This window comes from Cupriavidus basilensis, assembly GCF_008801925.2.
Classification (GTDB): Bacteria; Pseudomonadota; Gammaproteobacteria; order Burkholderiales; family Burkholderiaceae; genus Cupriavidus; species Cupriavidus basilensis.
The window spans coordinates 2,674,782-2,731,695 of record NZ_CP062804.1 but is presented as its reverse complement, the minus strand read 5'-3'; the positions used below and the strand labels follow the sequence as shown (position 1 = coordinate 2,731,695).

The 56,914-nt window shown below is 66.0% G+C and carries 50 protein-coding genes and 3 pseudogenes (1 of these 53 running past the window's edge); 14 read left to right on the top strand and 39 right to left on the bottom strand.

Annotated elements, in window-relative coordinates:
* Positions 1 to 75 precede the first annotated feature (75 nt).
* The 11 genes and pseudogenes from fliR to catA all read right to left on the bottom strand — a co-directional run bounded on the left by fliR (position 76) and on the right by catA (position 8,666).
* Complete coding sequence (gene fliR, locus F7R26_RS33135; RefSeq protein ID WP_150990470.1) at positions 76 to 861, bottom strand: flagellar biosynthetic protein FliR; 786 nt, start codon at positions 859 to 861, stop codon at positions 76 to 78.
* Positions 862 to 960: 99 nt separating this feature from the next.
* Entirely contained in the window at positions 961 to 1,230 is a 270-nt protein-coding gene (fliQ, locus tag F7R26_RS33130; protein WP_043353410.1) for a flagellar biosynthesis protein FliQ, read from the bottom strand.
* Positions 1,231 to 1,264: 34 nt separating this feature from the next.
* Positions 1,265 to 1,954: a flagellar type III secretion system pore protein FliP gene (fliP, locus tag F7R26_RS33125; protein WP_173430752.1), complete on the bottom strand. Its 690-nt coding sequence runs from the start codon at positions 1,952 to 1,954 to the stop codon at positions 1,265 to 1,267.
* A gap of 149 nt (positions 1,955 to 2,103) precedes the next feature.
* Positions 2,104 to 2,622, bottom strand: a complete 519-nt coding sequence (gene fliO, locus F7R26_RS33120; protein ID WP_150990474.1) for a flagellar biosynthetic protein FliO — start codon at positions 2,620 to 2,622, stop codon at positions 2,104 to 2,106.
* Positions 2,619 to 3,077, bottom strand: coding sequence for a flagellar motor switch protein FliN (gene fliN, locus F7R26_RS33115; protein WP_150990476.1), 459 nt, complete (start codon positions 3,075 to 3,077; stop codon positions 2,619 to 2,621). Before fliN ends, fliO begins: the two co-directional genes overlap by 4 nt.
* Positions 3,070 to 4,077, bottom strand: a complete 1,008-nt coding sequence (fliM, locus tag F7R26_RS33110) for a flagellar motor switch protein FliM (RefSeq protein WP_150990478.1) — start codon at positions 4,075 to 4,077, stop codon at positions 3,070 to 3,072. Before fliM ends, fliN begins: the two co-directional genes overlap by 8 nt.
* Positions 4,078 to 4,227: 150 nt before the next feature.
* On the bottom strand, positions 4,228 to 4,713 hold the full coding sequence (fliL, locus tag F7R26_RS33105; protein ID WP_150990480.1) for a flagellar basal body-associated protein FliL: 486 nt from the start codon (positions 4,711 to 4,713) through the stop codon (positions 4,228 to 4,230).
* A 683-nt stretch (positions 4,714 to 5,396) separates the two neighbouring features.
* Positions 5,397 to 6,182, bottom strand: coding sequence for a 1,6-dihydroxycyclohexa-2,4-diene-1-carboxylate dehydrogenase (locus tag F7R26_RS33100; protein ID WP_150990482.1), 786 nt, complete (start codon positions 6,180 to 6,182; stop codon positions 5,397 to 5,399).
* Positions 6,183 to 6,210: 28 nt separating this feature from the next.
* Positions 6,211 to 6,519 (bottom strand): annotated as a pseudogene (locus F7R26_RS33095) (benzoate 1,2-dioxygenase electron transfer component BenC); the annotation flags it as partial.
* Positions 6,510 to 7,628 (bottom strand): annotated as a pseudogene (locus F7R26_RS33090) (Rieske 2Fe-2S domain-containing protein); the annotation flags it as partial. The pseudogenes F7R26_RS33090 and F7R26_RS33095, both read right to left, overlap by 10 nt.
* A gap of 123 nt (positions 7,629 to 7,751) precedes the next feature.
* Positions 7,752 to 8,666, bottom strand: coding sequence for a catechol 1,2-dioxygenase (catA, locus tag F7R26_RS33085; protein WP_150990484.1), 915 nt, complete (start codon positions 8,664 to 8,666; stop codon positions 7,752 to 7,754).
* A gap of 195 nt (positions 8,667 to 8,861) precedes the next feature.
* On the opposite strand from catA, the gene F7R26_RS33080 reads away from it, so the two are divergent.
* From F7R26_RS33080 to F7R26_RS33070, 3 genes are all read left to right on the top strand, one after another.
* Positions 8,862 to 9,779 (top strand): LysR family transcriptional regulator, encoded by a 918-nt coding sequence (locus F7R26_RS33080; protein WP_150990486.1) that lies wholly within the window; start codon positions 8,862 to 8,864, stop codon positions 9,777 to 9,779.
* Positions 9,780 to 9,955: 176 nt separating this feature from the next.
* A complete protein-coding gene (gene acnB, locus F7R26_RS33075) occupies positions 9,956 to 12,541 on the top strand; it encodes a bifunctional aconitate hydratase 2/2-methylisocitrate dehydratase (RefSeq protein ID WP_150990488.1) in 2,586 nt (861 codons plus the stop codon).
* A gap of 1,057 nt (positions 12,542 to 13,598) precedes the next feature.
* A complete protein-coding gene (locus tag F7R26_RS33070; RefSeq protein WP_150990490.1) occupies positions 13,599 to 14,072 on the top strand; it encodes a thioesterase family protein in 474 nt (157 codons plus the stop codon).
* A gap of 20 nt (positions 14,073 to 14,092) precedes the next feature.
* On the opposite strand, the gene F7R26_RS33065 is transcribed toward F7R26_RS33070, so the two are convergent.
* A complete protein-coding gene (locus F7R26_RS33065) occupies positions 14,093 to 15,214 on the bottom strand; it encodes a tetratricopeptide repeat-containing glycosyltransferase (RefSeq protein ID WP_241754626.1) in 1,122 nt (373 codons plus the stop codon).
* 256 nt (positions 15,215 to 15,470) lie between these two features.
* Between F7R26_RS33065 and F7R26_RS33060 the strand changes: the two genes are divergently transcribed.
* Positions 15,471 to 16,721 (top strand): DUF1444 domain-containing protein, encoded by a 1,251-nt coding sequence (locus F7R26_RS33060; RefSeq protein WP_241754625.1) that lies wholly within the window; start codon positions 15,471 to 15,473, stop codon positions 16,719 to 16,721.
* A 30-nt stretch (positions 16,722 to 16,751) separates the two neighbouring features.
* Here F7R26_RS33060 and alkB read toward each other — a convergent pair whose 3' ends face one another.
* The 7 genes from alkB to fliF form a co-directional block, all read right to left on the bottom strand.
* Positions 16,752 to 17,405 carry a DNA oxidative demethylase AlkB gene (gene alkB, locus F7R26_RS33055; RefSeq protein WP_150990492.1) on the bottom strand — a complete coding sequence of 218 codons (654 nt, stop codon included), beginning with the start codon at positions 17,403 to 17,405 and terminating at the stop codon, positions 16,752 to 16,754.
* A 134-nt stretch (positions 17,406 to 17,539) separates the two neighbouring features.
* Positions 17,540 to 19,009 (bottom strand): flagellar hook-length control protein FliK, encoded by a 1,470-nt coding sequence (locus F7R26_RS33050; protein WP_193692201.1) that lies wholly within the window; start codon positions 19,007 to 19,009, stop codon positions 17,540 to 17,542.
* 26 nt (positions 19,010 to 19,035) lie between these two features.
* Positions 19,036 to 19,491, bottom strand: coding sequence for a flagellar export protein FliJ (fliJ, locus tag F7R26_RS33045; RefSeq protein ID WP_150993616.1), 456 nt, complete (start codon positions 19,489 to 19,491; stop codon positions 19,036 to 19,038).
* Complete coding sequence (fliI, locus tag F7R26_RS33040) at positions 19,484 to 21,031, bottom strand: flagellar protein export ATPase FliI (protein ID WP_241754624.1); 1,548 nt, start codon at positions 21,029 to 21,031, stop codon at positions 19,484 to 19,486. Before fliI ends, fliJ begins: the two co-directional genes overlap by 8 nt.
* Positions 20,952 to 21,809, bottom strand: coding sequence for a flagellar assembly protein FliH (fliH, locus tag F7R26_RS33035; protein ID WP_150993614.1), 858 nt, complete (start codon positions 21,807 to 21,809; stop codon positions 20,952 to 20,954). The genes fliI and fliH overlap by 80 nt, the downstream gene beginning before the upstream one ends.
* Positions 21,796 to 22,788, bottom strand: coding sequence for a flagellar motor switch protein FliG (gene fliG / locus F7R26_RS33030; protein WP_150993612.1), 993 nt, complete (start codon positions 22,786 to 22,788; stop codon positions 21,796 to 21,798). The genes fliH and fliG overlap by 14 nt, the downstream gene beginning before the upstream one ends.
* Positions 22,778 to 24,487: a flagellar basal-body MS-ring/collar protein FliF gene (gene fliF, locus F7R26_RS33025; protein ID WP_193692200.1), complete on the bottom strand. Its 1,710-nt coding sequence runs from the start codon at positions 24,485 to 24,487 to the stop codon at positions 22,778 to 22,780. Before fliF ends, fliG begins: the two co-directional genes overlap by 11 nt.
* A gap of 509 nt (positions 24,488 to 24,996) precedes the next feature.
* On the opposite strand from fliF, the gene fliE reads away from it, so the two are divergent.
* A complete protein-coding gene (gene fliE, locus F7R26_RS33020; RefSeq protein WP_150993642.1) occupies positions 24,997 to 25,317 on the top strand; it encodes a flagellar hook-basal body complex protein FliE in 321 nt (106 codons plus the stop codon).
* Positions 25,318 to 25,732: 415 nt separating this feature from the next.
* Here fliE and F7R26_RS33015 read toward each other — a convergent pair whose 3' ends face one another.
* The 18 genes from F7R26_RS33015 to F7R26_RS32930 all read right to left on the bottom strand — a co-directional run bounded on the left by F7R26_RS33015 (position 25,733) and on the right by F7R26_RS32930 (position 44,437).
* On the bottom strand, positions 25,733 to 26,683 hold the full coding sequence (locus F7R26_RS33015) for an IS110 family transposase (RefSeq protein ID WP_193692084.1): 951 nt from the start codon (positions 26,681 to 26,683) through the stop codon (positions 25,733 to 25,735).
* A gap of 252 nt (positions 26,684 to 26,935) precedes the next feature.
* Entirely contained in the window at positions 26,936 to 27,589 is a 654-nt protein-coding gene (locus tag F7R26_RS33010; protein ID WP_170302023.1) for an LbetaH domain-containing protein, read from the bottom strand.
* A complete protein-coding gene (locus tag F7R26_RS33005) occupies positions 27,580 to 28,401 on the bottom strand; it encodes an NAD-dependent epimerase/dehydratase family protein (RefSeq protein WP_150992973.1) in 822 nt (273 codons plus the stop codon). Before F7R26_RS33005 ends, F7R26_RS33010 begins: the two co-directional genes overlap by 10 nt.
* Positions 28,402 to 28,409: 8 nt before the next feature.
* Complete coding sequence (locus tag F7R26_RS33000; RefSeq protein WP_150992975.1) at positions 28,410 to 29,480, bottom strand: FkbM family methyltransferase; 1,071 nt, start codon at positions 29,478 to 29,480, stop codon at positions 28,410 to 28,412.
* A gap of 100 nt (positions 29,481 to 29,580) precedes the next feature.
* Positions 29,581 to 30,126, bottom strand: coding sequence for a dTDP-4-dehydrorhamnose 3,5-epimerase (gene rfbC / locus F7R26_RS32995; protein ID WP_150992977.1), 546 nt, complete (start codon positions 30,124 to 30,126; stop codon positions 29,581 to 29,583).
* Positions 30,123 to 31,406, bottom strand: coding sequence for a class I SAM-dependent methyltransferase (locus tag F7R26_RS32990; RefSeq protein ID WP_150992979.1), 1,284 nt, complete (start codon positions 31,404 to 31,406; stop codon positions 30,123 to 30,125). Before F7R26_RS32990 ends, rfbC begins: the two co-directional genes overlap by 4 nt.
* Complete coding sequence (rfbG, locus tag F7R26_RS32985) at positions 31,403 to 32,461, bottom strand: CDP-glucose 4,6-dehydratase (protein WP_150993005.1); 1,059 nt, start codon at positions 32,459 to 32,461, stop codon at positions 31,403 to 31,405. The genes F7R26_RS32990 and rfbG overlap by 4 nt, the downstream gene beginning before the upstream one ends.
* Before the next feature lie 5 nt (positions 32,462 to 32,466).
* Complete coding sequence (rfbF, locus tag F7R26_RS32980) at positions 32,467 to 33,240, bottom strand: glucose-1-phosphate cytidylyltransferase (protein WP_043353489.1); 774 nt, start codon at positions 33,238 to 33,240, stop codon at positions 32,467 to 32,469.
* Positions 33,237 to 35,462 (bottom strand): O-linked N-acetylglucosamine transferase family protein, encoded by a 2,226-nt coding sequence (locus F7R26_RS32975; RefSeq protein ID WP_150992981.1) that lies wholly within the window; start codon positions 35,460 to 35,462, stop codon positions 33,237 to 33,239. Before F7R26_RS32975 ends, rfbF begins: the two co-directional genes overlap by 4 nt.
* A 112-nt stretch (positions 35,463 to 35,574) precedes the next feature.
* A complete protein-coding gene (locus tag F7R26_RS32970; RefSeq protein ID WP_150992983.1) occupies positions 35,575 to 37,818 on the bottom strand; it encodes an O-linked N-acetylglucosamine transferase family protein in 2,244 nt (747 codons plus the stop codon).
* A 240-nt stretch (positions 37,819 to 38,058) separates the two neighbouring features.
* On the bottom strand, positions 38,059 to 38,379 hold the full coding sequence (locus tag F7R26_RS32965; protein ID WP_150992985.1) for an EscU/YscU/HrcU family type III secretion system export apparatus switch protein: 321 nt from the start codon (positions 38,377 to 38,379) through the stop codon (positions 38,059 to 38,061).
* Positions 38,376 to 39,695: a flagellar hook-length control protein FliK gene (gene fliK / locus F7R26_RS32960; protein ID WP_150992987.1), complete on the bottom strand. Its 1,320-nt coding sequence runs from the start codon at positions 39,693 to 39,695 to the stop codon at positions 38,376 to 38,378. Before fliK ends, F7R26_RS32965 begins: the two co-directional genes overlap by 4 nt.
* An 8-nt stretch (positions 39,696 to 39,703) precedes the next feature.
* Entirely contained in the window at positions 39,704 to 40,039 is a 336-nt protein-coding gene (locus tag F7R26_RS32955) for a flagellar protein FliT (RefSeq protein WP_150992989.1), read from the bottom strand.
* A gap of 1 nt (position 40,040) precedes the next feature.
* A complete protein-coding gene (gene fliS, locus F7R26_RS32950) occupies positions 40,041 to 40,487 on the bottom strand; it encodes a flagellar export chaperone FliS (RefSeq protein ID WP_150992991.1) in 447 nt (148 codons plus the stop codon).
* A gap of 49 nt (positions 40,488 to 40,536) precedes the next feature.
* Positions 40,537 to 42,006, bottom strand: coding sequence for a flagellar filament capping protein FliD (gene fliD / locus F7R26_RS32945; protein ID WP_150992993.1), 1,470 nt, complete (start codon positions 42,004 to 42,006; stop codon positions 40,537 to 40,539).
* Positions 42,007 to 42,048: 42 nt separating this feature from the next.
* Complete coding sequence (locus F7R26_RS32940) at positions 42,049 to 42,426, bottom strand: flagellar protein FlaG (protein WP_150992995.1); 378 nt, start codon at positions 42,424 to 42,426, stop codon at positions 42,049 to 42,051.
* A gap of 143 nt (positions 42,427 to 42,569) precedes the next feature.
* Entirely contained in the window at positions 42,570 to 43,898 is a 1,329-nt protein-coding gene (locus F7R26_RS32935; RefSeq protein ID WP_150992997.1) for a FliC/FljB family flagellin, read from the bottom strand.
* Between the two features lie 215 nt (positions 43,899 to 44,113).
* Positions 44,114 to 44,437, bottom strand: a complete 324-nt coding sequence (locus tag F7R26_RS32930; RefSeq protein WP_150992999.1) for an RNA chaperone Hfq — start codon at positions 44,435 to 44,437, stop codon at positions 44,114 to 44,116.
* A 956-nt stretch (positions 44,438 to 45,393) separates the two neighbouring features.
* On the opposite strand from F7R26_RS32930, the gene F7R26_RS32925 reads away from it, so the two are divergent.
* Both F7R26_RS32925 and F7R26_RS32920 read left to right on the top strand, forming a co-directional pair.
* Entirely contained in the window at positions 45,394 to 47,457 is a 2,064-nt protein-coding gene (locus F7R26_RS32925) for a methyl-accepting chemotaxis protein (RefSeq protein ID WP_193692199.1), read from the top strand.
* Positions 47,458 to 47,832: 375 nt separating this feature from the next.
* Positions 47,833 to 49,326: an MDR family MFS transporter gene (locus tag F7R26_RS32920; protein WP_150992080.1), complete on the top strand. Its 1,494-nt coding sequence runs from the start codon at positions 47,833 to 47,835 to the stop codon at positions 49,324 to 49,326.
* Between the two features lie 51 nt (positions 49,327 to 49,377).
* Here F7R26_RS32920 and F7R26_RS32915 read toward each other — a convergent pair whose 3' ends face one another.
* Entirely contained in the window at positions 49,378 to 49,719 is a 342-nt protein-coding gene (locus F7R26_RS32915) for a DUF190 domain-containing protein (protein ID WP_150992082.1), read from the bottom strand.
* A gap of 254 nt (positions 49,720 to 49,973) precedes the next feature.
* Between F7R26_RS32915 and F7R26_RS32910 the strand changes: the two genes are divergently transcribed.
* Complete coding sequence (locus tag F7R26_RS32910; RefSeq protein ID WP_241754623.1) at positions 49,974 to 50,993, top strand: Bug family tripartite tricarboxylate transporter substrate binding protein; 1,020 nt, start codon at positions 49,974 to 49,976, stop codon at positions 50,991 to 50,993.
* Positions 50,994 to 51,057: 64 nt separating this feature from the next.
* On the opposite strand, the gene F7R26_RS32905 is transcribed toward F7R26_RS32910, so the two are convergent.
* Positions 51,058 to 51,576 (bottom strand): MarR family winged helix-turn-helix transcriptional regulator, encoded by a 519-nt coding sequence (locus tag F7R26_RS32905; RefSeq protein ID WP_170302004.1) that lies wholly within the window; start codon positions 51,574 to 51,576, stop codon positions 51,058 to 51,060.
* Between the two features lie 135 nt (positions 51,577 to 51,711).
* On the opposite strand from F7R26_RS32905, the gene badH reads away from it, so the two are divergent.
* The 6 genes and pseudogenes from badH to F7R26_RS32875 all read left to right on the top strand — a co-directional run.
* The gene (badH, locus tag F7R26_RS32900) at positions 51,712 to 52,479 is read left to right on the top strand and encodes a 2-hydroxycyclohexanecarboxyl-CoA dehydrogenase (RefSeq protein ID WP_150992086.1); all 768 of its coding nucleotides are present in this window, start codon (positions 51,712 to 51,714) and stop codon (positions 52,477 to 52,479) included.
* A 68-nt stretch (positions 52,480 to 52,547) separates the two neighbouring features.
* Positions 52,548 to 53,330 carry a 2-ketocyclohexanecarboxyl-CoA hydrolase gene (gene badI, locus F7R26_RS32895; protein WP_043353513.1) on the top strand — a complete coding sequence of 261 codons (783 nt, stop codon included), beginning with the start codon at positions 52,548 to 52,550 and terminating at the stop codon, positions 53,328 to 53,330.
* A 117-nt stretch (positions 53,331 to 53,447) separates the two neighbouring features.
* Positions 53,448 to 54,599 (top strand): cyclohexanecarboxyl-CoA dehydrogenase, encoded by a 1,152-nt coding sequence (gene aliB, locus F7R26_RS32890; protein ID WP_150992088.1) that lies wholly within the window; start codon positions 53,448 to 53,450, stop codon positions 54,597 to 54,599.
* Positions 54,600 to 54,650: 51 nt separating this feature from the next.
* The gene (aliA, locus tag F7R26_RS32885) at positions 54,651 to 56,303 is read left to right on the top strand and encodes a cyclohexanecarboxylate-CoA ligase (RefSeq protein WP_150992090.1); all 1,653 of its coding nucleotides are present in this window, start codon (positions 54,651 to 54,653) and stop codon (positions 56,301 to 56,303) included.
* 118 nt (positions 56,304 to 56,421) lie between these two features.
* Positions 56,422 to 56,613 (top strand): annotated as a pseudogene (locus F7R26_RS41195) (enoyl-CoA hydratase-related protein); the annotation flags it as partial.
* 181 nt (positions 56,614 to 56,794) lie between these two features.
* A protein-coding gene (locus F7R26_RS32875; RefSeq protein WP_150992092.1) for an amino acid ABC transporter permease crosses the window boundary here: on the top strand, positions 56,795 to 56,914 show its start. It continues 195 nt past the right edge of the window; only the first 120 of its 315 coding nucleotides appear in the window; its start codon is at positions 56,795 to 56,797; the stop codon falls past the right edge of the window.

The window sequence follows — 56,914 nt, the reverse complement described above, 5'->3', positions numbered from 1 at the left end:
CCGCGGCGCAACGCTGCCAGAATCAATTTGAAACGGATTCTTAAAGCTCAGGGCGGGTCCGCCGAGACCTGACCCTCACCGCCCAAACTGCCCCAACACCGTCGCCACCGTACTCAACCCGCCCTCGATCAGCCGTGCCATGAAGGTGCTCATCTGCGGCATGATCAGCATCATCATCAGGATGCCGCCGCCCAGCGTGACCGGGAAGCCGACCGCGAAGATCGACAGTTGCGGCGATGCGCGGTTCAGGATGCCCATGGCGAGGTTGAGCGTGAGCAGCGCGGCGATCAGTGGCAGCGCCAGCAGCAGTCCCGAGGAGAACACGGTGGCGCCGGAGGCGGCCACCGCCGCCCAGCCGGCGCCGGTGAGGGGCTGGGCGGCGATGGGCAGGCTGGCGAAGCTATCGGCGATGGTGGCCAGCAGCATCAGGTGCCCGTCCATGGCCAGGAACATCAGCATGGCAACCACATTGAGAAAGCGCGCCAGCACCATGGTCTGGCCGCCGGCGGAGCGGTCGTAGAAGGAGGCGAACGACAGGCCCATCTGCAGGCCGATGGTTTCGCCGGCGAATTGCACGGCGGAGAACACCAGCCGCATGCTGAATCCCATCGCCAGCCCGATGCCCACCTCGTTGAGGATGATCAGGAAGCCTTCCAGCGAGTACACCGGCACCAGCGGCAGGTGGGCGATGGTGGGCGAGATGATCACCGCCATCAGGGCCGCCAGGCCAACCTTGGCGCGTCTCGGGATGGCCGACTCGCCAAATAGCGGGGCGGTGCCGATCAGGGCCAGCAGGCGGAACAAGGGCCAGAGGAAGGCGGCGATCCAGGCGTAGAGCTGGGCGGAGGTGACGGAGAGCACGGCGGCTGTTGCGGCTATTGCGGCGTCAGAGGTTGCCCAGCGCGGCCAGGTGCGACGCCAGGCTTGTCCGACGCGTCGGGTGCATCGGACGCAGCGGACTCAATGCACCAGGGCGGGAATGCCCTGGAACACTTCGCGCATGTAGTCGACAAAGGTGTTGATCATCCACGGCCCGGCCAGCACCATGGTGGCGAACAGCGCCAGCAGCTTGGGGATGAAGGACAGCGTCATTTCATTGATCTGCGTGGCGGCCTGGAACAGGCTCACCACCAGGCCAGCCACCAGCGCTACCAGCAGCAGCGGCGCGGACAGCATCAGGGTCATTTTCATCGCCTGGGTGGCGATGCTCATTACGGTTTCCGGCGTCATGGCGAAGGCCTTGGGTGGGGCTGGTGCCCCGTGATCAGTTCAGGAAGCTCTGCGCCAGCGAGCCCAGCAGCAATTGCCAACCGTCCACCAGCACGAACAGCATCAGCTTGAATGGCAGCGCGATGGTGGCCGGCGGCACCATCATCATGCCCATCGCCATCAGCACGCTGGCTACCACCAGGTCGATGATCAGGAAGGGGATAAAGACGGTAAAGCCGATCTGGAACGCGGTCTTGAGCTCGCTGGTGACAAAGGCGGGCACCAGGATGTGCATCTGCACGTCTTCGGGGCCCTGCATCTCGGGCACCTTGGCCATCTGGGCAAACAGCGCCAGGTCCTTCTCGCGGGTCTGCTTGAGCATGAAGGTCTTGAGCGGCGCGGCGGCCTTGGCGGCGGCGTCTTCCAGGCTGAGCTTGTTCTCGGACAGCGGCTTGTAGGCGTCGGTGTAGATGCGGTCGAACACCGGCGACATGACAAAGAAGGTCAGGAACAGCGACAGTCCCACCAGCACCTGGTTGGGCGGCGAGCTGGCCGTGCCCAGCGCATTGCGCAGCAGCCCCAGCACGATGATGATGCGGGTGAAGCCCGTCATCATCAGCATGGCCGCGGGCAGGAACGACAGCGAGGTGAGCAGGACCAGTGTCTGCACCGACAGCGACCAGGTCTGGCTGCCGCCCGGGCCGGCTTTGCTGGTCAGGCCGGGCAATGCCTGCGCGTGGGCCATGGCAGGCAACAGCACCAGCGCAAGGCAGGCGCTCACCAGCAATGCCGCGAAGGCAAGCCGGGAGGGTTGGCTGGCGCATTCGCGCACGGACCGGAGATGGCGTTGCAGGTGGTGTTGCAAAGTGCGCCGGGAGGCGTCAGGCAGGAAATTCATGACTTCAGGTTGTCTTGCATGGCGCGCAGCAGCTTTTGTCCAAAGCTGCCGGCCGACCCCGGGGGTGCTGCGCTGCCGGAGGGGTGGTCCGGCTTGTGCGCGGCTTGCGCGGGCAAAGTGTGGAGCGTGCGGATCTCGCCGGCGCTCACGCCCAGGACCAGGCAGGTGTCGCCCACTTCCACCATCACCAGGCGCTGGCGGGGCCCGAGCATGGTGCTGCCTACTACCTTCATCTGGCCGCCCTGGCCGTGCCGGACCAGGCCGGCGCGGCGCGCCAGCCAGGCCAGCAGCAGGATCAGGGCGATGACGGCGAACAGGCCGAGGCCGGCTTGCGCCAGCCCCGTTGCGCTGCTGACCGGGACATGGCTGCCGGCCCCGGCGTGGCTGGCGATCGTGCCGGTACCGGTCGGGCTGGCCGCCGCGGCACTGGCTTGCGCGTACGCGCTCGCCGCATGCGCCAGGCCCACGCCGGCGGCAAGCGCAGCGTTGGCGGTCCGGCGCAGGCCGGCTTTCATCGGTTGAGCTTCCGGATGCGTTCGGACGGCGTGATGATGTCGGTCAGGCGGATGCCGAACTTATCGTTCACCACGACGACTTCGCCCTGGGCGATCAGGTAGCCGTTGACCAGCACATCCATCGGCTCGCCGGCCAGGCCGTCGAGCTCCACCACCGAGCCCTGGGCCAGTTGCAGCAGCGTCTTGATCGGCACCTTGGTGCGACCAAGCTCTACCGTGAGCTGGACCGGGATATCGAGAATCATCTCGATATCGTTGTGGAAGCCGCTCGGCGTTTCCTTCTCCAGCGGCTGGAAGACCTTGGAGGCGGCGGGTGTGGCTGTGGCTGGCGTGGCGGCGACAGCCTGGGCAGGCGCGGCGGCAGCGGCGATATCCTCGGCGCTGGTCTGCTCCGCCAGGGCGCTGGCCCAGTCGTCCATCGGGTCGGCCGGCTTGTCGTCTTTGCCGTCAGTCATGGTCGGTTTCCTTGTTGGAATCGATTTCTTGGTGATTGATCATCCGTTCTACCCGCAACGCATACTGGCCGTTCATGGTGCCAAAGCCGGCCTGCAGCACGGGTACGCCATCGACCTTGCCGAAGACCTGCTCGGGCAGCTCGATGGGGAGTACGTCGCCGACGCGCAGCGCCAGCACTTCGGCTACGGTGCTTTCCACGTGGGCAAATTCGGCCACCAGATCCACCTCCGCCGAGCGAATCTGCTGCGACAGCTGGGAGATCCAGCGCTTGTCTACTTCAACCTCGTCCTGCAGCGGGTTCATCAGCAGGTCGCGCACCGGCTCGATCATCGAGTACGGGAAGCAGACGTGCAGCTGGCCACCCACCGCGCCAAGCTCGATGTGGAAGGCGGTGGTCACCACCACCTCGCTGAGCATGGCGATGTTGGCAAACTTCGTGTGCATTTCCGAGCGGACATATTCCAGCTCGATCGGATGCACGGCATTCCAGGCCTGGCCGTAGCTGTTGAGCGCAAGGTCCAGCAGGCGCCGGATGATACGCTGCTCGGTCTGGGTAAAGTCGCGGCCTTCCACGCGGGTGTGGAAGCGCCCGTCGCCACCGAACAGGTTATCGACCACCAGGAACACCAGGTTGGGGTCGAACACGAACAGCGACGTGCCGCGCAGCGGCTTCATGTGCACCAGGTTCAGGTTGGTCGGCACCGGCAGGTTGCGCACGAAGTCGCCGTACTTCTCGATCCGCACCGAGCCCACCGAGATGTCGGCGCCGCGGCGGATGAAGTTGAACAACTGGGTCCGAAGCTGGCGGGCAAAGCGCTCGTTGATGATTTCGAGCGTGTGCAGCCGGCCGCGCACGATGCGCTCTTGCGTGGCCAGGTTGTACGGGCGCACGCCATCCTCGGAGACCGGCGCGGCGACCTCGGGCGTATCGGTCTCGCCCGACACGCCTTTCAGTAATTCGTCTACCTCGTCCTGCGAGAGAAACTTGTCGTAGGCCATCTAGTGTCCTGCCCCTTGAGTGCCGTGATGAATGAAAGCGACCATGTACCGATCAGCCCGCGCGCTGGCGTTGGCGCGCGCGCTGTGAGACGGGCAAGGAAAACAAGGAGGCATTCATATCGGAGTTGCTGGTGGGGCAGGGCAAAACGCTTACTGCACCACGAAGGAAGTAAATAGGACGTCCAGGATCTGCTGCTTGGGCAGGTTGGGCGCGAACGGCTGGCTGATGACACTCTGGATTTCCTGGGCCAGCTTGCGCTTGCCGTCCACCGTCGCCAGATCGGGCGGTTGCTTGGCCGACAGCAGCAGCAAGATGCGGCTGCGGACTTCCGGCAGGTACTCGGTGATGCGCGCCTGGTCCTTCGCGTCCGCCACCTTGAGCGACAAACCGGTATGCAGGAAGCGGTCGCCGTCATCGCTCTTCAGATTGACGGTAAATGCTTCCAGCGGCACAAAAATCGGCGGCGGTACAACCGGAGCGGCAGGCGCGGCCGGTTGGCGGTTACTCAGGATGTTGCCCAGAAAAAAGCCCCCGGCACCCAGCGCCGCGACGAGCACGACGCCGAGCACCAGCAGCAGTCGCCCGCGCTTGCTCGTGTTGCCGTCAGCCTGGGAAGAAGTGAGCGTATTCGCCATGAGATGCCTGTATCGGAATGCCTTGCCATTCTTGAGGGAATGACCGGCAAGCAAAGGGCCGAAAAAAAGGGTGAAACCCGCTCAGCTTGGCCCTTTGAGCCGAACAGGTCTTGTCATCCGAGCTATGCGGATGGTCTTACAGAGGTTAACGAATGACGGACACGGAACTTGAGTGGATGTTTGACTAAAAGCCGCGCCGGGTACCGGATTGCGGGTGAAGGACCAGGAAACGGAGACGATTTTCCGGGTTGGCGAGAGGGGCGCTGGCAGGCGCCGGTGGCCGCCAGGGGCATGGCGTTGGCGCTGGCGCCGGCGCCGCCGTTTGTCGCGCCGCGTTGCTAAGTCGTTGATTGGTTTGTGGATTTCATCCGCCGGTGGGACGGCGCGGAGAACGGCGTGCCGCTGGGGACTGGCGCCACCGCGCGCGTGGCGGGCCATGCGAGCCGGCTGCGGAGCGCGAATTCCGCATACCCGGGCCACCCCATTCGCGCGCGGCGCTACCTGTCCGATGCGTTACGGAAATGTGATGTTAAATTAATATTTTTGGGGCAGGTCATACGTTGTGCGCCTCGCCATCCAGGGCCTCGTCCCGAAAACGCCGCTTCCCGCTGTTTCGTGAAGAAAAAACACGAAAATGCGTAGCGTCAGCCTGCCGGGAGGGCGCGAGCCGGCGTCGCCGCGGCTTAGCCGAGGTCGCCGCCGCCTACGGGCAGGACGGTGCCGGTGATGTAAGAGGCCTCGTCGGACGCCAAAAACAGAATCGCACGCACCTGTTCGTCGATGGTGCCGTAGCGGTGCATCAGGCTGGATGCCATGGTCTGGTCGACGATGCCCTGGTACCACTCGGCTTCCTGCGGGGTCTGCTCCGCCGTGTTGCGGGGCACTTTGCGCGGTGGCGCTTCGGTGCCCCCGGTGGCGATCGCATTGACACGGATGCCGTCCTGCGCGTGCTCGAAGGCGAGGCTGGCGGTCAGGGCGTTGACGCCGCCCTTGGCGGCCGCGTAGGGCACGCGGTAGATGCTGCGCGTGGCAATGGACGAGACATTGACGATCACGCCCTGCTTGCGCTCGATCATGCCGGGCAGCACGGCGCGGCAGCACCACAGGGTGGGAAACAGGGAGCGGCGGATCTCGGCTTCGACCTGCGCCTCCTCGTATTCCTGGTAGGGCTTGGCCCAGATCGTGCCGCCCACGTTATTGACGAGGACATCGATGCGGCCATGGGCCGCCAGCGCCGCGCGGGTCATCAGGCGGGCACCGGCATAGGTTTCCAGGTCGGCCTCCACCGCCAGTGCCTGGCTGCCATCCGCGAGGATCTGCGCGGCGACCTCGTGCACCAGTGCCGAGCGGTCGACCAGCACCAGGCTGGCGCCCTCTGCCGCGGCGGCGAGCGCCACACCGCGTCCGATTCCCTGCGCCGCGCCGGTTACCACGGCGATTTTTCCGCTAAAGCGCGCGTTGTTGTTCATGGCGTGTCCTTGATCCGTGGAAGGTGGGTCAGGCCGCGTTGCTGGCCGAGAATTTTTCGTAGTGGAAGCTGGCCGGCGTCACCCCGGCGTCCTGTAGCCAGGCGCGCACTGCATCCACCATGGCAACGGGGCCGCACAGGTAGATGTCGACATCGCCGCCGTTGAGCCAGTCCCGCTCCACGTGCTGCGTGACATAGCCCTTGCGGGTTTCGCCGCTGACCGGATCGAGCACGCAGGTGCGGTACTCGAAGCCGGCAAGCTGGTCCTTGGCGCGGTCGAGTTGTGCCAATGCCACCAGGTCGATCTCATGCGTCACGCCGTACACCAGGCGGATCGGGTGACGTTGAAGAAATCCTCGTACTGGCGGATGCGGCGTGCGCGCGCGTCGTCGGCTTCGCCCTTGGGCGCGATGCAGTAGATGGTGACTTCGGTCTTGCCCACCGACAGCGGGCGCAGCACGCGGATCTGCGAGCCGAACTGGTCCATCAGGTAGACGTTGGGGTACAGGCACAGGTTGCGCGAGTTCTGGATCATCCAGTCCGCCGTCTCGGCACCGCAGCGCTCGGCGAATTCCTCGCGCCGGTTGAAGTTCGGCCGGTCCTCCGGATTGGCCCAGCGCGACCACAACAGCATATGGCCGTGATCAAACGCGTAGAAGCCACCGCCTTGCCGGCCCCAGTTGCCCGCATCCATGGCCCGGATCTTGTCCTCGCGGGCGTTCTCCTGCTTGCGGTGGTTGGTCGTGGCGGCGTAGTTCCAGTGCACGGCGGAGACGTGGTAGCCGTCGGCGCCGTTCTCGGTTTGCAGCTTCCAGTTGCCCTCGAAGGTATAGGTGGACGCGCCGCGCAGCACTTCGAGCCCGTCGGCGGACTGGTCCACGATCATGTCGATGATCTTGGCGGCCTCGCCCAGGAAATCCTTGAGCGGCGCCACATCGGGGTTCAGGCTGCCGAACAGGAAGCCGCGATAGTTCTCGAAGCGCGCGACCTTCTTCAGGTCGTGCGAGGCTTCCTTGTTGAAGCAATCGGGGTAGCCGGCGCCTTCCGGATCCTTGACCTTGAGCAGCTTGCCGCTGTTGTTGAAGGTCCAGCCATGGAACGGGCAGGTGTAGGTCGCCTTGTTGCCGCGCTTGTGGCGGCACAGCATGGCGCCGCGATGGGTGCAGGCGTTGATCAGCGCGTTGAGTTCGCCCTGGCGGTTGCGTGCGATCACGATCGGCTGGCGGCCGATGTAGGTGGTGTAGTAATCGTTGTTGCCGGGGATCTGGCTTTCGTGTGCCAGGTAGATCCAGTTGCCCTCGAAGATGTGCTTCATCTCGAGTTCGAACAGGGCCTCGTCGGTGAAGGCGCTGCGATGCAGGCGGTGGTCGCCGGTCTCGCGGTTTTCCACCAGGTAGTCGTCCAGGCGCGCTAGGGCCGGGCTATGGTCCGGGTAAATGGGGATCATGAGGTGTCTCCTGCATCCGTGGCGGATGCGCCGGGCCGTGAGGGATCCTCAAAGGCGGCCCTGATGTTGCTGCGTCTTGGCTGATGCTGTGGGAGGCGCCTGGGATGCCTCAGGCGCCGGGGCTTACGCGGCGGCGCGCGTGCGCTCCACTTCCGGTGCCGGCGCTGCCACGCAATCGGCGTACAGGCGGAAATCGAAATCGATGGAGGCAAACGGCTTGTCCAGGCCGTGCTCGGCCAGGGCCTGCGCAGACTCGACGTGCCTGACCGCTGGCACCAGGCCTTCGCGGCTGGCAAAGGCAAAGTCGTCCCACAGGTATTCGTCGCCGTCGATGTTGATCTGGGTGGTCAGCTTGCGATGGCCGGGCGCGGACACGAAGAAGTGAATGTGCGCGGGGCGCCGGCCATGGCGGCCCAGCAGGTCCAGCAGGCGCTGCGTGGTGCCTTGCGGCGGGCAGCCATAGCCCATCGGCACGATGCTGCGGAACTGGTAGCGGCCTTCGCTATCGGTCGTGATGGTGCGGCGCAGGTTGAAGTCGGACTGCGTCTTGTCGAAGAACGAGTAGTTGCCGAGCAGGTTGGCATGCCAGACCTCCACCGCGGCGCCGGGCAGCGGCCTGCCGTTGGTGTCGAACACCGTGCCCTGCATGAACAGGACTTCGCCCTGGCCGTCTTCGCTGCCGTCGTCCAGCCGCGCGAAGCCTTCGCTCGCGGGCGCGCCGGCCACGTACAGCGGGCCTTCGATGGTGCGCGGCGTGCCGCCGGCGAGACCGGCCTTTGCCTCGGCCTCATCCGCGCGGATGTCCAGGAAGCGCTCCAGGCCCAGGCCAGCGGCCAGCAGGCCAAGTTCCGGCCCGGCCTCGGCGAAGTACTCGATGCCCTTCCAGACTTCGCTGGCGCTCAGGTCCAGGTCTTCAATCGCCTTGAAGAGGTCGGTGGTCAGGCGGACCACTACGCTTTGCACACGCGCATCGGCCTTGCCGCTGGCGGTGTCGAGGATGAACGCTTTCACCAGCGCTTCGATTTCCGGGTGCGTCATTTGTCTGCTCCTTGTCTCTGGTTTTCTATGTGGGGTCCGTCTTTGCAGTGGCATTGCGCCGGGCAGCGTGATTCGAACTAAAATGCCATAAAGGTATAAAAAGTCGTTGTCACAGCCTGATGCGAAGGATAGGAGTGCCAAAATCGGCGGTCCAACACTGTTTTAGTATTGGCTGAATACTCAAAAGGTATAGTCGTGGACTTGCGTCACTTACGTTACTTTGTTGCCGTCGCGGAGGAGCTCAACTTCACCCGCGCGGCCGAACGGCTGCATATCGCCCAGCCGCCGCTGAGCCGGCAGATCCAGCAACTGGAAGAGGGCCTGGGGGTGCAGCTATTCGAGCGCAACGCGCGCCCGCTCAAGCTGACCGAGGCCGGGCGCTTTTTCTACGCGCACGCCCAGCAGTTGCTGGCGCAAGCCGCGGAACTGGAGTCGATGACACGGCGGGTGGGGCAAATCGAGCGGAAGATGTCGCTCGGCTTTGTCGGCTCGACCCTGTACGGCATGCTGCCCAAGATCATCCGGCGCTTTCGCGCCGAGCACCCGCAGATCGAGCTGAGCCTGGTTGAGATGACCACCATGGACCAGATCGCGGCGCTCAAGCAGGGCACCATCGACGTGGGGTTCGGCCGCATCCGGCACGAGGACCCGAACGTGCGCCGGGTCGTGCTGCGCGAGGAGCGGATGATCGTGGCGTTGCCGGTCGGGCACCCGCTCTCGCTGGCCAAGCCCGTGCTGGCCCTGCACGACCTGCTGGGCGAGACCCTGATCATCTTTCCCAAGGCGCCCCGCCCAAGCTACGCCGACCAGGTGCTGGCAGCGTTTCACGACCGGGCCTTGCAGCCCGGGCGCATCCATGAAGCGCGCGAGTTGCAGATCGCGCTGGGGCTGGTGGCGGCCGGGGAGGGGGTCTCGATCGTCCCGAGCAGCGTGCACGGCCTCAAGCGGGACGACATCAGCTACCGGGAGCTGGACGATCCCAACCTGGTCTCGCCCATCATCATGAGCATGCGCAGGCTCGACGAGACCGAGGAAATCAGCGCCATGCTGGACATGATCTACCGGCTGTATGAGGAGGAGAAGCTGGTTTTCCTGCCGCCGAGCCAGGAATGATGGCGGGTGCGCCTGATGGCGCCGGGGGAACTCTTGTACGCGGCCGGGCCTTGATTTGATTGGGTTTCCTGTTTTTAACTCTTATATAAGATATAAGACGTTTGACCCAAGGGGGCACTTTATTTTACAATCGCGGCACAACTGGTTTTTACAACCCTATCACCCCGCAGGTTCCCATGCTTGAAAACTATCGCGCCCATGTAGCCGAACGCGCCGCGCTTGGCATCCCCCCTCTGCCGCTGACCGCCAAGCAGACTGCGGAGTTGATCGAATTGCTGAAGTCCCCGCCGGCTGGCGAGGAACAAGTCCTGGTTGACCTGATCACGCATCGCGTGCCGGCAGGCGTGGACGACGCCGCCAAGGTCAAGGCCTCGTACCTGGCAGCCGTGGCGCTGGGCAAGGAAGCCTGCACGCTGATCTCGCGTGCCAAGGCTGCCGAACTGCTGGGCACCATGCTGGGCGGCTACAACATTGCCCCGCTGATCGAACTGCTGGACGACGCCGAGATTGGTCCCGTTGCGGCTGAGGCGCTCAAGAAGACGCTGCTGATGTTCGACGCCTTCCACGACGTCAAGGAAAAGGCCGACAAGGGCAACGCCATCGCCAAGTCCGTGCTGCAAAGCTGGGCCGACGCCGAGTGGTTCACCAGCCGTCCGGAAGTGCCGCAAAGCCTGACCGTGACCGTGTTCAAGGTCACCGGCGAAACCAACACCGACGACCTCTCGCCGGCGCCGGACGCCACCACCCGCCCCGACATCCCGCTGCACGCGCTGGCCATGCTGAAGAACGCGCGCCCGGGCATCACCCCGGAAGAAGACGGCAAGCGCGGCCCGGTCAAGTTCATCGAATCGCTGAAGGAAAAGGGCAACCTGGTTGCCTACGTGGGCGATGTGGTCGGTACCGGTTCCTCGCGCAAGTCCGCCACCAACTCGGTGCTGTGGTTCACCGGCGAAGACATCCCCTTCGTGCCGAACAAGCGTTTCGGCGGCGTGTGCCTGGGCAGCAAGATTGCCCCGATCTTCTACAACACCATGGAAGACGCCGGCGCACTGCCGATCGAGCTGGACGTGTCGCAGATGGAAATGGGCGACGTGGTCGAGCTGCGTCCCTATGATGGCAAGGCCCTGAAGAACGGCCAGGTCATCGCCGAGTTCACCGTCAAGTCCGACGTGCTGTTCGACGAAGTGCGCGCCGGCGGCCGTATTCCCCTGATCGTTGGCCGTGGCCTGACCGCCAAGGCTCGCGAGGCGCTCGGCCTGGCCCCGTCCACGCTGTTCCGCCTGCCGCACAACCCGGCCGACACTGGCCGCGGTTTCACGCTGGCCCAGAAGATGGTTGGCCGCGCCTGCGGCCTGCCGGAAGGCAAGGGCATCCGCCCGGGCACGTACTGCGAACCGAAGATGACCTCGGTGGGCTCGCAAGACACCACCGGCCCGATGACCCGCGACGAGCTGAAGGACCTGGCTTGCCTGGGCTTCTCGGCCGACCTGGTGATGCAGTCGTTCTGCCACACCGCCGCTTATCCGAAGCCGGTCGACGTCAAGACCCATCACACGCTTCCGCAGTTCATCAGCACCCGTGGCGGCATCTCGCTGCGCCCGGGCGATGGCGTGATCCACTCGTGGCTGAACCGCATGCTGCTGCCCGACACCGTTGGCACCGGCGGCGACTCGCACACCCGTTTCCCGATCGGCATCAGCTTCCCGGCAGGCTCGGGCCTGGTGGCGTTCGCCGCTGCCACCGGCGTGATGCCGCTGGACATGCCGGAATCCGTGCTGGTGCGCTTCAAGGGCAAGATGCAGCCCGGCGTCACCCTGCGTGACCTGGTCAACGCCATTCCGCTGTACGCCATCAAGTCGGGCCTGCTGACCGTGGCCAAGCAAGGCAAGAAGAACATCTTCTCGGGCCGCGTCCTGGAAATCGAAGGCCTGCCCGACCTGAAGGTCGAGCAAGCGTTCGAGCTGTCCGACGCTTCCGCCGAGCGTTCGGCCGCCGGTTGCTCGGTGCGCCTGAACAAGGAACCGATCATCGAATACATCAACAGCAACATCACGCTGCTGAAGTGGATGATCGCCGAAGGCTACCAAGACCCGCGCAGCCTGTCGCGCCGTATCCAGGCCATGGAAGCCTGGCTGGCCGACCCCAAGCTGCTGGAGCCGGATGCGGACGCCGAGTACGCCGCCGTGATCGAGATCGACCTGGCCGACGTGCATGAGCCCATCGTGGCCTGCCCGAACGACCCGGACGACGTCAAGACCCTGTCGGAAGTGGCTGGCGCCAAGATCGACGAAGTCTTCATCGGTTCGTGCATGACCAACATCGGCCACTTCCGCGCAGCCTCCAAGCTGCTGGAAGGCAAGCGCGACATCCCCGTCAAGCTGTGGGTTGCCCCGCCGACCAAGATGGACGCCAAGCAACTGACCGAAGAAGGCCACTACGGCGTGTTCGGCACGGCCGGCGCCCGCACCGAAATGCCGGGCTGCTCGCTGTGCATGGGTAACCAGGCACAAGTGCGCGAAGGCGCCACGGTGATGTCGACCAGCACCCGTAACTTCCCGAACCGTCTGGGCAAGAACACCAACGTGTACCTGGGTTCGGCCGAGCTGGCCGCGATCTGCTCGCGCCTTGGCCGCATCCCGACCAAGGAAGAGTACATGTCGGACATGGGTGTGCTGGCCACCAACGGTGATCAGATCTACAAGTACTTGAACTTCGACAAGATTGAAGACTTCAAGGGTGTGGCGGATACGGTGACGGTGTAAGCTGTCCTGGTTTTCTAGCCGTACGTTTGAAAGGCCCCTTGCGGGGCTTTTCTTTTATGGTTTGCTGGCGGTGTTGGTATCTTGGATTCACGGGCTGTACGACATTGCTCTGCTGGGTTGGTCGCTGTTTCTTTGTACGGCGATGGTTTTTGAACCCAACAGCCATACGACATCCCCCTGCGGGGGCTGCCGGTCACTCTTCTTTGCGTCGGCAAAGAAGACTAACGAGAAGAAAGCCGACCCTGCCGGGAGCAGAGCAATAAGGCTGTTTTTGCCTCGGTGGTTGCGTCGTACGGCCCGGAGTGTTGGCTGGCCTTTGCCATGCCGGCTTGGGGGTCATCGCTACGGCATGACCCAATGGTCACGTGGTGGTGCCCCTGATCGCTTTGCGCGGTGCCCATTCCCACATCTGCCGTTCGCGGTGCGCAGCACCACGATCCTGCCTGTCTTGGTGGTTTCGTGGTTTTGTCTCTGGCGGCGGGCGCCCGGGTATTTGATGCCCTGCCGTACCGGGGCTACCAGCGCCTTACTCTCGGCCCCCCCTGGTTTCGTGGTGGGCACCGTGGCCCGTGCGCGAGGGCCGTGCTCACACCCACGGCGCTCGTCCTCCGAGACAAAACCACGAAACCAGCCACGTCCGAAACGGCGCAGCACTTCGCCCCGCGAACGGCAGATGTGGGAACGGGCACCGCAAGCGAGGTCAGGGGCTGCACCACGTAACCAACGGGTCATGCAAGTGTGATGTCCTTCGGGCCGGTAGAATTCGCTAGCCAACACTCCGGGCCGTACGACGCAACCACCGAGGCCCATGAGCCTTATTGCTCTGCTCCCGGCAGGGTCGGCTTTCTTCTCGTTAGTCTTCTTTGCCGACGCAAAGAAGAGTGACCGGCAGCCCCCGCAGGGGGATGTCGTATGGCTGTTGGGTGCAAAAGCCATCGCCGCTCAAAGAAACAGCGACCAACCACGCAAGGGCAATGTCATACAGCCCGCAGGTCCAAAAACCAACGCCGCAAAAAGAAACAGCAACAATCCCTCACTGAGTTTCCCCCATCACATCATGGCCCGCCTAAATCTCGAATTCCCCGAAGACCAATTCTGCTACTCCACCCACCTGACGGTGCGCGTGACCGATATCAACTCTGCCAACCACCTCGGCAATGACTCGATGATCTCGATGATTTCCGAGGCGCGGGCGCGCTTTCTGTTCGACCTGCGCACGGCAGACGAGCCGGATGCGCAGACCGACCAGGTGGGCATCATCGTGACCGACCTGGCCACCACCTACCGCACCGAGGCTCATGCCCGCGACCAGTTGCTGTTCGAGGTAGGGGTGATGGACTTCAACCGCTATGGCGGCGATATCACCTTCCGCATCACGCGTCCGGCAGATCAGGCGCTGGTGGCCATGGCCAAGTCCGGCTTTGTCTTCTTCAGCTACGAGCGCAAGCAGGTCGTGCCGATGCCGGAGGCGTTCGCGCGCAAGTTCCCCAAGGTCAACTGGGTGGACCGTGGGATGGCCAAGGCCGGCTGAAGTCGGCCCCGGCTCAAAGGCTACAGGCCGTAGTAGGGCCGGTTCGACTGGATGCGCGTGCTTTCGGTGGGCGGGAAACGCTCCTCGGCCAGCAGCTTTTGCAAGGCGGCCTTGCCTTGCGCCAGCGCGCCGATGTAGTACGCGCTGACCGTGAGTTCGTCGAGCGCGCGCCAGGCATAGACCGATGCATCGACAAACAGGGTATCGGCCGGGCACGGCATGGCCGCGGCTTGCTGGGCGTAGAGATGCGCCTGCGCAAACTCGCCACGCAGCCGGTGGTAGCGGGCCAGTTCGCACAGCGGCTCGGCACGCGCGGGGCGCGCCTGGTAGGCGGCAAGGTAGGCGTCTCGCACGGCGCCGGGGGCGTAGGCCGGGTTTGCCGCATGCGCGGCGTCGGCGGCAAGGCGTTCTGTCAGCACGGCGATCTGGAACAGCGCGAACCAGCGCTCCTCCTCCCAGCCGCCCATGGCCACGCGCGCCTGGTATTGCTTCAGGCTGGCTTCCAGCTTGCCGGCGTCGCGGTAGCTCTGCGCCAGGTAGAAGCAGTAGCGCGCGTTGGCCGGATCCTTGCTCAAGGCGCGCTCCAGCACTTCGATGTCGCGCAGGTAGGTGTGCGGATCGCGGGCGCGGGCGCCATCGCGCGAGACCACGATGGCGGGGCCGGGCAGGTGCTGCCAGGCGTGCGCCGGGTCCTGCGTCAGGTATTCGTGCAGCACGCCTTCCCAGCGCCAGGGCTGGCCCGCCTTGACCAGGGCGTTGCGCTGGTATTGCCAGCCGCCCAGCTCGCACTGGAAGCGGTAGCCGTCGTCGGCCAGCCGGGGCCAGCGGAATCCTTCGGGCATGCGCAGGGTTTCGTCGGCATCGATGAACAGCACGTAGTCTTCGGCACCGGCCGCGCCCTCCATGCCGGCGCGCGCCAGGGCCAGGGCCTCGTTGCGGTTGTGCGCGAAATCGATCCAGGGCCGCTCATGGAGCGCGCCGGGCAAGTCCCCCATGATCTGGCGCACCAGCGCCTGGGTGCCGTCGGTGGACCCGGTGTCGACGATCGTCCAGCGGTCGATCCATGGCTTGACGGACGCGAGGCACCGGGCGATCACCGGGGCCTCGTTCTTCACGATCATGTTCAGGCAGATGCGCGTCAATTCGGGTTTCCTGTGATCCTTGGGGGTGGGGCGGAGCCACGGGCGGGATGGTCGGCCCGGCGCCGCGGCGAGCCCAAGAATAGCGGAAAACATGGCAGCGCAACACCGCGCGGCAGGGCGCATGGCGAAGCATGGCGAGGATGCCGAAACGCCAGGATAGGTACAAGTCAACCACATGGGGTAAGGTGTAAGCACTGCCGTCCAGGCCAACATCCGGGCCAACCACCCCCGTCAACATCCGGGCCACGCCATCGCCATGGGTTTCTTCGATTCGCTTTTCCTGCGCAAGCCGCCGCCGGATCGTTTCGCGGCGCTGTTCATCGCCGCCGCCCGGCGCCAGGGCTTTGAGGGGCGCCTCGATTTCAACGCGGACGAGTTCCGGCTGGAGCACGGGCGCAACGCTTTTTTCAACCTGCACAACGCTTACCGGGCGTACTGCGAGGCGCCTGGCGCGCAGCGCGACAAGGCGCTGCATGGCTTCGTGGCCACCTTGTGCTCAAGCGGGCAGGCCACGCCGGCCCTGCTGTCCGAGGCCCGGCCCATGCTGCGCCCGCTGATCCGCAGCCGCTCGCTGATCGACGAGATCCGGCTGCACCACTTGCGCACGGAAGGCGATCCTTCGACCTTTGAGGTCGCCTGCCTGCCCTTCGGCGAGGATTGCGTGATCCTGCTGGCGGTGGACTATCCGGAAACCACGTCGACGCTGCTCAATGGCCCCTGCGCCTCCTGGCAGGTGACGCTTGGCCAGGCGCTGCAGATCGCGGGCGACAACCTGCGCGACCACACCAGCGAAGCCTTCGTCCCGGTCGCGCAAGGCGTCTACCAGGGCGCCTGGAGCGACGGCTACGAGGCCAGCCGCGCGCTGCTGCCGGATGTGCTGGAGCGGGTACCGGTACGCGGTCGTCCAGTGTTCATGATGCCAACCCGCGAGGTGCTGCTGGTCACGGGCGACCACGATGATGCCGGGCAGCTGCGCATGGTGGAGCTCAGCCTGCAGGCGTCCCGCCAGGGCCGCACGATCTCGCCGGCCATGTTCCGCTACCAGCCCGGGGGCGTGGCGCACGCTGTGCCCACGGGGTCCGAGGTGTCGCATTTCGTTCCGGCCGGCGAGGAGGCCGCACGGCACCTCGCCCATCTGGCGCGGCTGTACCGCAAGGAAGAATACGACACGCAAAAGGCCGCCCTGGACCGCCTGAACGAGCGCGACGGCGCCGATGTCTTCCTGGCCAATTACCTGCTTTATGGGCGGCAGGACGATCCGCTTACCTCGTTCTCGATTACCACCTGGACCTGCGGCGTGGAGACTTCGCTGCCGCGCGCGGATCGCATCGCCCTGGTACGGCCCGACGCGGGCGATGGCATGGGGCAGACGCGCGTGGTGGGCTGGCAGCAGGCGCTAGCCATGCTGGGTGACCTGATGGAGCCGGAGGCGCAGTATCCTGCCAGGTATCGCGTCAAGGCGTTTCCCGACGAGAGCCGGCTGGCGTTGCTCGATGAGATCGGCTGACGCTCGCCCGCCAATGCGCCCGGCACGCCGTTAGCGCGTCTTGCGGAAAGTCAGGTTGATCCGCTCGCGGCCCACCAGCGCGTGATCGCCGTCGGCCAGCGGCGCAATGCCGTGGAACGCCAGCCTGGCCGGGCCACCCCATACCACCACATCGCCATGCGCCAGCCGCACGCGCAGCGGGCGCTCGGCGCGGGCCAGGCCGCCGAACAGGAACACGGCCGGCAGGCCAAGCGACACCGAGACGATGGGCGCGCGCAGGTCGCGCTCATCGCGGTCCTGGTGCAGGGAGAGCCGGGTGCCTGGGGCATAGCGGTTGAGCAGGCACGCATCGGGCCGGAAGTCGGCAAAGCCGGCCGTGGCGGCCGCATCGCGCGCCAGCGCCAGGAAGGCATCCGGCATGCTTGGCCAGGGCTGGCCGCTGAGGGGATCGGCCGCTTCGTAGCGGTAGCCGGTGACATCCGAAACCCAGCCAAACTGGCCGCAGTTGGTCATGGCCACCGACATGCGCAGGCCGCCCGGCGTGATGAGGTGCCGCCACGGCGCTTGCGTGGCAATGGCGCGCACGTTATCCAGCAGGGTGAGTTCATGCTCGCGTGCGAAGCCGCGCAGCACCACTGCGCCGGGCACGATGGGCTCGGCGCGGGGGGCATCCTGGGGTAGGGAGTCGAACAGGTCGAAGGTCATGGCGTCTTGGCGGGCGGGGCGCGCCAGCCTTGATGGCTGCGGCCCCGCTCTACAACGACATGGTAAGCGCGAATGCGCTGGGCTGCGTGGCATGCCCGGGCGTGTGCGCCCGAGCCGCCATCACGCCCGGGCCGTCAGGCGAAGGTGTCGACTTCGCCGCGAGCGAGGGTGCGTGCCACCGGGGCCACGGGGCCGGCATTGACCGGGGCTGCCGGGATCCCGGCCAACGTGCCGAAGCCGTTCTGCGCGTTGCCCGGCTGGCGTTGCTGCTGCTGGCCGTTGCCGGCCTGGCCGGCAAAGCCGTCGGCGCCCACCGAGGTCTGGCCCAGCTGGATCCCGTTGTCGGCCAGCGCGGTGCGCAGTTGCGGCAGCGCGGCTTCGACCGCGGCGCGCACGGCGGCGTGCGGCGAGACGAACTGGGCCTGGGCCTGGTCGTTGACGACGTTGAGCACGACCTTGAGCGGGCCGAGGTCGGGCGGATTGAGCTGCAGCTCGGCGGTGTGGTTGCCTTGGGTCGACAGGCGCACCATCTGCTGGCCCAGCGCTTGCGGCCACTGGCCGTCACCCACGGGCGGCGCGATCGGCAGCGAGGTGGTCGGCGACAGGCCGCCCGAGGTCGGCGCCTGGCTCGCGGCCAGGCTGCCGGCCGCCATCAGCGGCGTGACGGCGGCGGGCGTGGCTTCGGTGCTGGCCGGCTCGGCGGCGCGCATGGCTGCCGCCAGTTGCATCGGGTTGGCCGGCGTGGCGGCGGTGGCTGCCGCGGCTGCTGCGGGCGCGTTGCCCTTGCCGGCATCGCCAAGCTGCAGCGGGGCCTTGTACGGCTGGCCGAGCGAGGCGTCCTGCTGCCCGGAGGAGGCCTGGCCATTGCTGCCTTGCTGGCTGGCCATGGCGGCCTTGAGGCTGGCGGCCAGGTCCGGGGCGGCCTTGGTGGCGTCGGTGCCGGGCGTTGCGGCGGGCTTGTCCGTGGTCGCCGCCTGGGTGCTGGCCGCGGTTTGCGGCACGGCCTGCAGCGCGGCGCGCTGGGACGCGATGGTGGCCAGCGTATCGGCGGCGGCCGAGGTCGCCGGTGCGGCCGCGTTGGGTGTGGCGGCCGCGGCGCTGGCGAGCGCCGGGTCCTTCATGTCCTTCAAGCCAGCTTGCGCGCCCAGGGCGGCAGTGCCGGGCAGTCCGGCCGAGCCTGGCAGCGCGCCGTTGGCTGCCAGCGCGGCAGGCTGGGCCGGCTGCGGCGCGAGCAGGGCGGCCAGCGCGGCGGCGGCGGACTGTGCGGCGGGATCCGCAGCCTGGTCCTCGGACGTCTCGTCGTCCTTATCCTGGCGGCGTGACGGCTTGCTGGCTACCGTGTTGGCTTGCGTGCCTTGACTGGCGGCATTGGCGCTCTGGCCGCTGGCGTCGTTGCGTGCGGACGCGTTATTGGTGTTGGTGTTGCCGGCGTTGCTGTTATTGCTGCTATTGCTGTTATTGCTGCTGGTGCGGTCGTCGTTGCGGGCGCGCGCCAGCGCATCGCCGAACCCTTGCTGCTGCTGCGCGTCGGCACTGCTGGTGTTGCTGCTGCGCGAAGAGGCGGCAGTGGCGGCATTGCTGACAATCTGGCTGATATCGATCATGTTCGGGCTCGGTCTGTCTGGGCGGCTTAGCGGTGGCGGCCTGCAACTTGCAGGCGGGCGGCGCGGGCTGCGTATTCGTCGGTGTCGCGTTGCTCGCGGCGCGTGCTGGCAATCTGCTCGCGCGTATCCGCGCGGGTAATGAGCGTGTCGAAGGAGTTCTGGCGGCGCTTTTGCTGCTGCCAGTTGGCGCGGCCAGCGAGCAACTGGGCTTCGGCCCGGGCCAGCGCTTCGGTTTGCTGGCGGATGGCGGTATCGAGCGAGGCCAGGAACTGCGCAAAGTCCTGCCAGCGGGTGGAAGTCATGCCGTCCTGCGCGATGGCTTGCATGCGCTCGCGGTATTCCTGCCGGTACTGCGTGAGCGCGGCCAGTTGCTGCTCCGCCTGGTTGCGCAGGCCTTGCAGCCGGCCCAGCTCGCGCGCGGCGGCATCCGTATCGTTCTGGGCCAGGTCGGCCAAGGTATTCAATGCAGATGGCTTAGCCATGTTCACTCCGGTGGAAGAGACTATGCAACTGGCCGATCGAGGCGTCGTAGCCGGCGCGCTCATGGATGTCTTGCTGCAGGAAGGCCTCCATCTGCGGATGCAGGTGGATGGCCAGATCCAGCTCCGGATCGTTGCCCGGCACGTACGCGCCCACGCTGATCAGGTCGCGGTTGCGCTGGTAGCGCGACATCAATTGCTTGAAGCGCCGCACCGAGGCGAACTGCGGCGGCTCGATCAGCGCCGTCATGGCCCGGCTGATCGAGGCCTCCACGTCGATCGCGGGGTAGTGGCCGGATTCCGCCAGGCTGCGCGAGAGCACGATGTGGCCGTCCAGGATGGCGCGCGCGGAATCCGCGATCGGATCCTGCTGGTCGTCGCCTTCGGTCAGCACGGTGTAGAAGGCCGTGATCGAGCCGCCGCCTTCGGCGCCGTTGCCGGTACGCTCCACCAGCGTGGGGAGCTTGGCGAACACCGAGGGCGGATAGCCCTTGGTGGCGGGCGGCTCGCCGATGGCCAGGGCGATCTCGCGCTGGGCCATGGCGTAACGCGTGAGCGAGTCCATGATCAGCAGCACGTGGCGGCCCTGGTCGCGGAAGTACTCGGCCAGGCGCGTGGCATAAGAGGCGCCCTGCATGCGCAGCAGCGGCGAGGTGTCGGCAGGTGCCGCCACCACCACGGAGCGCGCGCGCCCTTCCGGGCCCAGGATGTTCTCGATGAAGTCCTTCACTTCGCGGCCGCGCTCGCCGATCAGGCCGACCACGATCACTTCCGCGCTGGTGTAGCGCGCCATCATGCCCAGCAACACGCTCTTGCCCACGCCGGAGCCGGCGAACAGGCCCATGCGCTGGCCGCGGCCCACGGTGAGCATGCCGTTGATGGCACGCACGCCCACGTCGAGCACAGTCTCGATGGGCGCGCGCGACAGCGGGTTGATCTGCGTGCCGCCGAGCGTGACTTCCGTGGCAGCGGTGATGGGGCCCAGGCCGTCCAGCGGACGCCCGGCGGCATCGAGCACGCGCCCGAGCAGGCCTTCGCCCACCGGCAGGCGCTTCGAGCCCGGCTCACGCGGGGTGGTGTCGCCGCTGGGCAGCGGCGTGGGCTCGAGCGGATAGACGCGCGCGCCGGGCACCAGGCCCACCACGTCGGATTGCGGCATCAGGTAGAGCCGGTCGGCGCCGAAGCCAACGACTTCTGCCTCGGCCAGGCGCGGGCCGGTGTTCTTGCCGTGCAACTGGCCGCCCGGCAGCTCGATCAGGCAATCGCTGCCGACCGGCAGGCGCAGGCCCACGGCTTCCAGCACCAGGCCGGCGGCGCGGGTCAGGCGGCCGCAGCTGCGCTTGCTGTCGATCTCGGCAATGCCGGCCGAGGCGGCGGTGAGCGCATCGCGCCAGCGCTGGCCATGCAGGCCGGCGGTGAAATCCGTATTCACCGAGGTATTGGCCGAGGCATTGGCCGAGGTATCAGGCATGCGGCGGCTCCCACGGGTCGTCACGGCCGAGCGCCTTGACCACGCGGCTCCAGCGCGTGGACAGCGTGGCATCGAGCTCGCCGCTGGCGGCGCTCGCCACGCAGCCGCCGCGCGCGATGGCCGGGTCGGCGCGCACGCTCCAGCCGGCGGCCTGGAGTTCGCCCGTCAGGTGGGTTTCCACCAGCGTGACATCTTCGGGATTGAGCAGCAGGCAGGGCGAGCCGGACAGCGCCGGCTCGGCCGCGAGCAGTTCGCGCACCGCCGGAAGCAGCACGGCGGGATCGGCCTGCACGGCTTGCTGCACGAGCTGGCGCGCCACATCCAGCGCCAGTGAAATCAGGGTCTGGGCCACTTCTTCGTCAACGCGGCCAAGCGCGTGGCTGAAGGTGGCGGCCAGTTGCTGCAGGTGGGCGGCTTCGGTGCGTGCACCTTCCAGGCCGCGCGCATAGCCTTCGCGGTGGCCGTCGCCGTAGCCCTGGGTCTGGCCCTGGGTATAGCCCTGGGCGTAGCCTTCCTTGCGCGCGCCTTCCCGCATGGCGTCGAGCGCGGCAAAGTCGATGGGAGGCGGTGCGGGCTCCAGCGGCATGAACTCTGCCGGAGCGGGCGCGGCCTTGCGCGGATCCAGCGAGACCATCTGCCAGCGCTGCCAGCCGTTTTTCTGCGGGGCGCGGCCCGCCGGCGCGGCAAAGCTCTCGAAGCCGGCCTGGCGCGGCGCGCCGCGGTTGCCCGCTGCGCGGCCATCGCCGGCATCGCTGGCATGATCGCCGCGAAGCTCACTGCGGCCATCGACAAATTCGCTGTCCGAGGCAAGGCCCCGGAACTGGCGCAGGGCACGTTCAGACGTAGGCATCGTCGCCACCACCGATTACAACTTCGCCGGCTTCGGCCAGGCGTCGTACCACCTGGAGGATGTTCTTCTGCTCGGCCTCGACTTGCGAGACCCGTACCGGGCCCAGCGCTTCGAGGTCTTCGCGCAGCATTTCGCCGGCGCGGGTCGACATGTTGCGGATGAACTTGTCGCGCAACTCCACCGGCGCGCCCTTGAGTGCGACGATGAGCGATTCGGTGGCCACTTCCTTGAGCACGCGCTGGATGCCGCGATCGTCGACTTCCATCAGGTTCTCGAACAGGAACATCTCGTCGATGATCTTCTGCGCGAGGTCGCCGTCGTGCAGGCGCACGCCTTCGATCACCGCTTCTTCGTGGGCCGTGCTCATCAGGTTGATGATCTCCGCCGCCGTACGCACACCGCCCATGCGGCTGCGCTTGAGGCTCTGGCCCGCCAGCAGCTTGGTCAGCACGTCGGTCAGTTCCTGCAGGGCGCCAGGCTGCACGCCGCCGAAAGTGGCGATCCGCAGGATCACGTCCTGGCGCAGGCGATCGGTGAACATGGCGATGATCTCGGACGACTTCTGCCGGTCCAGGTGGATCAGGATGGTGGCAATGATCTGCGGGTGTTCGTCGCGGATCAGTTCTGCCACCGAAGTGGAATCCATCCAGTTCAGCGAGTCGATGCCGGCGCCCGGGTCGCGGGACTCGAGGATGTCCTCGATCACCGAGACCGCGCGCTCCTCGCCCAGCGCCTTGTTCAGCACGCTGCGGATGAAGGCGCTCGAATCCACATTCAGCGCGAGATACTGCTCGGTTTCCTGGCGGAACTCGGACAGCACGGCGGACATCTGCTCGCGTGTCACCGAGTTGAGCGTGGCCATGGCCGAGCCCAGGCTCTGCACTTCGCGGGGGCCAAGGTGCTTGAATACTTCAGCTGCGGCGTCTTCACCGAGCGACATCATCAGGATGGCGCTCTTCTGCAATCCTTCATCGGTCATCGCTAGCCATCCAGTTTTTGATCACACTAGCAACCAGGCGCGGGTCGCGCTGCGCGGCGTCACGCACCAGGGCGAGATCGCTTTCATATTTAGCGGCAAGCCGCAGGACTTCCGGATTTGCCGGCTCTTCAGGCGGCAACAGAATCGCTTCGTTGTCGGCCGAATTTTCCTGTGGTGGCGGCAGGGGCGGCGCGGTGTACTTGCGCAGCACCGGACGCGCTACCTTGAACCACACGAACAGCGCCAGCAGTGCCAGCAGCAGGTAGCCGGCGGCGGTCTTGGCCAGGGCGATCATCTCCGGCTGCTTCCACAGCGGCAGTTCCGGCTTGATGTCGTTGTCCACGTTGAACGGGCTGTTGACCACGTTGAGCGAGTCGCCCCGGTCGGCCGAGAAGCCCATGGCTTCCTTGGTCAGGTTCTCGATCTGGGCGAGCTGCGCGGCGGGCAGGGCTTCAGACACCATCTTGCCGTTGGCGCCCGCCTTTTGACGGTAGTTGACCACCACGGCCACCGACAGGCGCTTCACGCCGCCCGGTGCCTGCTGCACATGGCGCACGGTACGGTCGAGCTCGTAGTTGGTGGTGGAGTCGTGGCGGTTGCTGCTCGGGCCGGTCTGGGCCGTGGCGGTGGCGCCGCCCTGGGCCTGGCCCGCGGCCTGGCCTTGCTGGCCGGCCTGCTGCCCTGGCTGGTTCGGCTGGCCCGGGCGCGGTGGCTGGGCCGTGGCGATCGGGGCCGTGGCCGGCGCCGGCGGCTGGTTGGACAGCGCGCCAGGCACGCCGCCCACCGGCGCCGCGCCTTGCTGGCTCGACTCGCTCGATTGCTGGCTGCGAATGGCGGCGCGGGTCGGGTCCTGGTTCGGCTTGAAGGACTCGTCCGTGTGCTCGACGATGGAGAAGTCCACGTCGGCGGTCACCTGCGCTTTCACGTTGTCCTGGCCGAGGATCGGCGCCAGGATGGCCTCCACGCGCTGCGCGTAGTTGCGCTCCAGCGCCTGCACGTACTTGATCTGGCCGGCGTCGAGCATGCGCTCGTTGGTGCCGCTGCCGGACAACAGGTTGCCGTGCTGGTCGACGATCGAGATGGCCTTGGGCGTGAGCTCCGGCACGCTGGACGAAACCAGGTGGCCGATCGCGGCGACCTGGCCGTCATCGATGGCGCGGCCCGGGTAGAGTTGCAGCACGATCGAGGCGGTCGGCTTCTGGCGTTCGCGCACGAACAGCGTCGGCTTGGGAATGGCCAGGTGCACGCGCGCCGACTGCACCGCCCCAATCGACTCGATCGAGCGGGCCAGCTCGCCTTCCAGGCCGCGCTGGTAGTTGACCTGTTCGGCAAACTGGCTGATGCCGAACTTCTGCGTGTCCATCAGCTCCATGCCCGTGGTGCCGCTCTTGGGCAAGCCCTGCGAAGCCAGGCGCAGCCGCGTTTCGTGGACTTTCTCGGAGGGCACCATCACCGCACCGCCGCCTTCGGCGAACTTGTACGGCACGTTCATCTGCTGCAGGGAGGCGATGACGGCACCGCCGTCGCGCTCGGACAGATTGCTGTAGAGCACCTTGTAGTCCGGCGCACGCGACCAAAGCACACCCACCGCGATGGCCGCGGCGAGGGCCGCGCCGCCCAGTATCAGGGGCAGGCGCGGATTGGTCTTGAGTCGCTCGAACAGCTCGGACTTGTTCGACAGGGCTGCCACGGCGTTCATGCGCGCGCCCCCGTCACGGCCGGGCCGGCATGGGTCAGGATCGGCTGGGCCGGATGGCGGGCGCCGCTCTGGCTGCCCTGTCCACCCCGGCTGGCCTGGCTAACCCTGGCTTCGGCATGGCTAAGATCACGCTGCTGACAAAACACGCGTACTCCCCGCGATAGTTGATGAGATTCGGGTCCGGACCGGGCGCGCAGAGGTAAGCGGCATCCCAGATTCGGCACGGTATCGATGATCATCCAAGGCGGGTGCCGACAATCCGGCGAATAGGCCTCGTTTTCCACCCGAATTCCCGCAATGGCCCAGGTGACGCCGCGAGTACGCTTCGGGGGCTGGCACAGGCGGCGCGCGCGGATGCGGCATTTGTGGCATAGGCGGCGCATGGCGCCAGGTTTGCCGGCAGCGGCCAGGGCGAGTGCCCTGCGCAACCTTATTGACTCATTTTCGAACCGGTTTCCCCGGGGCGGGCTTCGGCTGGCCAGGGCGGGGCGGGTTCCAAGCGGATCGCCATGACTACCATCTCTTCTATCGACGGCATGTTGCAGCAACTGCGCGGTCTGGCCCAGAGCGCCACCGGGCAGGAAAGCCAGGCTTCCGCCGTTTCCTCCGGCGGTTTTGCCGGCGAGCTCCAGCGTTCGCTGGCGCGCATCAGCAACGTGCAGGAGAAGGCCTATGGGCAGGCCGAGGCGTTTGAGCTTGGCAAGCCGGGTGTGTCGCTCAATGATGTGATGATCGATATGCAGAAGGCCAATGTTTCGTTTCAGACCGGGGTGCAGGTTCGGAACCGGTTGACGGCGGCTTATCAGGAAGTGATGAATATGACGGTTTGAGGGGGGTGGGTTTTGCTTGTGGCTGCTTGGGGGTAAGGGCAGCTGCAACTGCTTACCGTCAAAGGCAACTGCAGTTTCACCGCCCCTGCGGGGCGGCGACCTACTTTCTTGTCTTGCCAAGAAAGTAGGCAAAGAAGGCGCGCCGGATGGGGCGACTACCTCCTCGGGCTTCGGCGAAAAGAGCGGCCGGGACCCAAACTCGCATCGCCTTAGGGCGATACTCAGACATGGGTCCCTCTTTTCCGCTCTTTTCGCCGAATCCCGAGGCGCCCCATACGGCCTTGGCACACCTCCACGGCTCGCTTCGCATCGCCGTGGGTGATTCCCGCCCCTTCGGGCGGGAATCACGGCTACCACAGTGGTTGATCTTGCCGCTGGTTGGCTCCCCTCTCCCACTTGTGGGAGAGCAACCGTGTCAAGCGGGCAGTTTGTTTTCCCACGGCTGACCGGTCTTCGCCATGGTATTGAGGACTGTCAGCAGCTTGCGCATGCAGGCAGTCACGGCGAGCTTGAATGGCTTACCGGTAAGACTCAAGCGCTCATAGAAACTACGGATGGCAGGGTTATGACGAATCGCAGTTACCGTCGCCATGTACAGCACATTGCGCACCTCGGCTCGACCGCCGCGGATGTAGCGTTGTCCCCGGCGCTTGCCACTGTCGTCGTTAAACGGCGCCACGCCGACCAGCGCTGCGATCTGCTGGCGGTTGAGCTTACCCAACTCGGGCAGTCGCCCCAGCAGGGTGAACACGCTGACTTTGCCAATGCCCGGCACACTGCTAAGCAATTCCACTTTGTGCTTCCATACGTCACTGGTGCGCAGCTTGTGGGTCATATCGATATCGAGCGACTTGATACGGGCGTCCAACCATTCGATATGCTCTTTCAGGCTCTTGATGGCAAGCGGCGGCGCAGTGGCGACTCGAGCCTTCTCTTGCGCCCGCATGACCACGAGCTGGCTGCGCCGGTCCAACAGGTCAGCAAATTCGCGCTGCGCCTCGTCGGGCAACGGACGCACTGGCGGCCGGATCTGCTGGGCAAAACGCGCCAGCACGCGCGCGTCGAGCCGGTCGGTCTTGGCCAGAATCCCGCAAGCTTTGGCGAAGTCGCGCACCTGCTTGGGGTTGACAACTGCGACCGGCAATCCGGCACCAGCCAGCGCGATACTGACGCTGGTTTCATAACCGCCTGTCGCCTCAAGCACGATGCGATCGATTTGACCTTCGTCGTTGTGCTCGGCCAGGTATGCCAACAGCGAAGCGATACCCGCTTCGTCATTGATGAACTGCAAGCTCGCGCTGTCAGGCAAAGAGTCCAGATCCAGCGTGTTCTTGCTAACGTCGATTCCTACAACCTTGATATCCATTTGGCTTATCCCATCCTTGTGACCATTCGGCGTGCTGCCATCCAACCGTTCGGGCTTAGGCTAAACGCTATCAAAAATGGAAGCCTCGATCCTCGCTCTCCCTCGAACTTGGGCTTTCGCCCAGGGCATGGGGCCATCGATCTGAGGCTTCCAGGACATATTTTCCGACATACAAGGGGCCGGGGGAGAGGGCGAGCGCTTGCCATGCCGCGATGCCTTCGTTACGGCATGGGCCGACAGCCTCCCGGGAACTTACAGCCGGAAATACTCTTCCGCTGCTGGTTCTCGCACCGGCTTGCACACCAGATCCCCGGCATTTCCCGCGTACACCAGGCAATCCCCTGGCGTATCGCGATTGATCACGCTAACGCCCTGCGCAATCACCGATCCATTGCCCACATGGCTGCGGCCGATGATGGCGGTATTGGGATACATCACCACGCCGTCGCCGATCACCGGGGCGGCGCCGTGGTTCTTGCCTACCGTGGAGTTCTGGTACAGCACGAGGTAATTGCCGTAGGTGGCTTTTGCCAGCACGATGCCGACCGAGTGCCCGATGAAAAAGACTTCCGGCATCTCGATCTCGTAGAACAGGTCGATGCCGTTGAGCGCCTTGTTCAGCAGGAACAGCCGCGTGCAGGCGCGGGCGTCGCCCTCGTTGCGCCAGATGGTGTTGGCCAGGTAGTAGAGGTACTGGCAGTACTGGCTGGAGTGCAGGTAGTTGAAGCGCCCGGGGTGCCACATGCGTACGGCGTTGATGCAGCGTTCCACCCGGGCCAGCGCTTGCGCCTGGTTGCGCTCGATCAGTGGCAGCAGCGTCGCTGCCTTGCCGTCCGGCACCAGCGCCGCGACCTGCGCGCAGGTGTAGGCGGCAAGGCTTTCAGGTGTCTGGTCGATCAGTTCCATGTTCTTGCTCCTTCCAGGTGAGCGGCCAGCACCTCGCGCACGTCGCGCGGTGCTACGCCTAGCGCGCGCAGGCGCGTCACGCTGCATACCGCCGCCGGTTGCGCCCGGGTGGACCTGGCCAGTTCGACTGCCCAGCCTGCGCGGTTGAACACGTCGGCCAGTTCGCCGTTGGAGACGTTGGCGCCGCTGGCCACGTTGAAGATTCCGCGCTCGCCCAGTGCCGACATGGTGGCCAGGGCTTGCACGACATCGTCGAGGTGGATGTAGTCACGCACCAAGGCGGCATCGCTGTCGAGCTGGAACGCGCGCTCGGCCGATGCGCGCTGCAGCCATTCGGAGAGAAAGCCAGGCGAGCCCGGCGACCAGTCGAAGACGCAGGACAACCGCGCCACGGCTGTGCGCTCCGGCGCGAGCGTGAGGCACAGGTTTTCGCCGAGCGCCTTGGAGAGGTCGTAGAGATGCCGCGGGTTGGCTGGCTGCAGCGTGAGCGCGCCGGCCTCGTCGCCTACCGGCAGCGCGGAGCTGTCATACAGGCGGGTGGACGAGAGATAGACCAGGTGGTCCCAGCGGCCCGCCTGCAGCAGCCGGGCCAGCAGCCCGACATGGGCTTCGACCGTATCGAAGGGGCGTGCGGCAAAGTCGGCGGTGAGGCCGGCGCAATAGAACACGCGGCCGAGGTCGCGCGCCAGCAGGCCGGGGTCGTCCCGGCCGGGCACATGGACTTCATGCCCGGCCTGGCGCAGCGCCTGGACCAGGCGCTGGCCGACAAAGCCGGCGCCGCCGATCACGGTACAAGGTACGGAGCCGGGCATGCCTGGCCTCACGACAACGGGTGATGCAGCGCCGGGTCACGGTGCCACAGCAGCTTGGGGCTCACGCCATGGCACACGGAGAAGTCCGCGCCCTGCAGCAGGGACGGGTCCTTGACGGCGACCATGTTGAAGCCGTGCGCCGGGCCTTCCAGGTAGACCTCGTCGACCGGGATCAGCTCGATGGGGCGGCCGGCCATGTCCACGTTGGAGTTGAAGTCGCGCACCGCGAACACGCTGTAGCCGAAGCCCTGGAGCAGCTGGATGATCTCCGCGTTCTCCAGGCCGTTGCTCCAGTCCACATAGTGGCGGTGCACCTCGAACACGATGTTCGGGGCATCGGGCGCCGGGCGCGACAGTTGCTCGCGCGCGCCCTTGAACACGTCAAGCTCGGCGCCTTCGATGTCCAGCATGATCAGGCTGAGCTTGTCGAGCTTTTGCTGGGCGCAGTAGTCGTCGATGGTGATGGTGGCAAAGCTGTCGTCGCCGGCAGCGCCGTCGGCGCGCTCGGCGTGGGCGAAGGAGTCGTTGCCGACCAGGCGCAGCTGGGTGCTGCTGTCCGACCACAGGCCCAGGCGCCAGCTGTGGATGTTCTCCACATGGTTGAGCTGCGCGTTGTTGCGCAGCATGCCGAGCTGGTCGGCATTGGGCTCGAACGCGTGGCAGGCGCCGCCGGCGGCCGCCAGCTGCTTGGCCATCAGGATTACCTGGTCGCCGAAGTAAGCGCCGCCAATTACCGCGTTGCCGCCGTTCTGGCACAGCTTGACCAGCAGCTTGGTGGTTTGCGGCTCCCATACGTGGTCCGGCTGCGCCGGCGTGCTCATCAGGAAATCGCGGGCGATCTTGGTGCGGTAGAGGAACTCGAACACGGTGCCATCGGCCAGCGTCTTGCGCAGGCGCGATTCGTCGTCGTACATGGCGTCGACGATGGGGCCCGTGATGTCATCGCGCACGCTGCCTTCGTAGCCGGACAGGTCTTGCTCGATGGACTTGCACAGCGCGACCAGCCGGTCGCGCGCGGCCGCGCTGGTGCCAACTTCGCGCAGGGCTTTGGACAGTTTCTGCAATTGATCGGTACTCATGGAATGGCTCCGCAGTTTGGCTTGTTGGTCGGCTTGGCTGACCGGTTGGATTTGATGATTCGGCAATTCGGGAAATTCGGTGTTTCGGGCAATACGAAATTCAATAACAACTGACCGCCGCCAGGCACGGCAGTGCAAGGTCCTTGGCCGAGATCAGCCGGTTCTCGCACGGCGGCCAGGCAATGCCGATCTCGGGATCGTCCCAGCGCACGCCGCCGCTGTGGGCGGGCGCGAAGGGCACGGTCATCTGGTAGAAAACTTCCGACAACTCGGTCAGGGTCTGGAAACCGTGCGCCACGCCCCTGGGGATATACAGCGCGCGCTGGTTCTGCGCCGTCAGCTCCACCGAAAACCACTGGCGGAAGCTTGGCGAGTAGGGGCGCAGGTCCAGGATCGCATCGAAGATGGCGCCGGTGGTGACGCGCACCAGCTTGTCCTCGCCGGCAGGCTCGTACTGGAGGTGCATGCCACGCAGGATGCCGGCCCGGGTATTGCGCGAGATGCTCTGCTGCACAAAGCGCCCGTTCAGCCCGTGGTCCGCGAAGGCATCCACGCAAGCCGTGCGCGCAAAGAAGCCGCGCTCGTCCGCCAGGGGCTCCGGGTCCACCAGCCATGCGCCTTCGATGGGGGTCCGCGTGAAAATCATGGCAGCACCGCGGTTTCCGGAATGGCCACCACGAAGCGGCCGCCCCACTCGCGGATGCCGGCCATCTGCGCGATGACTTCGTCCTTGATGTTCCAGGGCAGGATCAGCAGGTAGTCGGGCTTGTCGCTGAAGACCTGCTCGGGCGCCACCACCGGGATGCGCGTGCCGGGCAGCAGGCGACCCTGCTTGGTGGGGTTGCGATCGACCACGTAGTCGATGAAGTCGGTGCCGGCGCCGCAGTAGTTGAGCAGCGTATTGCCCTTGGCGGCGGCGCCATACGCCGCGATGCGCTTGCCGGCATTGCGGGCTTCGATCAGGAAGGCGAGCAGGTCGCGCTTGGCCTTGCGCACGCGCTCGGCAAAGCCGGCATACAGCGCGGCCGAGCGCAGCCCGGCCTCGCGCTCTTCTTCCAGCGTGGCGGCCACCGAGGGGCGGGTCGCGTGGCTGGCGCCGGCATGGCAGGCAAACACGCGCAGGCTGCCGCCATGGGTGGCCAGGTGCTCGATATCGAACACGCGCAGGCCGGCCCGGGTGAATACCGGCTCCAGCGCCGATAGCGACAGGTACGAGTAGTGCTCGTGATAAAGCGTGTCGAACTGGTTCTGCTCGATCAGGCGCAGCAGGTGCGGAAACTCCAGCGTGATCACGCCCTGGGCCTTGAGCACCAGCGGCATGCCGCCGACGAAGTCGTTGATGTCAGGCACATGCGCCAGCACGTTGTTGCCCAGCAGCAGGTCGACTTCCCAGCCTTGCTGGCGCAGCGCGTGCGCGGTGTCGCGGCCAAAGAACAGCTCGCGGCTGTCCACGCCCTTGGCGCGTGCGGCAGCGGCGGTGTTGGCGGTGGGCTCGACGCCCAGGCACGGAATGCCGGCTTGCACGAAATATTGCAGCAGGTAGCCGTCGTTGCTGGCCAGCTCCATCACGCGGCTGTCGGCGTTCAGGCCGAGACGCTGGGTCATGGTGCTGACATAGCGCTGGGCGTGCTCCAGCCATGACGACGAGTACGACGAGAAGTAGACGTAGTCGTCGTGAAAATGTGTCTGGGCAGGCGTGGCGTCGCGCAACTGGACGAGCCAGCAGTGCTGGCACACCATCGCATGCAGCGGGTAGAAGGTTTCCGCCAGGGCCAGGTCGTCCGCCTTGATGAATGCGTTGGAGACTGGCGACAGGCCAAGGTCCACCACGGTCTGCGCGAGCGGCTGGCCACAGGAACGGCAGGCCGCGTCGCTGGCAGCGTGGCTGGAATGGGTATCAGGAAAGGCGTGGGCAGCGTCTGTCATACGCAGAATTGCTCGATTTGTCGTTCGGTGACGGACCGCGCCTGGGCCGGGGCTTCATGCACGGCGCGGTACCAGTGGGCGGTGGCGGCAAGGGCCTGGTCGAGCGGCCAGCGCGGCTCCCAGCCAAGCAGTCCTCTGGCCAGGGCGGAGTCCAGGTGAAGGTTGCGAGCTTCGTGCGGTGCGGCGCCGGTGGGATCCGGGCGATGCGCCCAGCGCAGTTCGGGCCAGTGTTGCGCCAGGCGCGCCAGCACGGCGCCCACGGCGAGGTTGTCGGCGGCTTGCGGGCCGAAGTTGAAGGCGCGCGCAAGCGCTTGCTCTCCGGCCATCAGGCGTGCGCCAAGCAGCAGGTAGCCGTGCAGGGCTTCCAGCACATGCTGCCAGGGCCGCGTGGCCTGCGGGTTGCGGATTTCGAGCACCGCGCCGGCGGCGGCCGCGCGGGCGGCATCGGGCACCAGGCGATTGTCGGACCAGTCGCCGCCGCCGATCACATTGCCGGCGCGCGCGGTGGCGACCAGCACGCCGCGCTCGGCCAGGAAGGCATTGCGATAGCTGGCGGCAACCAGTTCGGCCGCGGCCTTGCTGGCGCTGTACGGGTCATGCCCGCCGAGCGGATCGGTCTCGCGGTAGCCCCAGAACCATTCCTTGTTGTCGTAGCACTTGTCGGTGGTGATGACCACCACGGCACGTACCGAAGGGCAGTGGCGCACCGCCTCGAGCAGGTTGACCGTGCCCATGACGTTGGTGGCCCAGTTGGCCACCGGGTCGCGATAGCCGGCCCCCACCAGCGGCTGCGCCGCCAGGTGGAAGACGATCTCCGGCTGCGCTGCCTGCATGGCGGCAGCCAGCGTGCTCGCATCGCGGATGTCGGCCAGGTGGTGGGCTTGCAGCGTGCTCTGGACTTCGGCCGCGGTAAACAGGCCGGCCGGCGACTCGGGCGCCAGCGCGTAGCCTGTCACCCGCGCGCCGAGGCGCGCCAGCCATAGCGCGAGCCATGCGCCCTTGAAGCCGGTGTGGCCGGTCACGAAGACCGGGCGGCCGGTGTAGCCGTCTAGCATGCGGGTCACCATGTCTTCCAGGGTGCCGCGCCGGATTGCCACAACTGCTCCAGCATGTTCTTTTCGCGCAGGGTGTCCATCGGCTGCCAGAAGCCCTGGTGCTCGAACGCCAGCAAGTGCCCGCGCGTGGCGAGCTCTTCCATGGGGGCTTGCTCCCAACTGGTCTTGTCGTCGGCGATCAGGTCAAGCACTTCGGGCTGCAGCACGAAGAAGCCGCCATTGATCCAGGCGCCGTCGCCGCGCGGCTTTTCCGCGAAACCGGCCACCATGCCTTCGCTGGTGCGCTCGAGCGCACCGTAGCGTCCCGGCGGCTGCACCGCCGCCACCGTGGCCCAGCGGCCGTGGTTGCGGTGAAAGGCGATCTCGGCGGTGAGGTCGATGTCGGACACGCCGTCGCCATAGGTAAAGCAGAACGGCTCGCCGGGCGTGAGGTACTCGCGCACGCGCCGCAGGCGGCCGCCGGTCTGCGATTCCTCGCCGGTGTCCACCAGCGTCACGCGCCACGGCTCGGCCTTGCGGCAGTGCACGTCCATGCGGTTTTCCGACATGTCGAAGGTCACATCCGACATATGCAGGAAGTAGTTGGCGAAGTATTCCTTGATGACGTAGCCCTTGTAGCCCAGGCAGATGACGAAGTCATTGATGCCGTGTGCGGCATACATCTTCATGATGTGCCACAGGATCGGCTTGCCGCCCACTTCAATCATGGGCTTGGGACGCAGGTGGGATTCTTCGGATATGCGGGTACCCAGCCCGCCCGCCAGGATGACGGCTTTCATGCTGCTTCCTCCAGCACCTGGATGCCCAGGATTTCGTAGGTCGAAGGTTTGCCCTGGCTATCGAGCAGGGCCAGGTCGAGGCCGAACTGCTGCTGCAGGATATCGGCCACGGGACTCGTGTCATGACCGCCTTCGCGCATCCGCACGCTGAGCAGGCGGTAGAGCGGCAGGTGGTACGGACGCAGGTTGACGGCTTCCATCAGTAGTTCGAGCGCGCGGTCGTAGCGGCCTTCGCGCTGGGCCATCTCACCCAGCGCGAAGGCGATCAGCCAGTGCTTGCTCCACTTGGCCGACATGTTTTCCAGCAGGCTGTTCAGCTCGATATGACGTCCTTCCTGCAGAAGCAGCCCGATGGTCAGCACCAGTTCTTCCATCGAATGCCAGGCGCCATTGCAGAACACGCCGTCCTGCGTACGCGGCTTGAGGTGGCTCACATCCCGGTGCTGGCTGACCAGATGCGCCGCCTGGTCTTCGAACCAGCGCGTGAAGCCGGCCACGTCGGCGATGGCGCTCTTCTCGAAGCGATGCCGCAGGGAGAGTCGCAGCGCGTTGAGCTGCTCCACGTCCGCGGCAAGCTGCGCGGCCATCTCGACGTAGGCCTGCTCCGTTTCGCAGACCAGGCCGCCCAGGCCTACGGCGTGCAGAAAGGGCGCGGAGACGCGGGTGTGGAATGCCGGGCCGGCCAGCGAGACCACGGGCACGCCCATCCAGAGCGTGTCGCAGGTCGTGGTGCCGCCGGTGACCGGGGAGGTATCCAGTGCGATATCGATGTCGTGGTAGGTCAGGTACTGGTTCTTGCCTTCCCGGGGGATGCAGGTGACGCGCTGCGTGTCGATGCCGGCTTGCGCCATGCGCTCCAGTAGCGGCACCTTCACTTCATCCGTATCGAGCCCCGCCGCCTCGACCAGCAGCCGGCTGCCAGGGCAGCGCGCCAGGACGGCGCTCCACATCCGCAGGGTCCGGTCGGTCAGCTTGCCGATGTTGTTGCAGGAGCCGAAGGTAATGAAGCCGTTGCGCAGCGCCGGCGTTTCCCTGACCTGGTAATCGCTCTGATAGACCGTCAGCGGATTGCCAACCAGCGGGTGGTAGACGGCAAACGGGCCGGGTGCGCGCAGCAGGTTCTCGGTGTAGTTGGGCTCTGCCCCGGCCGGATCCCCGATCCAGTCGGTCACGCGATGCTGCACTGCCGGCATGCCGGTGCTGCCAGGATAGCCAAGCCAGGTGAGCTGCACCGGAGCCAGGCCGTGGACCATGTAGTGCAGCGGCGAGCTGCCCGTATATCCGCCAAGGTCGATCAGCACATCGACGTTTTCCTCGCGGATGAGCTTGACGATTTCACCATCCGGCTTATTGGCCAGGCTGACGAAGCGGTCGCAGTAGATGGATATCTTGTGCGTGACGTTGTCGTGATAGGCGTGCAGGCTGAGCGCCACGACTTCGAACCTGGCGCGGTCGAGGTTGGCGATCAGCGGGATCAGGAAGTAGGCGCAGGCATGCTTGTACAAGTCGTTCGACAGGATGCCGATGCGGATCCTGTCCGAGCGGGGGCGGGGCTGCATGGGCAACGCCGGCAGCCGCTCGCGCGCCAGCACTTGCGCATACCTGGAGGCTTCGGCCAGCAAGTCTTGCGCGCTCGTCTTCTCGCCGAAGAGAAGCATGAACAGCAGGTTTGAGCGGATGCTCTTGTTGGTTGGCGCGGTTGCCGCGGCGCGGCGCAACACCTGGATCGCGTCCTCGGCAAAGCCAGTGTTTTTCAGGTCGTTGGCATAGTTGGCCAGGATCGCCGGATGATCCGGAGCGATTTCGATGGCCTTGAGCGAGGCTTGCTTGGCTTCGGCATGCTCGCCCAGCTTGTTCAGCACGATGGCGTAGTTCGCCCAGGCTTCCAGGCACTGCGGGTGGGATGCCACGCAGTCGCGCAGCATGGTCCTGGCGTCCTCCAGCTTGCCCATCGCCACAAGGATGCGCGCGCACATGGACGCGATGTCGGGCTGGCCGGGATGCGCGGCGAGTCCTTCCTGGGCGAAACGGTAGGCATCGTCGAGGCGATGCAGTTCCAGCGAGGAAAACGCGGCCCAATAATAGGGCTTGGCCATATGCGGCGCGAGCTTCCTGGCCTTCTCCGCATGGGCGATGGCTTCCTCAAAGCGGCCAGCGTAATGACTGGTCTCGGCTTGCTTGATACACCGGTCCGCCTTGGGATTGATTGCGACTTTCTTCATAAGGGAAGGATGGATTTACCAGGCCCGCAGGCCGTTGCAGCGCGGAATCCAGGCGCAGCTGCGCCAGGCGGCTGAACCGGGGGGCATTCTGCGCCCCGGGGCATGCTGTAGCCTATGCATGTGCCGGCTCGGCTCGCACTGGCTGCCCGACGTTGATGCCCAGGACTTCCAGCACTGTTGGCGCACCCTGCTGTTCGACGAGGGCCAGCGGCACGCCGAGTTGCTGCAGCATGAATTCGCCAAGCATGCCCTTGTCGTACTGGTATTCGTCGAGCCGCGCGCTAAGCAGCCGGTACAGCGGCAGGTGATAGGGCCGCAGGCCGACGCTCTCCATCAGGTAATCGACCGCGGCCTCGTGCTGGCCGTTGCGATGTTCGATCTCGGCGAGTGCGTAGGGAACGATCCAGTGCCTGGGCCACTTCGCGCAGAAGGTCTCGAGCAGCGCGCGCAGTTCCACGTAACGGCCGGCCTCAAGCAATCCCGCGATGGCAATCACGATTTCCGCCATGGTGTGCCAGGTGTCGGAGAAGTACACGCCGTCGTGCGAGCCGGGCGTGCTGTCGACCTGGCGGTGCGGCCGGACTGCTTCGGTGAGCTGGTCTTCCAGCCAGCGCGCGAAGGCGGCGCCATCGGCCAGAGGACCCTGCTCGAAGCGCTGCCGCAGAGACAGCCGCAAGTCGTTGAGCTGGCCGATGTCCGCGGCCAGTTGCACGGCCACGTCCACGTATTCCTCTTCATTGCGGCAGCTCAGGCCATCCAGGCCGAGCGCGTGCAGGAAACTGGCGGACATCCGCGAGTGGAAGGCCGAGCCTGCCAGCGTGACCACCGGTACACCCATCCACAAGGCGTCGCACGTGGTGGTGCCGCCGGTCAGGGGCACGGTGTCCAGCACAATGTCGATGTCGTGATAGGTCAGGTATTGGTTCGCCGCCTGCCTGGGGACGCAGACCACCCGGTCCGGGTCGATGCCAGCCTGCGTCAGGCGTGTCAGCAGGGGCGCGCGCACGGCCTCGCTGTCGATGTCCCGTGCCTCGATCAGCAGCTGGCTGTTCGGGCAGCGCTCCAGTACCGTGCGCCACAGCGCCACGGTCTGGTCGGTGACCTTGCCCAGGTTATTGCAGGAGCCAAAGGTAATCGTGCCGGTACGCAGCGCAGGCGTTTCCCGGACCCTGTACGTGGGGCCGTAGGCCTTGAGCGGGCTGTGTATCAACGGCGCATACGTGCAAAAGACGCCGGGCGCCCTGAGCAAGGTCTCCGCATAGTGCGGCTCGAACCCTTCAGGGTCGCAGGTCCAGTCGCTGATGCGGTACTGGATGGATTTCAATCCGGTGCTGCCGGGATAGCCAAGCCAAGTCATCTGCACCGGCGCCAGTCCGTGCACCATATAGGGCAGCGGTGAAGTCCCGGTATGCCCGCCGAGGTCGATCAGCACGTCGAGCTGCTCATTGCGGACAATCTCGACAATATCGGCAGTCGATTTCCCGGCCAGTTCGATGAACTGGTTGGCATGTAGCCGGATCTTCTCCGTCACATGGTCGCTGAGCGGGTGCAGCGAGAACGCCACCACTTCCACCCGTGCGCGATCCAGGTTCGCGATCAGAGGCAGGACGAAGTAGGAGCAGGCGTGGCGCATCAGGTCGTTCGAGATCAGCCCCAGCCGTATCGGCCCGCTAGTGCGCTTTGGCGCGTTGTCGTCGCGCGGGAAACGGGGGCCGGCCAGCAGCAGCGCTTCATAGGCCTTGGCCTCGCGCAGCAGGTCTAGCGCCGTGGTTTCCTGGGCGAACAGCATGGCGAACAGCAGGTTGGCGCGGATGGCGAGGTTGCGCGGGGCCAGCTTCACGGCCTTCCTGAGTGGGGCCATGACCTCACCCATTTCGCCGGTTTCCTTCAAGGCGATGGCGTAGTTGCACACCGCCGTGGCCTCATCCGGATTGATGGCCAGCGCCTTGAGCGCCGCCTCCTTTGCGGCGGCGGGCTCTCGCAGCTCCAGCAGCAGGGCGGTAAAGTGCACCCACGCGCTGAGCGAGCCGGGGTCGATGTCGACGCAGCGCTGCAGCAACCGCTTGGCTTGCTGATGCTCGCCGTTGCGCAGCAGGACGAAGCCGCCGAGGGACATCAGTTCGATATCGTCAGGAAAATGCTGCAGCCCGTCGCGCAGGATCTCGCCGGCCTTCTTGGTGTCTTCCAGCGCCAGCCGGGCCGCCATTTGCCAGTAGGAGGCGTCGGCCCGCTTGCCAAGGATCTGCTCTGCCTTTTCGGCTTCCCTGAGCGCCGCGCGGTACTGGCCGGCTTGATAAAGTGTGCGAGCCTTGTCGATCTGGCGGGGCAACTTGGGAGCGATCTGGATAGGTTTCATCGGTTGGGCCCGTCTTGGCGGGCTGGTACAGGCAATGCGCTCAATAACAATGCCGCTGCATACCGGGGAAGGCGGTTTTGCTGCGGTGATTGCCAGGCTGTTCCGGCCCCTAAAACTTATCAGGACGACAGGCGCGGGGAGGCCGGAATACAAGCCAAAAAGGAGGCCAATTCCAGAGGCGGGGCAGTGGTGAGGTGAATGCGGCGCTTTCGCGTGGGCGGCTGGTGGCCGCCGGGGAACTCAGCGAGGGCTGAGCGGATTCGGCGCTGGCGCGGTATCGGCTTCGGCCTGGCCTTTTTCCAGCTGATAGAGCCAGGCCAGCAATTCGGCCACGGCCACGTACAACTGCTCCGGGATGCGCGAGTCGAGGTCGACCTGCATGAGCAGGGTCACCAGCGCGGGGGAATTGTGGACATAGACGCCGCCGTCGCGGGCGCGGGCGATGATGGCGTCGGCCACGTCGCCATAGCCCTTGGCCACCACGCGGGGGCTTTGGTCGCGCGTTTCATCGTAGCTCAGCGCTACCGCAGTGCCGCGTGCGTTGTCGTCGGGCTGTCTCACCGCCTGGTGCTCCCGGCCGGTTGGAAGATGCCATCCACCGCCAACGCGGTGAGATCGAGGCCGGTCGCGGCGAGGCGATCCTGGAGCTGCGCGCGCGCGCCGGCCAGGAGGTTGACCGAGGCAGGCGCCGCCAGGCGTGCTTCGATGCTGTTGCCGGTCAGCTTGATTCTGGCCTCCACGGTGCCGAGGTTGGGGAACTCGAGGACCAGCCGGGTCGACCAGACGCCGTCGGCAATGGCATCCGGCTGGCCCTGCCCGCGCGCGGGGTTGTCATCTTGCTCACGCGTGATCTGCCATTGCATCGGCGTACCCGGCCACGCTTCGCCCATCCAGCGCAATTGCTGGGTTGCCAGGGTGTCGAGCTGCTGGCGCACCAAGGTGGCGGCATCGGGATGCACGGCGGGGCCGGTGGCGCTGGTGGCTTGCAACGGGTCCGCGGCCGGCTTGCTTGCGCCGAAGATGTCGTCCGCCGAGAGATGCACCGTACGCGGCGCTGGCGTGGCGGAAGCTGCCTGGTAGGCCTGGGTTGCCTGCTGGGCGAGATGCGCGGAGGGCGTGGCCGGATTTGCGGCAGGCGTCGCCGCCGTGGAGGCGGCGCCGGGGGCGGGCGCTGAGTAAAGGCCCGCAGCTTTCTGCGCTTGTGCCGGCGTGTCGGCACCGGGACCTTCCGCGGGAAGGGGAAGGCTGCCTGACTCCGCCGCGACGGCGGCGGCGGCCTTGGCGACATTGGCAGCCACCTGGGCCGGGGCAGGCGTTGCCGCGCCCGCAGCCGGCTGATACGTCAACTGCAACACCGGTTGCGTGGCATCCGTGGTGGCTGGCGGGGCAGCGGGCGGGCGCCCCAGCAAGGCCTGGGGCTCGCGCATCAGGCTGTCGAGCGGGCGCGTGCCATTCAGCCATTGGCCGAGATGCGACTCATAAAACAGGCCACTCTGCCCAACCTGGCGGGCCAGCGCGCTTGCCAGCGAAGCGGCCTGGCCACTGCCTGGCGGCGCGGCCACGACGGGCGCCGCGCTGCGCAGCGGCGCGGCATCGGTGCCGTCCAGGATATCGAGGATGACGCGCGCGGCCGTGCTAAGCGACTCGCGCGCCGAAGTTGTTGCCGCGCCTTCGGTCGGGGGCGGCATGCCGGCACCGACCGTTGCGGCCCGGCCTTGCTGCACGGTGTTGCCACCCCCGGAAGGCCCCTCGGTGTCGGTGACGGTGCCAACCGGCTGCAGGGCCGCCAGCTTCGCTACGGTAAGGGCGGACTTGAGCGCCTGCGGATCCGTGCGCAGGGCAAGCGATGCATCTGCCGGAAGGTTGATGCCGATCATTTACCGTATCAGGCCGGCGAGCCGTAGGCGTGATGCAGTTCCTGGCGGCGGCGCGAGTTATTCAGCAGGTAGCCCAGCTCTTCCATCCTGGGTGTGACCAGGTTGCGGATGGCGGCATCCTGCGACAGGATGGTTTCCAGCATCCGGTAGCGGTAACGCCGCTCTTCGGCGCTCAGCGACGCCACGTCGTCGATACTCTTCAGGGTGTTGACCTGGGCGACGTAAGCCGTTTGCAGCGCGCACAGCGTATCCCACCGGCCCGCGCGCGCGGCCTCGCACATCAGGCCGGACAGGCGCATCAGTTCTTCATAGCAGGCGATGATCTGTTTCTTTTGCTGCAACATGTCAGGCTCCTATTGAGAGAGCTTCCATCGGCTTGAACGCCGCAGGCGCAGGCTCCGGCTCGGCGGTCGGATCGATCTGGCTCCAGGCCGTGGCGATGTCGGCCAGCAGCTTGTCCACTTCGTTCAGGCGGGCCTCGTCGTTATGCAGGTTGGCCAGCATCAGTTGCCGGGTCATATAGTCGTAGAGCGCATCGAGATTGCCGGCCAGGTCCGCGCTGGCACCATGATCCAGCGAGGCGCGCAGTCCACTTTCGACAATGCTGATGGCGTGGGAAATGGCCTTGCCCTTGCCGGCAACATCGCCCGCTTCCATATGGAAGCGGGCTCGGGCAATCGCCGCCCGCGCACCGTCGAACAGCATGACGATGAGCCGATGGGGAGAGGCGCTCATGGCCCCTGTCTCGTTGCCGACATTGGAATAAGCATTGGCGGCGGTGCGTGCGTACATAGCGGCGATCCCTGAGTTTGATATGACGAGTATGCAAGTCCGGCTGCGCTCAACCCGAAGAGCTGCTCGAAGAGCTGAACTGCTGCGTCAGGTAAGTCTTGGTCGAGTTCATCTGCGACATCAGCGTATCCAGGTTCTGGAATTCGGTCTGGTACTGCGCGATGGTGGCGTTGATCTCGGTCTGTGTATTGGTGTACTCGGTCGCGAGCGATTTGAGCGTTGCGTTGACGCCGTTGGTGGCGGACGTCAGGGCACCCGTGGTGCTGACAAAGCCGGTCGCTGCGGCCGATAGCTGGTTGCCGAAGCCCGATTTTCCGTCGGTACCGCTCAGCAGCTGGGCTACGCCCGTACGGTTGCTGGAGAGGGCGGCGTTCAGTTTGCTCGAATCCAGCGCCATGCTGCCGTCGGCGTTGAAGCTGATGCCGATCTGCGTCAGGTTGGTCAGCCCGGTGGTGCCGACCGCCGTTTGCGGCGTATTGATGACGTTGCGCAGCTGATTCTCGATCACGCGCAGGGTAGAGTCGCCCAGCAGCACACCGGCGGTGTTGGTGGACGCGTCGTAGGCGGAGAGCTGGGCTGCCGTGGACTGCAGCGTGTTGTACGCGGTGACGAAGCTCTGCACGCCGGTAGCCATGGCGCTGGTGTTGCTGGCCACGCTCACCGTGCTGGTGCCGGCGGTGGCCAGGTTGAGGGTCACGCCCTGGGCCGCGCCCTGGACCGAATTGCTGGCACTGGTGATCGCCAGGCCGTTGATGGTGAGCTTGGCGTCCTGCGCCGCGATGTTCTGCGTCATCGCCGTCGTGCCGCCCGGGTTATACGTCAGCAGGTTGCTGATGGTGGTGGGGTCGCCACTGCCGTTGCTGCTGACCGAAATGCTCATGCTCGAAGCGGCGCCGGTGGAGTTCGAGGTCAACACCAGGTGATAGGGCGTGCTGCTGCCGTCGTTGACGATACTGGCTGTGACACCGGCATTGGCGGCATTGATGGCGTCGCGGATGCCGCTCAGTGTGTCGTTGGTGCCGTTGATGTTGATCGACGTTGCCGCGGTGCTGCCGGGTGTGAAGGTGGTGGTGGTGCCGCTGGTGGTGGTGGTGCCGAACTGGATCTGGATGGTGGCGCTGCCCAGCTGCTGGCCGGTGCTGTCGGTGATGCCGTTCGAGACCAGCGTCTGCGACTGCGCCAGTTGCGATACGTTGACTGCGTAGCTGCCCGCCACCGCGGTATTGTCCGACGTGGTGGTGAGCACGCTGGTGTTGCTCGACGAGGTGGTGGTGCTGTTGTACAGGCTGGCCGTGCCGAGTGCGGCGGAGGCCGACTGGAACGACGCCAGCGCGCTTTGCAACACGCCATAGGCCGACAGCTTGCTGTTGGCGGCGGTCTGCTCGTCGGTGATGGGGGTGAGCTTGGCTTGCTCCGCCGTCTGCAGATTGGTCAGCAGGGTGCTCAGGTCCAGCCCGGAGCCAACGCCAAGCGACGAAATCGGTGAGCTGGTTGAACTCGATACACTCGTTGAACTCATGTTTGGAACCTGTGGTTGGTTTCGACGGGGAGGATCGCCCGTTCAGGCGGTTTGATGAATGAGCAAGCCCTGCAGTTTATCGATGGCGCGGATCATGCGCAGGACTTCTTTTGAGGGGAATTGGCGAATGGTCTCGCCGGTGGTCTTGTCCACGACGCTCGTCACCAAGCGGTGCGTGGTTTTGTCGATGCCGACGCGTACCTCGAGCGAGGTGGCCTGCAGGGCATCGTTGATGCTTTTGAGCGCGCTGTCCAGCTCGCCGCTGGCGGCTGCATGGGACCCGTTCGCCGGCTTTGGCCCTGTTGCATCCGAACCCGAGGCCGCGGTGGTTGCCGCTGTTCCGGCCGCATTCACGGACGGTAATGGGCTGGCGGACTGGGTGGCCGTCATCGGCAGTAGCGGTTCGGTCGAACTGATCATGATCTGTCTTCGCAACGGTTGGGCCGGTGCACGAAAGGCTCCGGAGGAAACGCTTTCAGAGCGGAGACCGCTCTGAAAACATTCCCGGCAGGACGGGCCCGGGTCGGGCCCGTCCTGCTAGGAGACCGCCGTCTGTTGCGGGATTAACGCAGCAGCGACAGCACGCCTTGGTTCGACTGGTTGGCCTGGGCCAGCACAGAGGTACCAGCTTGTTGCAGGATCTGGGCACGCGACATGGCCGACACTTCGGTCGCGTAGTCAGCGTCCTGGATGCGCGAGCGCGAAGCCGACAGGTTCGTCACAGCCGAGCCCAGGTTCGAGATAGCCGAGTCGAAACGGTTCTGCACTGCACCCAGCGAGCTGCGCAGCTTGTCGACCATGGCCAGCGCCTTGTCGATCGTGGCCAGCGGGTTGGTGCTGCCGGAGCCGGTGAACTGGGCGCTGGCGGTGGTGGTGCCGCTGGTGCTCAGCTGGATCGCGGTTGCATCGGTGACTGCCGTGGTCGTGGAGCCGCCGTTGGCCTGGGCGCCAGCTTGCGTACCTGCAGACAGCGCGTAGTTGTTGCCACCTTGGGTGACGTAGGCGACAGCAGCGCCGCTGGTGTCAGCGCCGACCTTGACCAGCTGGCCAGCGACGGTGTTGCCGGTGTTGCCGTTAGCGGCATCGCCGACCGTCAGGTTGACCTTGTTCAGGGTGACGTCGCCGGTGGCAGCGTCGACCGAGGCAGCGTAGTTGTCGTTGCCGTACTTGACCACGTAGTTGCTGGTGGCGTTGCCGGCGGTGTCCAGCACGTTGTTCAGCGTCAGCGAGCTGGCGCTGACGGTCGAGCCGACGACGGCGGACAGTGCGGTGGCAGCCGAGGCCAGGTTGACGGAAACCGGTGCGGAGCCGGTGGCGGCAGCAACGGTGGTGATGGCGGCGCTGGTGCTCAGCGAGTTCTTGGCCACCGTGAAGCCGGTCATGCCCAGGGTCTTCGAGCTGATTTCCTGCAGGGCGATCGAGATGGTCTGGCCGTCTTGCGCGCCAACTTGTACGCTCAGGGGTGCAGCGGTGGACGACAGGACCTTGACGCCGTTGAAGTCGGTTTGTTGCGAAGTGCGGTCGATTTCAGCCAGACGTTGCGTGATTTCGTCCTGGATCGATTGCAGGTCGCTTGCCGAGTTGCTGCCCGTTGCGGCTTGGACGGACAGGGTACGGATAGCTTGCAGGTTGTTGTTGACTTCGTTCAGCGCGCCTTCAGTGGTCTGCGCCAGCGAGATGCCGTCGTTGGCGTTGCGCTGTGCTTGCGTCAGGCCGTTGATGTTGGCGGTGAAGCGGTTGGCGATCGCCTGGCCGGCGGCGTCGTCCTTGGCGCTATTGATACGCAGGCCCGAGGACAGGCGCTGGATCGCGGTGTTCAGCGATGCCTGCGACGAGCTCAGGTTGTTTTGCGTCATCAAGGACAGCGTATTGGTATTGATGGTCATCGACATGGTACGACTCCTATTCTTTTACAGTAGATTGTGCAATCCGGCTGCTGCCGCAACGCTGGCTGCCAGGCAATGCTGGGCGAGAAGTGCCACCGTTGTTTGGGTTATCGGTTGGGGCAGGAAAAGATTTAGAGTGATCTTTGCGATGGCCTGAAACTGAGTGATGGATTTGGCGCGAAACAAGCCCGGCAGGGCTAGCTGCGTGACCCCGGCAACGCCTAGCGGCGCTTGCGGGTACGCGGTGTATATAAACTGACAAATTCCGGCGAGGTCTCCGCCCCGGGCACGCAGGCCGTGGCCTCGGGGGCGTGAGCCGGCGTGATCACGGCGATGGAGTGCTTGTAGACGATCTGCGGAAGCGGGTCCTGCGCAGACTCTGCCAGCAACACCATATAGTTGTCCGTCGCCATGATCACGCCGTGCAGCCGAACGCCGTTCGATAAATGCACGACGACAGGATTGCGACTTGCGCTGTGGGTGGAGAGCTGCAGGTGCTGCAGTTTCCGGCTCGGGCGATCGATCCTGGTTACCTTCTTGTTCACAACTTCTCCGGAAGAGCCCGCTCGGGTTCTGGCGGCTGGCAACGGTCCAATAACTGGGCCTGGGCAAATGGGGTGTGACAGCACGGCTGGGTACCGGTTGTGGCACGGCCTGGGCTGGGCGGGGGATGAAACATCCGCTCTCGGTGCTGGCGCGGGACGGCGAGGCGGCATGGGCCGGGACCGGCCCTGGTTTGTGTCCAGGCGGTGGATCCGATGCTGCTCCGCAAGCTGTGGCGGGCGACGCCGCCAGAAGAGAAGGGGAATACTTCAGGGGCGAGAGTAACAAAATTTTACAAATCTTGACGGTTGGGGGGCGCGTCTCGCGTAGAGGTTTTCCTCTAATAAAACTATTGCATCACACTGCAAACCCATGAATTGACTGGTGCCAGTGTGGCAAGTCCCAACGCCACCCCGCGCCCGCATTCCCTGTCTGGCATGGATTTGCGGGCGACGAGGTGGCCCTGGCCTGTTACTGTGACGTATTCCATGCCGGGTATTCGCCACACGAGTGGCATTTTCGGCACTTTCGCTATCAGAGATATCCCTGATAGAAATTGGATTTACACCTCATGTAAGCAGGTTTATATTCGCGTCAGGGCCTTTCGGCTCTAAAGCAGTCCTGGAAAGCCTACGAGCACCCCGCGCGTGGGCTTCTTTTTTTGTGCGCCCACTTTGTTTGTTGTGCGCCCTTGGCGACAAGCGCCGGTGGCAGCACTTCGAAGTGCATGGGTGACATTAGACGACAGGTTGCCGCTGGGCAATCGCTCGAATTGCCGGGCTTTTCCCCTCTATATTTCCTTTCAAATCCCCATTTTTGCGCTTCTTTTCGGAAGTCGCCGTTTAGCCCTCAAGCTTGCTCCTGTCCCTGCCGTTAAGCCCGCGATGCGGCGTCGCTCCGGAAATCTGTCCGGGGCGAGGATGAAGCGCGCGCGATGAGAATAAAAGGAGCCGGGAAGATGCGTTGGTTGCGAAACTTTGGCATTGGGGTGCGCCTGACGGTAGCGTTTTCGCTCGTGGCGCTGCTGCTGATTGCCGTGGCCGTGCTGGGCATGCTGTCCCTGCGCACCATGAACGAATCAATGCGCCTGACGGTGGAAGGGCGCCTGTTCAAGGTGCTGGAGATCGAGCGTGTCAAGCAAGATGCGCTACGCACCGGCATCCTGGTGCGCGATGCCACGCTGAACGAGGATCCGGTTGCCGTGCGGCGCAACGCCGAGCGCATCGGCGCGCTGCGCCAGGACATGCGCGGCACGCTGGATGAACTCGGGAAATGGCTTTCCACGTCCGCCAGGCCTGAGATCCAGGAAACCTATCGTGCCCTGGTCGAGGCACGCAATGCCTACGACACCCAGCTCGACACGGTGCTGCGCCAGTTGCAGGGCGGCGAGTTCGACAGCGCGCGCAGCGCGCTGGTCGCGACCCTGCCGGCAGCCCAGGCGCCTTACTTCGACAAGCTGAGCGAATTGTCCGACGGGGGCCGCAAGGTAGCCGCCGCCGCCGTGCAAGAGGCCAACGCCAGCTATGAGATGGCGCGCAACCTGCTGCTGGGCCTGGCTGCCGCCGCGGTCACGCTGGCCGCCGTCCTCGGCATTGGCATCACGCGCTCGATCACGCGCCCGGCGCGGCAAGCGCTGGACGCGGCACAAGCGCTTGCTCATGGCAACCTGACTTATGTCATCCAGGCCAGCAGCGATGACGAGATGGGCCGCATGCTGAGCGCGCTGGAGCGCGCTTTTGGGCAGTTGGCAACACTGGTGCACGGCATCCAGGGCGCGACGCGCTCGATCGATGGCGCGACCCGGGAAATCGCCAGGGGCAATACCGACCTGTCCCAGCGCACGGAAGAGCAGGCGGCATCCCTGGAGCAGACCGCGGCCTCCATGGAACAGCTCACCTCGACGGTCAAGCAGAACGCGGCCAATGCGCGCCATGCCAACGAACTGGCGGTCAGCGCTTCCGGCGTGGCGACGGCGGGCGGGCACGCTGTGCGCGGCGTGGTCGAGACCATGCAGCATATTTCGCGATCGTCGGCCAAGGTCGCCGAAATCGTCGGCGTGATCGAAGGGATTGCCTTCCAGACCAATATCCTGGCGCTCAACGCGGCCGTGGAAGCCGCTCGCGCCGGTGAGCAAGGACGTGGCTTTGGCGTGGTGGCCGCGGAGGTGCGCAGCCTGGCACAGCGGTCGTCGTCGGCGGCCAAGGAGATCGGCCAGCTGATCAATGGCTCGGTGGGGCAGGTGGCCCATGGCGCCAAGCAGGTCGAGGACGCCGGCCGCACCATGGACGATATCGTCGGGGCGGTGAAGCGCGTGACCGACATCATGGGCGAGATCGCCGCGGCCAGCGAGGAGCAATCCTGCGGCATCGAGCAGGTCAACCGCGCCATCAATCAGATGGAAAGCGTGACGCAGCAGAACGCCGCGCTGGTGGAGCAAGCCGCCGCCGCCGCCGAGAGCCTGCAGCAGCAGGCCGCCGGGCTGGTCGACGATGTATCCAGGTTCCAGGTGACGCCGGCGCAAACGCAAGTTGCGCGGGCGCCGGCACCGGTGGTAGCTCCAGCACGTGTGGCGCCGGCCGCCGCCGGGCGGCGCCCGGCGGCGCACACGGCCGCTGGTGGCAAGAGCCACCCGCCGGCCCGCCCGGGGGCGGCTCGCCCGACCCCGGCCAAGCCCGTGGCTCCAGTCGCTCGTGCTGCCCAGGCAGTGCAGGTGGTTCAAGCGGCACCGGCAGCGCCGGCAGCACGAGTAGCACCAGCAGCCGCCACCAGGCCGGCGGCCCGGCCAGCCGCCGTGGCGCCACGTGCTGGCGCGGCCCGCACTCCCCGCGAGCCGGTGTTGCCCAGCAAGACCCGCGCACCGGTGGTGCGCCAGGGCCGCGAACCGGTGCTGTCTTCCAAGACGCTGCCCGCCGCCCGCCAGGCCAAGCCTGCTGCCGTGGCCGCACCGGCGCCGCGCCGCACAGCGCGCACCTCGGTTGCCGGCAACCCGGCCGTGGCTGCCGGAGACTGGGAATCGTTCTGAGTCCGGCCACATCGCCTTGAATGTCGCCTTGGCGGCGTTCAGGTCGGGAGCCCGGCAAGGCGCCGGGGCGGCTGCAAGGCGCAAGGCTTAGGCCTACAATAGCGCCCTTGTATACAAAAACAGACAGGAGCGATGCCGGCCGTTCACGGCGGCACCGCACTCCATGTCCCTCGCCGCAAGCGTTCTCTCTCCCCAGCGCCCATGACCGCCGTCTCCATGCCGCCCCTCCTGGCGGCTTCAGCTCCGCCTTCATCCGCCCGGTCACCCGCGACCGCGATCGCCTCGGCCACTTCCGCGTCCTCCGAGGCCGCGGACGCTGGCGGCAACCCTCGCAACACGGCATCCGTCCCCTCGCCGGTTCCGCCGGTACCGGTGATGCAGATCATTTTCGGGCTGATGCTGGCCATCCTGCTGGGGGCGCTGGAGCAATCGATCGTGGCCGTGGTGTTGCCGGAGATCGCGCTGCAGCTTAACGGTTTCGAGGAGATGGCCTGGGTGGTCTCGGCCTATCTGGTGGCCTCCACGGTGGTGACGCCGATCTACGGCAAGCTCTCGGATCTGCTCGGGCGGCGCTCGGTCCTGTCGTTTGCCATCGTGTTGTTCTTCCTGGCATCGATCGCATGCGCGCTGGCGCAGACCATGCCGCAACTGATCATCGCGCGCGTCCTGCAAGGGCTGGGCGGCGGTGGCCTGATCTCGGTGTCGCAGGCCACCATTGCCGATGTGGTGCCGCTGCGCGACCGCGGCCGCTACCAGGGGTATGTGAGCGGCGTCTGGGCCGTGGCCAGCATGGCGGGCCCGGTGATCGGCGGCTACCTGGCGCATTACCTGTCGTGGCGCTGGATTTTCTGGATCAACCTGCCGCTGGCGCTGCTCGCGCTGCTGGTGGTCCGCCGTGCGCTCAAGCACCTGCCAGCGGGCGGGCGCCGCCATCGCATCGACTACGTCGGCGCGCTGCTGTTCGGTGGTGGCCTGACCGGCGTGCTGGTGTTCCTGACCCGGCTAGGGCAGGGCCAGTCTGCCGCAACGCCGCAGACGCTCGGCCTGCTGGTGGCCGGGATGGTCGCCATGGTGCTGTTCGTGTGGCAAGAGCGCCGGGTGGCGGACCCGATGATCCCGCTGGACATGCTGCGCGTGCCGACGGTCACGATCTGCTGCATCACGCTGTTCCTGTGTTTTTTCCAGCTGATCGCCATGTCCGTGCTGCTGCCGCTGCGCTTCCAGGTAGTGGGCGGCGTGCAGGCCGACAGCGCCGCGCTGCGGCTGGTGCCGCTGACGCTGTCCATCCCGTTTGGCGCCTTTATCTCGGGCCGGCTGATGACGTGGAGCGGGCGCTACAAGCCGCTGCAGCTGGCGGGCTCGCTGGTTGCGCCGCTGGCGATTGTCGCGCTGGCGTTCGTGGATCCGCACGCGGTCCTGCTGACCGCGCTGGTGATGGTGATGCTCGGCCTGGCCATCGGGCTGCAGCTGCCAAGCGGCCTGGTGGCTACCCAGAACGCGGTGCCTGCCCACCAGGTGGGCGTGGCCACGGCGCTGACCGCCTTCTCGCGCATGCTTGGCGGCGCGGTTGGCGTGGCGGTGCTGACCACCGTGCTGATCGCACTGTTGCGCCATGGCGGCATGGGTATAGCGGACCTGGCCGGCGGCGAGGACATCCTGATGAGCATGTTCCATCGCGCCATGGTGGGGGGCGATGCGGGCACTTCGGCCGATGCCGGCGCGGTGCGCGCGGCGGCCGAGGTGGCGTTCCGCACTTTGTTCCTGCTCAGCGCCGCCGTGTCGCTGGTGGCGCCCTTCCTGGTGGCGCGTTTGCCGGAGGCCGCCTTGCGTGGCAGCACCAGCACCAGCGCGGCAGCCAGCATGGATTGACGGCGCACACAGACAGGTTGAGGCCGGGTGAGGCCGCGCTACCCGGCCAGGTCAGGGGCTCTGCGCCTCTGGCGCGCTGCTTTTCCCCAGGAAGCCGAACTCCACCGGCGTCTTGGCGTAGAACACCTGGACGTCTTCCAGGGCGAGGCGGTCGAACAGCCGCTGCACTTCCTCCTCCGTGGCAATCACGGTGATCTCCTCTGGCCGGTCGGCCAGCTCCAGGAAGTGCCAGGTGTGAAAGCGGCGGTCATGGCCGATGCCTTCGGCCGCCACCATATGCGTGGCGCCACGGATCTGCAGTTCGCGCAGGATCTGCAGTAGCCAGTGGGATAGCTGCTTGCCGTGGTGGCGGCGGTTTTCGATGGTGAACAGCGTGAGTTGGAAGCCTTGCACGGCAGCCCCCCTTTTGTCCCCTTGCGGCGGTGTTCGCGTGCCGCGGACGTGGCATGGACGGCGTGCGCCTGGTGGGGTGCCGTCTTTAGTTTAGGCGCGAAACCTGCTTCCCCAAAAAACAAGGGATTACCCTAGCCCCGCTGCGGGAAAGGGCGGGCTATATTTCCATTTGTCTCAATAGCGATTCATGGTTTTATATATAAAACAAAAACCAAAGAGTCACTCTTATTACGCCAACCCTTAGCAGGCCCACAGTGCGACATCCGAAGTCCGAAACCAACCGCAGGCGCGCACTGCGCCGGCCCGCCGCAGCCTGCCTCGCGATCTCCTGCCTGTGGATTGGCGCTGCACCAGCGGTGCGCGCCGCGCAACCCGCCTCTGCCTGCAGCGCACTGCGCATTGTCGTGCCGTTCCCGGCAGCCGGCCCGGCCGACCTGCTCGCGCGCACGCTCGCGCAGGGTTTGCACCAGCGCCGCGGCATGACCGTGGTGGTGGACAACAAGCCCGGGGCCAATGGCAATATCGGCATCGATGCGGTGCGCCGAGCGCCGGGCGATGGCTGCACCTTGCTGGTGGCGCCGGCCGGCAACCTGACCATCAACCCCACGCTGTTCCCGGCACTGTCTTATCAGGTCGAGCGCGACTTCCTTCCCGTGTCGCTACTGGCAAGCTCACCCAATGTCCTGGCGGTGCACCCTTCCGTGCGCGCCAGTTCCGTGCAGGAGTTGGTGGCGCTGGCCCAGCGCGCCAGGCCGCCGCTTGGCTATGCCAGCCCAGGCGTGGGCAGCGGCCTGCACCTGGCAGGCGAGCTGTTCCGCCAGCAGACCGGCATCGCGCTGCTGCACGTGCCCTACAAGGGCACCACGCAGGCGCTCAACGATGTGGTGGGCGGGCAGGTGCCGATCCTGTTCGGCACGCTGCCCACGCTGGCGCCGTTTATCCGCTCCGGCGCCTTGCGCGCGCTGGCCGTGACCCAGGCCACGCGCTCGCCCGCGGCGCCCGCGATTCCGTCGCTGGCTGAGCAGGGCGTGCGCGGCATCGAGGTCAGCTCGTGGTACGCGCTGATGGTGCCGCGCGCCACGCCGGCGCCGGTGGTGCAGGCGCTTTATGCCGACGTGCGCGAAGTCTTCGGCGGCAAGGCGGTGCGTGAGGAACTCGCGCGCCAGGGCATGGAGCCGGTTGCCAGCACGCCCGATGCGCTTGCCGTGCGTATCCGTCAGGAAAGCGCGAGCTGGGCCGAGCTGATCCGCGCGCGCGGCATCAAGGCTGAATAACGCAATAACGCAAGCCGGCGATGGCCGCCGGCTTGCGTCATCCCCCCCCTTCACGCCCGACGCGTCACTCCCGCCCATCCTCCGGCGCGGCGCCTTCGGCATCCAGCCCCTTCATGTTTTCCAGCAGCTTGAGCAGGTAGTGCAGCGTGTGGGTGATGTCGCTGGTTGAAAAATCGGTCAGCGCCCGCTCGTAGTAATCCCGGATCTTGGGCTGCGCCAGGCGCAACCACACGTGACGCCCGGTCTGCGTCATGGTGACCAGCCGCGAGCGCCGGTCGCGTCCGTCGGGCGCCATGCTCAGGTGGCCGTCGCGCTCCATGCGGCTGATCAGGCCCGACAGGTTCTGCCGGCTCACCATCAGGTAGCGCGCCAGGTCGCCCACGCTCATGCCGTCGGCCGCCTGTGGCCGCGACAGCGCGCCCAGCACGGCCCACTGCTGCGTCGTCAGGCCTTCGGCCTCGACCGCCCTTGACCCCGTTTTATGCAACATATTTGCGCATTGGTATAGGCGAAAGAACAACCTGTTTGCCATTTCCATGCGCGCGGCCGGGGCAAGATCATCATCAAAATCGGGGTTAACCATCATAAATTCCTGAGTAGCCGTACTTGCATCGGTCCAGCTGTCCGCCTAGTATACGTCAATATATTTACGTATTTAAACGCTGGCGCGCGACCTATCAGCCGCACGATAGCACCCTGGACCACGAAGGAGAACACTGTGCAAAGACTCGAAGGCAAGACGGTCATCGTGACCGGTGGTGGCGGTGGCATCGGCGGGGCAACCTGCCGGCGCTTTGCGCGGGAGGGCGCCGCCGTGGCCGTGCTCGACCTGAACCTGGCGGCCGCGCAGCAGGTCGCCGCCAGCATCCGCGAAACCGGCGGCCGCGCCGAAGCATTCCAGTGCGACATCACGGACCGCGCCAGCGTCGACGCCGCCGTGGCGGCCACCGCCAGCCAGCTTGGCCCCATCGACGTGCTGGTCAACAACGCCGGCTGGGACGTGTTCAAGCCCTTCACCAAGACCGAGCCGGCGCAATGGGACCGCCTGATCGCCATCAACCTCACCGGCGCGCTGCACATGCACCACGCGGTGCTGCCCGGCATGGTGGAGCGCAAGCGCGGGCGCATCGTCAATATCGCCTCTGACGCCGCACGGGTGGGTTCCTCCGGCGAGGCGGTCTACGCCGCTTGCAAGGGCGGCCTGGTGTCGTTCTCCAAGACCATCGCGCGCGAGCACGCCCGCCACGGCATCACCGTCAACGTGGTGTGCCCCGGCCCAACCGATACCGCGCTGTTCGAGGATTACAAGCAAGGCGCCGGCAACCCGGAAAAGCTGATCGAGGCCTTCACCCGCTCGATCCCGCTGGGCCGCATCGGCCAGCCGGAGGACTTGCCCGGCGCCATCGTGTTCTTTGCCAGCGACGATGCGGCCTTCGTCACCGGCCAGGTGCTGAGCGTGTCGGGCGGGCTGACCATGAACGGCTGAACCCGGCTGCAGCGGCTGCAGCGGCTGCCAAGGCAATGAAGACAACAAATGCAACGGAGACAACGACCATGAACTACGAAGACATTCTCTACGACGTGCGCAACGGCGCGGCCTGGATCACCATCAACCGCCCCGAGAAGATGAACGCCTTCCGCGGGCGCACCTGCGACGAACTGATCCACGCCATCAACCGCGCCGGCTATGACCGGGAGATCGGCGCCATCGTGCTCGCCGGCGCCGGCGAAAAAGCCTTCTGCACCGGCGGCGACCAGTCCGCGCATGAAGGGCAGTACGACGGCCGCGGCACGATCGGCCTGCCGATGGAAGAGCTCCACAACGCCATCCGCGACGTGCCCAAGCCTGTCATCGCCCGCGTGCAGGGCTACGCCATTGGCGGCGGCAATGTCATCTGCACGATCTGCGACTTCACCATCGCGTCCGAGAAGGCCGTGTTCGGGCAGGTCGGCCCCAAGGTCGGCTCGGTCGATCCCGGCTACGGCACCGCCTTCCTGGCTCGCGTGGTGGGCGAGAAAAAAGCGCGCGAGATCTGGTATATGTGCCGCCGCTATCCGGCTGCCGAAGCCCTCGCCATGGGCCTGGTCAACGCTGTCGTCCCCCATGAACAGCTCGACGCCGAAGTCCAGAAGTGGTGCGACGAGATCATGGAGAAGAGCCCCACCGCGCTGGCCATCGCCAAGCGCTCGTTCAACATGGACACGGCCCACCAGAGCGGCATCGCCGGCATGGGCATGTACGCGCTCAAGCTCTATTACGACACCGAGGAATCGCGCGAGGGCGTCACCGCCTTCCAGGAAAAGCGCAAGCCCGATTTCCGCAAGTACGCCAAGTAGGCTGCCATAGCCGCCATAGCCGCCATAGCCGCCATAGCCGCCATTGCGCTCGCAAGCAACGCGGACGCACGGTGCATCGCATCAGCCCGCCGTGCGGCAAGACCTCCCGGAGACGCCATGAACCCCTATCTCGACGAAGACCTGGCCGCGCTCGGCGACCATGCCCGCCGCTTCGCCACCGAACGTATCGCGCCCGGCTTCCTGGCGCGCGACCGCACCCGCGAGCTTGACCGCGCGCTGATGCGCGAAATGGGCCAGATGGGCTTTATCGCCCCCGAGCTGCCCGAGCAATACGGCGGCCAGGGCCTGGGCTGCCTGGCCGCCGGCATGATCCACGAAGAAGTGGCGCGCGCGGACCTGAGCCTTTCCTACATCAACCTGCTGGCCTCGCTGAACGGGCAGATCCTGGCGCATCACGCTGCCCCGGAGATCGCGCGGCCGTGGCTACAGCGCCTGACGCAAGGCGAAGCGCTGTTCGCCATCGCGCTGACCGAGCCGCGCGGCGGCTCGGACGCGGCCAACCTGCGCCTGCGCATGGAGCGCGCCGGCGACCACTACGTGCTCAACGGCGAGAAGACCTCCATCTCCGCCGCCGACCAGGCCGACGCCGCGGTAGTGTTCGCGCGCAGCGGCTCCGTCGAGGCGGGCGCGCGCGGCGTGTCTGCGCTGCTGGTGCCGATGGACCTGCCCGGCATCACCACCAACCGCTTCGACTGCCACGGCCAGCGGGCCATCGGGCGCGGCTCGATCTTCTTCGAGAACGTGCGCGTGCCCGTCAGCCATCTGCTTGGCAAGGAAGGCGAGGGCTTTGTGCAGGTGATGCAGGGCTTCGATTTCTCTCGCGCGCTGATCGGCCTGCAGGTACTGGCGGTGGCCAGGGCGAGCCTGGAAGAAACCTGGGAATACGTGGCCGAGCGCCAGGCCTTCGGCAAGCCGCTGGCCGCCTTCCAGGGCGTGTCCCATCCGTTGGCCGATTTCGAGACGCAGGTCACTGCCGCGCGCCTGCTGTGCCTGCAGACGCTCTGGCTGAAAGACCACAACCTGCCGCACACGGCCGAAGCCGCGATGTGCAAGTGGTGGGCGCCCAAGCTGGCCTACGACGTGGTGCACCAGTGCCTGCTGTCGTTTGGCCACGGCGGCTACGACCGCGGCCCGATGGAGCAGCGCCTGCGTGATGTGCTCGGCTTCCAGATCGGCGACGGCACGGCCCAGATCATGAAGACCATCATCGCCCGTACCCGCGCGGGCCGGGAAGCGGTACCAGCCTGATATCGCGAGCGAGCAGGCCTGAGCAAAACGACAACAACGAGGAGACACGCCATGGAATTCGACGCCATCCTGCTGCCCCCGCGCCGCGCGTCCAGCGTCGCGCAAGGCCTCTGGCCAGAGCGCACCATCAACGATGCGCTGGACGACTGCCTGGCCACCTGCCCCGACAAGGTGGCGCTGAGCGCATTGCAGGTGGAGAGCGGCGAAACCACGCAACTGACGTACCGGGAACTGGCCGGGCAGGCCGGGCGCATCGCGGCGGGCCTCGCCAGCCTGGGCGTTGGCGCCAACGATGTCGTGTCCTGCCAGTTGCCCAACTGGTGGCAGTTCACCGCGCTCTACCTTGCCTGCGCGCGCCTTGGCGCGGTGCTCAATCCGCTGATGCCGATCCTGCGCGAGCGCGAGTTGTCGTTCATGCTCCGGCACGCGTGCAGCAAGGTCGTGGTGATTCCAAAGCGCTTTCGCGGGTTTGACTACGAAGCCATGTTCGATGGCTTGCGCCAGGCGCTGCCTGACCTGAGGCACGTGGCCGTGATCGGCGGCGCCGGGCCCGATTCGTTCGAGACCTTGCTGGCCGGCGCCGGCGCGCCGGACCTGGCGGCTGGCCATCGCCCCGGCCCGGACGACATCACCCAGCTCATCTACACCTCCGGCACCACCGGCGAGCCGAAGGGGGTGCTGCATTCGTCCAATACGCTCATGGCCAATATCGTCACGTACGCCGAACGCCTGCGCCTGGGTGCGGACGACGTGATCCTGATGGCCTCGCCCATGGCGCACCAGACCGGCTTCATGTACGGCCTGATGATGCCGGTCATGCTGGGCGCGAGCGTAGTGCTGCAGGACGTCTGGGAGCCGCGCAAGGCCGTAGCGCTGATCCGGCAGGAAGGCGTTACCTTCACCATGGCCTCCACGCCGTTCCTCACCGACCTGGCCCGCACGGTCACCGAGACTGGCTGCGCCGTGCCCACGCTGCGCGCCTTCCTGTGCGCCGGCGCCCCTATCCCCGGCGCACTGGTGGAGCTGGCGCGCGGCGCGCTGGGCGCCAAGGTGATCTCCGCCTGGGGCATGTCGGAAATGGGCGCGGTGACCACCACGCTGCTCGAGGATGACGATGAGCGCGCCTCCAGCACCGACGGATGCCCGTTGCCAGGCGTGGAAGTGCGCGTGGTCGACGTAGCGGGCGCGGCGCTGCCAGTGGGCGCCAGCGGCCGCCTGCTGGTGCGCTCCTGCTCCAATTTCGGCGGCTACCTGCGCCGTGCGCACCTGAACGATACCAATGCGGACGGCTGGTTCGATACCGGCGACCTGGCCCGCATCGATGCGCGCGGCTACATCCGCATCGACGGCCGCAGCAAGGACGTCATCATCCGCGGCGGCGAGAACATCCCCGTGGTCGAAATCGAAACCCTGCTGTACCGCCACCCGGCCATCGCGCAGGTGGCCATCGTCGCCTATCCCGACGAGCGCCTCGGCGAGCGCGCCTGCGCCTTCGTCGTGACCCACGACGGCCAGCCATTCGACATGGCGGCGATGGTGGACTTCCTCAAGGCGCAGAAGATGGCCACGCAGTACATCCCCGAGCGGTTGGTTGTGCAAGGTGCGCTGCCTTCAACGCCAGCGGGCAAGATCCAGAAATTCAGGCTGCGCGAGCAACTTCGCCAGAGCGGGCAAGGGGAGGGCGCATCCAGTGACCGCGCATGAAGCCACGCCTGCGAGCGACGAGAACCTGGTCCTGCTGGAGATGATCGGCCGCGTCGCCGTAATCCGCCTCAATCGTCCCCGGCAGATGTACGCGCTTAGCGATGCGCTGATGGATGCGTTCGGCCTGGCGGAACTGAAGCTTGCGGTCATCCCCGGCGCGGGCGGCACGCAGCGCCTGCCGCGCGCCATCTCCAAGGCGAAAGCCATGGACATGTGCATGACGGCGCGCAACATGGATGCGGCTGAAGCGGAGCGCAGCGGGCTGGTATCGCGGGTGGTGGCCGCGGGGCGGTTGATGGATGAAGCGATGCTGAAAAAAAGGGGGGGGGGCACGTCCATTCCGCAAGGGCTCCAGTTTCCGGGAAAAGAAGTTTGAATGACAAGTCAACGGACGCTTAATACAAACCGTTTAGTGGAGAGCTGGTCGGTCAGGCTAGCTCAATGTTCGCGTGTCCACGGCTGCCCGGACGGTGGCCTTCCAAGGAAATGTCATGAAGAAGATTGTCGCTACCGCTTTCGCGCTGTGCCTTGGCGCAGCATCCATCGCCGCTCAGGCGCAAGGCAATGGCAAGGTTGATCCCTACACCCAGGGCGCCAAGGCTGGCAAAGCA

Coding starts and splice junctions, on each gene's coding strand:
- F7R26_RS32905 (WP_170302004.1), bottom strand. CDS start 51,576: ATGGTTAACCCCGATTTTGATGATGATCTTGCCCCGGCCGCGCGCATG.
- F7R26_RS32925 (WP_193692199.1), top strand. CDS start 45,394: ATGCGTTGGTTGCGAAACTTTGGCATTGGGGTGCGCCTGACGGTAGCG.
- fliF (WP_193692200.1), bottom strand. CDS start 24,487: ATGAACGCCGTGGCAGCCCTGTCGAACAAGTCCGAGCTGTTCGAGCGA.
- F7R26_RS32955 (WP_150992989.1), bottom strand. CDS start 40,039: ATGTTGCAGCAAAAGAAACAGATCATCGCCTGCTATGAAGAACTGATG.
- F7R26_RS33060 (WP_241754625.1), top strand. CDS start 15,471: ATGGGTTTCTTCGATTCGCTTTTCCTGCGCAAGCCGCCGCCGGATCGT.
- F7R26_RS32975 (WP_150992981.1), bottom strand. CDS start 35,462: ATGAAGAAAGTCGCAATCAATCCCAAGGCGGACCGGTGTATCAAGCAA.
- fliQ (WP_043353410.1), bottom strand. CDS start 1,230: ATGACGCCGGAAACCGTAATGAGCATCGCCACCCAGGCGATGAAAATG.
- fliE (WP_150993642.1), top strand. CDS start 24,997: ATGACTACCATCTCTTCTATCGACGGCATGTTGCAGCAACTGCGCGGT.
- F7R26_RS33005 (WP_150992973.1), bottom strand. CDS start 28,401: ATGCCCGGCTCCGTACCTTGTACCGTGATCGGCGGCGCCGGCTTTGTC.
- fliG (WP_150993612.1), bottom strand. CDS start 22,788: ATGACCGATGAAGGATTGCAGAAGAGCGCCATCCTGATGATGTCGCTC.
- F7R26_RS32970 (WP_150992983.1), bottom strand. CDS start 37,818: ATGAAACCTATCCAGATCGCTCCCAAGTTGCCCCGCCAGATCGACAAG.
- fliS (WP_150992991.1), bottom strand. CDS start 40,487: ATGTACGCACGCACCGCCGCCAATGCTTATTCCAATGTCGGCAACGAG.
- fliI (WP_241754624.1), bottom strand. CDS start 21,031: ATGCCACGCTGTCCACGCGCTGGAGCCGCGTGGTCAAGGCGCTCGGCC.
- F7R26_RS33010 (WP_170302023.1), bottom strand. CDS start 27,589: ATGGAACTGATCGACCAGACACCTGAAAGCCTTGCCGCCTACACCTGC.
- F7R26_RS32920 (WP_150992080.1), top strand. CDS start 47,833: ATGCAGATCATTTTCGGGCTGATGCTGGCCATCCTGCTGGGGGCGCTG.
- fliM (WP_150990478.1), bottom strand. CDS start 4,077: ATGGCCTACGACAAGTTTCTCTCGCAGGACGAGGTAGACGAATTACTG.
- rfbC (WP_150992977.1), bottom strand. CDS start 30,126: ATGATTTTCACGCGGACCCCCATCGAAGGCGCATGGCTGGTGGACCCG.
- fliO (WP_150990474.1), bottom strand. CDS start 2,622: ATGAAAGCCGGCCTGCGCCGGACCGCCAACGCTGCGCTTGCCGCCGGC.
- badI (WP_043353513.1), top strand. CDS start 52,548: ATGAACTACGAAGACATTCTCTACGACGTGCGCAACGGCGCGGCCTGG.
- F7R26_RS33100 (WP_150990482.1), bottom strand. CDS start 6,182: ATGAACAACAACGCGCGCTTTAGCGGAAAAATCGCCGTGGTAACCGGC.
- F7R26_RS33050 (WP_193692201.1), bottom strand. CDS start 19,009: ATGATCGATATCAGCCAGATTGTCAGCAATGCCGCCACTGCCGCCTCT.
- fliD (WP_150992993.1), bottom strand. CDS start 42,006: ATGAGTTCAACGAGTGTATCGAGTTCAACCAGCTCACCGATTTCGTCG.
- acnB (WP_150990488.1), top strand. CDS start 9,956: ATGCTTGAAAACTATCGCGCCCATGTAGCCGAACGCGCCGCGCTTGGC.
- catA (WP_150990484.1), bottom strand. CDS start 8,666: ATGACGCACCCGGAAATCGAAGCGCTGGTGAAAGCGTTCATCCTCGAC.
- fliJ (WP_150993616.1), bottom strand. CDS start 19,491: ATGGCTAAGCCATCTGCATTGAATACCTTGGCCGACCTGGCCCAGAAC.
- rfbG (WP_150993005.1), bottom strand. CDS start 32,461: ATGCTAGACGGCTACACCGGCCGCCCGGTCTTCGTGACCGGCCACACC.
- aliA (WP_150992090.1), top strand. CDS start 54,651: ATGGAATTCGACGCCATCCTGCTGCCCCCGCGCCGCGCGTCCAGCGTC.
- fliN (WP_150990476.1), bottom strand. CDS start 3,077: ATGACTGACGGCAAAGACGACAAGCCGGCCGACCCGATGGACGACTGG.
- fliP (WP_173430752.1), bottom strand. CDS start 1,954: ATGGCCCACGCGCAGGCATTGCCCGGCCTGACCAGCAAAGCCGGCCCG.
- rfbF (WP_043353489.1), bottom strand. CDS start 33,240: ATGAAAGCCGTCATCCTGGCGGGCGGGCTGGGTACCCGCATATCCGAA.
- F7R26_RS32990 (WP_150992979.1), bottom strand. CDS start 31,406: ATGACAGACGCTGCCCACGCCTTTCCTGATACCCATTCCAGCCACGCT.
- F7R26_RS32935 (WP_150992997.1), bottom strand. CDS start 43,898: ATGTCGATGACCATCAATACCAATACGCTGTCCTTGATGACGCAAAAC.
- F7R26_RS33000 (WP_150992975.1), bottom strand. CDS start 29,480: ATGAGTACCGATCAATTGCAGAAACTGTCCAAAGCCCTGCGCGAAGTT.
- aliB (WP_150992088.1), top strand. CDS start 53,448: ATGAACCCCTATCTCGACGAAGACCTGGCCGCGCTCGGCGACCATGCC.
- F7R26_RS33015 (WP_193692084.1), bottom strand. CDS start 26,683: ATGGATATCAAGGTTGTAGGAATCGACGTTAGCAAGAACACGCTGGAT.
- F7R26_RS33070 (WP_150990490.1), top strand. CDS start 13,599: ATGGCCCGCCTAAATCTCGAATTCCCCGAAGACCAATTCTGCTACTCC.
- fliL (WP_150990480.1), bottom strand. CDS start 4,713: ATGGCGAATACGCTCACTTCTTCCCAGGCTGACGGCAACACGAGCAAG.
- alkB (WP_150990492.1), bottom strand. CDS start 17,405: ATGACCTTCGACCTGTTCGACTCCCTACCCCAGGATGCCCCCCGCGCC.
- F7R26_RS32940 (WP_150992995.1), bottom strand. CDS start 42,426: ATGATCAGTTCGACCGAACCGCTACTGCCGATGACGGCCACCCAGTCC.
- fliK (WP_150992987.1), bottom strand. CDS start 39,695: ATGATCGGCATCAACCTTCCGGCAGATGCATCGCTTGCCCTGCGCACG.
- fliH (WP_150993614.1), bottom strand. CDS start 21,809: ATGCCTACGTCTGAACGTGCCCTGCGCCAGTTCCGGGGCCTTGCCTCG.